42 protein-coding genes and 3 tRNA genes (1 of these 45 running past the window's edge) are annotated in these 57,671 nt (G+C 41.3%); 27 read left to right on the forward strand and 18 right to left on the reverse strand.

Going from position 1 to position 57,671, the window contains the following annotated elements; translation table 11 throughout:
* From dinB to BLR37_RS09955, 5 genes are all read left to right on the forward strand, one after another.
* On the forward strand, positions 1-1,228 hold the 3' portion of the coding sequence (gene dinB / locus BLR37_RS09935; protein WP_090767956.1) for a DNA polymerase IV. 95 nt of this gene lie to the left of the window's left edge; only the last 1,228 of its 1,323 coding nucleotides appear in the window; the start codon falls outside the window, past its left edge; the stop codon is at positions 1,226-1,228.
* Complete coding sequence (gene dnaE / locus BLR37_RS09940; RefSeq protein ID WP_090767959.1) at positions 1,228-4,245, forward strand: DNA polymerase III subunit alpha; 3,018 nt, start codon at positions 1,228-1,230, stop codon at positions 4,243-4,245. The genes dinB and dnaE overlap by 1 nt, the downstream gene beginning before the upstream one ends.
* Positions 4,246-4,255: 10 nt before the next feature.
* Positions 4,256-4,834, forward strand: a complete 579-nt coding sequence (locus BLR37_RS09945; protein ID WP_090767961.1) for a hypothetical protein — start codon at positions 4,256-4,258, stop codon at positions 4,832-4,834.
* A gap of 87 nt (positions 4,835-4,921) precedes the next feature.
* Positions 4,922-6,025 carry a Fic family protein gene (locus BLR37_RS09950; RefSeq protein WP_090767963.1) on the forward strand — a complete coding sequence of 368 codons (1,104 nt, stop codon included), beginning with the start codon at positions 4,922-4,924 and terminating at the stop codon, positions 6,023-6,025.
* Positions 6,026-6,118: 93 nt separating this feature from the next.
* Positions 6,119-6,628 (forward strand): YdeI/OmpD-associated family protein, encoded by a 510-nt coding sequence (locus BLR37_RS09955; protein WP_090767965.1) that lies wholly within the window; start codon positions 6,119-6,121, stop codon positions 6,626-6,628.
* Positions 6,629-6,708: 80 nt separating this feature from the next.
* Here BLR37_RS09955 and BLR37_RS09960 read toward each other — a convergent pair whose 3' ends face one another.
* The 8 genes from BLR37_RS09960 to BLR37_RS09995 form a co-directional block, all read right to left on the reverse strand.
* Positions 6,709-7,458 (reverse strand): polyprenol monophosphomannose synthase, encoded by a 750-nt coding sequence (locus BLR37_RS09960; RefSeq protein WP_090767968.1) that lies wholly within the window; start codon positions 7,456-7,458, stop codon positions 6,709-6,711.
* A gap of 563 nt (positions 7,459-8,021) precedes the next feature.
* A complete protein-coding gene (locus BLR37_RS09965; RefSeq protein WP_090767971.1) occupies positions 8,022-9,503 on the reverse strand; it encodes a peptide MFS transporter in 1,482 nt (493 codons plus the stop codon).
* 66 nt (positions 9,504-9,569) lie between these two features.
* Entirely contained in the window at positions 9,570-11,165 is a 1,596-nt protein-coding gene (locus BLR37_RS09970) for a peptide MFS transporter (protein WP_090767974.1), read from the reverse strand.
* A 137-nt stretch (positions 11,166-11,302) separates the two neighbouring features.
* A complete protein-coding gene (locus BLR37_RS09975) occupies positions 11,303-12,199 on the reverse strand; it encodes a hypothetical protein (RefSeq protein ID WP_090767976.1) in 897 nt (298 codons plus the stop codon).
* A 39-nt stretch (positions 12,200-12,238) separates the two neighbouring features.
* Positions 12,239-13,417 (reverse strand): acetyl-CoA C-acyltransferase, encoded by a 1,179-nt coding sequence (locus tag BLR37_RS09980; RefSeq protein WP_090767979.1) that lies wholly within the window; start codon positions 13,415-13,417, stop codon positions 12,239-12,241.
* A 687-nt stretch (positions 13,418-14,104) separates the two neighbouring features.
* Entirely contained in the window at positions 14,105-14,272 is a 168-nt protein-coding gene (locus BLR37_RS09985) for a type II toxin-antitoxin system antitoxin (protein ID WP_082018483.1), read from the reverse strand.
* A 2-nt stretch (positions 14,273-14,274) separates the two neighbouring features.
* The gene (locus BLR37_RS09990; protein WP_090767982.1) at positions 14,275-14,796 is read right to left on the reverse strand and encodes a hypothetical protein; all 522 of its coding nucleotides are present in this window, start codon (positions 14,794-14,796) and stop codon (positions 14,275-14,277) included.
* Between the two features lie 4 nt (positions 14,797-14,800).
* Positions 14,801-15,658 carry an SPFH domain-containing protein gene (locus BLR37_RS09995; RefSeq protein WP_039471684.1) on the reverse strand — a complete coding sequence of 286 codons (858 nt, stop codon included), beginning with the start codon at positions 15,656-15,658 and terminating at the stop codon, positions 14,801-14,803.
* A 191-nt stretch (positions 15,659-15,849) separates the two neighbouring features.
* On the opposite strand from BLR37_RS09995, the gene BLR37_RS10000 reads away from it, so the two are divergent.
* Together BLR37_RS10000 and BLR37_RS10005 are read left to right on the forward strand one after the other, a co-directional pair.
* Positions 15,850-17,856, forward strand: a complete 2,007-nt coding sequence (locus BLR37_RS10000) for an HD family phosphohydrolase (RefSeq protein ID WP_090767986.1) — start codon at positions 15,850-15,852, stop codon at positions 17,854-17,856.
* Positions 17,857-17,938: 82 nt separating this feature from the next.
* Positions 17,939-18,025 (forward strand) — tRNA-Ser (locus tag BLR37_RS10005).
* A gap of 389 nt (positions 18,026-18,414) precedes the next feature.
* Here the strand turns inward: BLR37_RS10005 and BLR37_RS10010 are convergent.
* On the reverse strand, positions 18,415-19,311 hold the full coding sequence (locus BLR37_RS10010) for a helix-turn-helix domain-containing protein (RefSeq protein WP_090767988.1): 897 nt from the start codon (positions 19,309-19,311) through the stop codon (positions 18,415-18,417).
* Positions 19,312-19,494: 183 nt separating this feature from the next.
* On the opposite strand from BLR37_RS10010, the gene BLR37_RS10015 reads away from it, so the two are divergent.
* From BLR37_RS10015 to BLR37_RS10080, 14 genes are all read left to right on the forward strand, one after another.
* Entirely contained in the window at positions 19,495-20,346 is an 852-nt protein-coding gene (locus BLR37_RS10015; protein ID WP_090767992.1) for an aldo/keto reductase, read from the forward strand.
* 16 nt (positions 20,347-20,362) lie between these two features.
* Positions 20,363-21,346 (forward strand): aldo/keto reductase, encoded by a 984-nt coding sequence (locus BLR37_RS10020; protein ID WP_090767995.1) that lies wholly within the window; start codon positions 20,363-20,365, stop codon positions 21,344-21,346.
* Between the two features lie 46 nt (positions 21,347-21,392).
* A complete protein-coding gene (locus BLR37_RS10025; protein WP_090767998.1) occupies positions 21,393-21,866 on the forward strand; it encodes a nuclear transport factor 2 family protein in 474 nt (157 codons plus the stop codon).
* Between the two features lie 157 nt (positions 21,867-22,023).
* Positions 22,024-23,115, forward strand: coding sequence for an alpha/beta hydrolase (locus BLR37_RS10030; RefSeq protein ID WP_090768001.1), 1,092 nt, complete (start codon positions 22,024-22,026; stop codon positions 23,113-23,115).
* A 79-nt stretch (positions 23,116-23,194) separates the two neighbouring features.
* Entirely contained in the window at positions 23,195-23,821 is a 627-nt protein-coding gene (locus tag BLR37_RS10035; RefSeq protein ID WP_090768003.1) for a flavodoxin, read from the forward strand.
* 18 nt (positions 23,822-23,839) lie between these two features.
* Positions 23,840-24,565, forward strand: coding sequence for a carboxymuconolactone decarboxylase family protein (locus BLR37_RS10040; protein WP_090768006.1), 726 nt, complete (start codon positions 23,840-23,842; stop codon positions 24,563-24,565).
* Between the two features lie 7 nt (positions 24,566-24,572).
* Entirely contained in the window at positions 24,573-25,637 is a 1,065-nt protein-coding gene (locus tag BLR37_RS10045; protein ID WP_090768008.1) for an alpha/beta hydrolase, read from the forward strand.
* 2 nt (positions 25,638-25,639) lie between these two features.
* Positions 25,640-26,131: a cupin domain-containing protein gene (locus BLR37_RS10050; RefSeq protein ID WP_090768011.1), complete on the forward strand. Its 492-nt coding sequence runs from the start codon at positions 25,640-25,642 to the stop codon at positions 26,129-26,131.
* A gap of 600 nt (positions 26,132-26,731) precedes the next feature.
* On the forward strand, positions 26,732-28,582 hold the full coding sequence (locus BLR37_RS10055; RefSeq protein ID WP_090768014.1) for a M60 family metallopeptidase: 1,851 nt from the start codon (positions 26,732-26,734) through the stop codon (positions 28,580-28,582).
* Between the two features lie 532 nt (positions 28,583-29,114).
* Positions 29,115-29,188: transfer RNA gene (locus tag BLR37_RS10060), tRNA-Pro, on the forward strand.
* A 54-nt stretch (positions 29,189-29,242) separates the two neighbouring features.
* A tRNA-Pro gene (locus BLR37_RS10065) sits at positions 29,243-29,316 on the forward strand.
* A gap of 429 nt (positions 29,317-29,745) precedes the next feature.
* A complete protein-coding gene (locus tag BLR37_RS10070) occupies positions 29,746-34,149 on the forward strand; it encodes a polysaccharide lyase family 8 super-sandwich domain-containing protein (RefSeq protein WP_090768017.1) in 4,404 nt (1,467 codons plus the stop codon).
* A gap of 9 nt (positions 34,150-34,158) precedes the next feature.
* Positions 34,159-35,067, forward strand: coding sequence for a PorP/SprF family type IX secretion system membrane protein (locus BLR37_RS10075; protein ID WP_090768020.1), 909 nt, complete (start codon positions 34,159-34,161; stop codon positions 35,065-35,067).
* A gap of 955 nt (positions 35,068-36,022) precedes the next feature.
* Positions 36,023-37,267 carry an exo-beta-N-acetylmuramidase NamZ family protein gene (locus BLR37_RS10080; protein WP_090768023.1) on the forward strand — a complete coding sequence of 415 codons (1,245 nt, stop codon included), beginning with the start codon at positions 36,023-36,025 and terminating at the stop codon, positions 37,265-37,267.
* Positions 37,268-37,353: 86 nt separating this feature from the next.
* Here the strand turns inward: BLR37_RS10080 and BLR37_RS10085 are convergent, their stop codons facing one another.
* Positions 37,354-37,950: a GIN domain-containing protein gene (locus BLR37_RS10085; RefSeq protein ID WP_090768026.1), complete on the reverse strand. Its 597-nt coding sequence runs from the start codon at positions 37,948-37,950 to the stop codon at positions 37,354-37,356.
* Positions 37,951-38,289: 339 nt separating this feature from the next.
* Between BLR37_RS10085 and BLR37_RS10090 the strand changes: the two genes are divergently transcribed.
* From BLR37_RS10090 to BLR37_RS10110, 5 genes are all read left to right on the forward strand, one after another.
* Positions 38,290-38,853 (forward strand): hypothetical protein, encoded by a 564-nt coding sequence (locus tag BLR37_RS10090; protein ID WP_090768029.1) that lies wholly within the window; start codon positions 38,290-38,292, stop codon positions 38,851-38,853.
* Between the two features lie 148 nt (positions 38,854-39,001).
* The gene (locus BLR37_RS10095) at positions 39,002-39,916 is read left to right on the forward strand and encodes a bestrophin family protein (RefSeq protein WP_039471160.1); all 915 of its coding nucleotides are present in this window, start codon (positions 39,002-39,004) and stop codon (positions 39,914-39,916) included.
* Between the two features lie 30 nt (positions 39,917-39,946).
* Complete coding sequence (locus BLR37_RS10100; RefSeq protein ID WP_090768033.1) at positions 39,947-40,702, forward strand: helix-turn-helix domain-containing protein; 756 nt, start codon at positions 39,947-39,949, stop codon at positions 40,700-40,702.
* 24 nt (positions 40,703-40,726) lie between these two features.
* The gene (locus BLR37_RS10105) at positions 40,727-41,896 is read left to right on the forward strand and encodes an FAD-dependent oxidoreductase (RefSeq protein ID WP_090768036.1); all 1,170 of its coding nucleotides are present in this window, start codon (positions 40,727-40,729) and stop codon (positions 41,894-41,896) included.
* A 101-nt stretch (positions 41,897-41,997) separates the two neighbouring features.
* A complete protein-coding gene (locus BLR37_RS10110; protein ID WP_090768039.1) occupies positions 41,998-43,815 on the forward strand; it encodes a glycoside hydrolase family 2 protein in 1,818 nt (605 codons plus the stop codon).
* Positions 43,816-43,892: 77 nt separating this feature from the next.
* Here the strand turns inward: BLR37_RS10110 and BLR37_RS10115 are convergent, their stop codons facing one another.
* Positions 43,893-44,465, reverse strand: coding sequence for a dihydrofolate reductase family protein (locus BLR37_RS10115; protein WP_090768042.1), 573 nt, complete (start codon positions 44,463-44,465; stop codon positions 43,893-43,895).
* Positions 44,466-44,847: 382 nt separating this feature from the next.
* On the opposite strand from BLR37_RS10115, the gene BLR37_RS10120 reads away from it, so the two are divergent.
* Positions 44,848-46,995: an alpha-N-acetylglucosaminidase gene (locus BLR37_RS10120; protein WP_090768045.1), complete on the forward strand. Its 2,148-nt coding sequence runs from the start codon at positions 44,848-44,850 to the stop codon at positions 46,993-46,995.
* Here the strand turns inward: BLR37_RS10120 and BLR37_RS10125 are convergent.
* The 7 genes from BLR37_RS10125 to BLR37_RS10155 form a co-directional block, all read right to left on the reverse strand.
* Positions 46,937-47,479 carry a LacI family DNA-binding transcriptional regulator gene (locus BLR37_RS10125; protein ID WP_052265887.1) on the reverse strand — a complete coding sequence of 181 codons (543 nt, stop codon included), beginning with the start codon at positions 47,477-47,479 and terminating at the stop codon, positions 46,937-46,939. The two genes, BLR37_RS10120 and BLR37_RS10125, sit on opposite strands and share 59 nt — an antisense overlap.
* Positions 47,449-48,894, reverse strand: a complete 1,446-nt coding sequence (locus tag BLR37_RS10130) for a DUF1565 domain-containing protein (RefSeq protein WP_090768048.1) — start codon at positions 48,892-48,894, stop codon at positions 47,449-47,451. The genes BLR37_RS10125 and BLR37_RS10130 overlap by 31 nt, the downstream gene beginning before the upstream one ends.
* Positions 48,895-48,922: 28 nt before the next feature.
* A complete protein-coding gene (locus BLR37_RS10135; RefSeq protein WP_090768051.1) occupies positions 48,923-50,242 on the reverse strand; it encodes an IPT/TIG domain-containing protein in 1,320 nt (439 codons plus the stop codon).
* A gap of 33 nt (positions 50,243-50,275) precedes the next feature.
* A complete protein-coding gene (locus tag BLR37_RS10140; RefSeq protein ID WP_208599628.1) occupies positions 50,276-52,108 on the reverse strand; it encodes a RagB/SusD family nutrient uptake outer membrane protein in 1,833 nt (610 codons plus the stop codon).
* Positions 52,109-52,146: 38 nt separating this feature from the next.
* Positions 52,147-55,581 carry a TonB-dependent receptor gene (locus BLR37_RS10145; RefSeq protein ID WP_090768058.1) on the reverse strand — a complete coding sequence of 1,145 codons (3,435 nt, stop codon included), beginning with the start codon at positions 55,579-55,581 and terminating at the stop codon, positions 52,147-52,149.
* Positions 55,582-55,728: 147 nt separating this feature from the next.
* Positions 55,729-56,856 (reverse strand): FecR family protein, encoded by a 1,128-nt coding sequence (locus BLR37_RS10150; RefSeq protein WP_090768061.1) that lies wholly within the window; start codon positions 56,854-56,856, stop codon positions 55,729-55,731.
* Between the two features lie 80 nt (positions 56,857-56,936).
* Positions 56,937-57,533, reverse strand: coding sequence for an RNA polymerase sigma factor (locus BLR37_RS10155; protein WP_244154634.1), 597 nt, complete (start codon positions 57,531-57,533; stop codon positions 56,937-56,939).
* Positions 57,534-57,671 lie beyond the last annotated feature (138 nt).

The raw sequence follows: 57,671 nt of genomic DNA on the forward strand, positions 1-57,671 counted from the left end.
CATTATTGGCGGTGGCGGCGATAGGGGTGTAGTAGCTTCATGCAGTTATGAAGCCCGGAAATATGGTGTCCACTCCGCAATGCCCGGCCGAACGGCGAAACTCCTTTGTCCGCAGGCCATTTTTTTAAGGGGCGATATGGAAGAGTACTCGCAGGCCTCGCACGAGATTACCGAAATCATTGCCGATAAAGTTCCGCTTTTTGAAAAAGCCAGTATCGATGAGCATTATATCGATATGACAGGGATGGACCGCTTTTTTGGCTGTATGAAATTTGCTTCCGAGCTCAGGCAAACCATTATTAAAGAAATGAGTTTGCCCATTTCCTTTGGTTTATCGATCAATAAAACGGTGGCTAAAATTGCCACTAACGAATCCAAACCGGCTGGCGAGCGACAAGTTACTTTTCCTGAACTAAGGCCTTTTCTCGATCCGCTTGCTATTCATAAAATTCCGGGTATAGGTCATGCCACCTATAAAAAACTGAGCGAAATGGGCGTGCGTCAAATTCTTACCCTTACACAAATTCCGCAACAGCTCATGTTTAAAATACTGGGTCAACACGGACTGAGTTTGTGGCAAAAGGCAAATGGCATCGATCTGGCTCCTGTAGTACCTTACCGCGAAAGAAAATCAATTGGTACACAGGCTACCTTCGAAAGCGATACCATGGATATGGCCAAATTAAAGGCCATTATCACTGGCATGGTAACCGGCTTAACCTTTCAGCTGCGCAACCAGAAAAAACTAACGGCCTGCATTACCGTAACCGTACGTTATACCAATTTCGAAACCGTTACCCAGCAGGAAAGAATCCCTTACACTTCGCTCGATTCTTTCCTGATCAGTAAAGCCCATAGTCTTTTCGAAAAAGTTTATGCCAAAAGAATGTTGCTGCGTTTGGTGGGCGTAAAGCTGTCGCATTTGGTAAGCGGTTACGAACAGATGGGCTTATACAACATTGCCGAAGAAGAATACAGCCTGTATCAGGCTATGGATAAGGTACGCAACAGTTATGGGGCAGAGGCGGTGGTAAAAGCCTGTATTGTTACCCAGCCACCCCGCGATGAAAAAGGGAAGGTGATCAAATATAATCCCCGCAAAAAGAAAGTATTAATCGAAAATACCAGCGATGGTGAAGAAGAAAAAGAGCCGGAAGTAAGAAAACGTTCAAAAATCAGGAGTTTTATGAGCGAAAAAGGAACAATTGGAACTAAATCTTACGACTGATGTTTTTAAATGTCCATTCTTCTTATAGCCTAAAATATGGTACGGAAAGTATCGGGCAACTCATTGCCACTGCGCGGAGTTTGGGTATCCACCAGATGGTGCTTACCGATATCAATAATTCAACCGGAGCTGTAGAGTTTATCCGCGAGTGTTACAAACAGGGCATCGCCAAAACGGCCGATGATATACACAAAGGCAATATTCCCTACCGGATTAAGCCTGTAGCCGGCATTGAGTTCAGAAATGGTAGCAGGTTGCTGTATGTAGGTATTGCCCGCAATAGGGAAGGTATGCGCGAGCTGAATGAGTTTTTAAGCTACCACAACATCAACAATATTGTCCTGCCCGAAAACCCGCCCGAAATGGAAAATGTATACCTCATTTATCCTTTTCATAAGTCTTTTAACCGCGAGCTCAAAGAAAATGAGTTTGTTGGCATTCGGGGTAAACAGCTTAATTTATTGTACAAACATCCGCTTTTAAAGCAAAAAGAAAAACTGCTGGTCTGGCATCCTGTTACGGTAAGCAACAAAGTTACGTACCGCCTGCACGAATATTTCAGGGCCATTGAGCTGAATACATTGCTCAGTAAAGTACCTGGTGAGCAGAAATGCGAACCCGATGAATTCCTGATTCCCGAAGCCGAGCTCACGCAGCAGTTTGAGCAGTATCCTTTCATTGTTCAAAACACACAGCAATTATTGGATAGTTGCGATTTGAGCATATATTTCGAAAATACCCCCGTGCCTTCATCTAAAAATAAGTTTTACTATACTAAAACAGGCTTGGAAGGCGATAAAAAAATGCTGCGAAGGTTGGCGACAGTAGGACTTAAATACCGTTATGGCGAAAAAAATAAGGAAGCCATGGCGCGTTTAGAAAAAGAGTTGCGAATCATTGAACTTAAGAACTTCTGTGCCTATTTTCTAATCACTTTTGATATTGTACGTTATGCCATGAATAGGTGTGGCTTTTACCATGTTGGCCGTGGTTCGGGGGCTAATAGCATTGTGGCTTACTGCCTGCGCATTACCGATGTAGATCCTATTGATCTCGATTTATATTTTGAAAGGTTTTTGCACGAGAAACGAACCAGTCCGCCTGATTTTGATATCGATTTTTCGTGGGACGAACGCGAAACCATCCAGCGCTATATTTTTGAACGTTACCCCGAATGGCATGTCGCTTTCCTGGGCACCATGAGCACTTTTAAAGACCGTGCCATTATCCGCGAAATAGGTAAGGTAATGGGCTTGCCCAAAGAAGAAATCGACAGTTTTACCGACCCAACCAAAGAAAAGGAAAACCAGAAAAACAGCACTTACCAAAAGCTGCTGGCCGTACACCGTTACATGAAAAGTATGCCCAACCAGCGTTCTATCCATGCCGGAGGCATTTTGATTTCAGAAGAACCCATTACTTATTACACTGCACTGGATATGCCACCAAAAGGTTTCCCTACCGTACAGTGGGATATGTACGAAGCCGAAGCAATCGGGTACGAAAAATTCGATATTCTGAGCCAAAGGGGGATTGGCCACATCCGCGAAGCGGTACAACTGATTCAAAAAAACAAAGGGAAGCCAATTGATATACACAATTTTCCGGTTTTTAAGCATGACGCAGAATTGAACAGGATTTTAAAGGAAGGTCAACCCATAGGCTGTTTCTATATCGAATCGCCTGCTATGCGGCAGCTGCTTAAAAAATTAAAATGCGATAATTACCTCACCCTGGTGGCTGCCAGTTCCATTATCCGCCCCGGGGTGGCCAGTTCCGGTATGATGAAATCGTACATCGAGCGTTACCATGCACCTGATAAAGTGGTTTATCTCTGCGAGGTAATGAAGGAGCGCTTGAGCGAAACCTATGGCGTAATGGTGTATCAGGAAGACGTAATTAAAGTTTGCCATTATTTTGCAGGTCTAGATCTGGCCGATGCCGATGTACTCCGTAAGGCCATGAGCGGTAAATATCGGTCTAAATTGGCTTTTGATGAGTTAGTAAATAAATTTTTTGCTTCAGCACGAAAGGAAGGCCATTCAGAAGAACTGATTACCGAAGTCTGGCGGCAGATTTCATCCTTTGCCGGTTACAGCTTTTCAAAAGCCCACTCTGCTTCCTTTGCTGTAGAGAGCTACCAGAGCCTGTACCTTAAAACCTATTACCCTATGGAGTTTATGGTGGCCGTGCTCAACAATTACGGTGGGTTTTACAGTCGCTGGGTATACGTTAACGAATTACAGAAAACCGGTGCCCGGGTGCATTTACCCTGCGTAAACCACAGCGATGAAGTGGTGAATATACAGGGTGAAGATGCCTATCTGGGGTTTATCGGGGTGCAGGGCCTGGAGGAAAAAAATATAAAAATTATCCCCGCCGAACGCAGCGCCAATGGGACTTACCTCGATCTGGAAGATTTTGTAAAGCGGACCAATATTTCATTAGAGCAGGTCATTGTTTTAATTCGCCTGGGCTGCCTGCGCTTTACCGGTAAAGACCGCAAAACCCTGCTTTGGGATGTGCACAATTACCTCGGCTTTAAACAAAAGAAAGTAAATGCTGCCGAACTTTTTAAACTCAGTTATAAAACTTACCAATTGCCTGAGCTGGCAGATTCGGAGCTCGAAAATGCTTATACCGAACTGGAGCTGCTTGGGTATCCGCTTAACTATAAAATGTTCGATTTTCTGAAAACCAGCTACCGTGGCGACGTAATGGCTGCCGATTTACATCAGCATTTGGGTAAAACCATCAGGATGGTAGGGAATTACGTATGCGAAAAAACGGTACACACCATTAAAAATACCAAAATGTGGTTTGGTACATTTTTAGATGCCAATGGCGATTTTTTCGACACGACACATTTTCCCAATACTACGCCCATCTACCCCTTTAAAGGCAAGGGTTGTTATCTGATTTTAGGTAAGGTGGTAGAAGATTTTGGCTTTCAGAGTATTGAAGTATTAAAATTTGCCAAATTGGATATTCAGTTGAATCCTGTAGCGATTAATTAAAACAAGTGATATGAACAGTGCTAAAATTAGGAAAGAGTATTCACTAGTTCTTCATCCTTCCATAGAAATTATTGATAAAGTTGCGGCTTTAAAAGCTAAATTAACAACCAAAATCAGGAAATATGCAAGCAGAGATTCAGTTGCTCATGTTACCATTATTAAATTTTTAGCTAGTCAAAAAGAGTTAATGATTATCGAAAAGAAGATCGAAATGTTTTGCAATTCACAAAAGCAGCAGAAAGTGATTTTTAATAGGTTGATCTCCTCAAAAAAAAGCCGCACCATTTTTGTAATTCCAGATGAATCTTCCAAAACTTATTTAAAGAATCTTTTAGATGATTTCCGAAAAAGGTTGAAAACACGCTATACTAAAAGTGGTGGCGAAGCACATATCTCTATCGGCCGTAAATTAAGCTCAACTCAAATTGACCTGGCCCAAAATTTATTTGGCCCTGTAACTTTAAAGTTTATTTGCGATACCGTTGCCATACGGAAGTTCAGTAAAAATGCTGGGCAGTTTGAAGTAATTAAGACTTTTAAATTTTTAGAAAATCCATTAATTGATGCTCAATATTCGCTATTCGATTAGGGAAATTACAATCATGAGCCGATTAAATTTGCTAATCGGCTCATAAATTGGCTTTTTTTTGAGCCGATTAAATTGTATATTCGGCTCATGCAGTATAATTGGGAGCTAAAAACCTGGCCAAACTTTACTTTTTCTACAAAAGATATCGAGCATGATCTCTATCATTTTGCTCAGCAAACCGGTGAGGTTAATGCTTTGTTAAAATCGTTACCTGATGATCTCAGACAAGAAACATTGCTTGAAATGATTTTGTCTGAAGCCATAAAAACATCAGAAATAGAAGGGGAATTTTTGAGTAGAAAAGATGTGATGTCATCCATTAAAAATAACCTTGGACTTAATAAAACACCTGATGTTGTAAAAGATAAACGTGCTTCCGGAATAGCTGATTTAATGATTGATGTGAGAAATACCTTTTTAGATGAATTAACTAAAGATACCTTATGGCATTGGCATAAGCTTTTATTCACAGGGAATAAATATATAAACATGGGTGCCTGGAGAAAAGGCGATGATCCGATGCAGGTCGTATCTGGAGGAGTAGGTAATGAAGAAATCCATTTTGAAGCACCACCCTCACATCGTGTTATTGGTGAAATGGAAGCTTTTATCACCTGGTTTAATGCAACCAAACCACAGGGTACTAAAGAAATTAAAGATCCCGTAATAAGGGCTGGTATTGCTCATCTGTATTTCGAAACAATCCATCCCTTCGAAGACGGAAATGGTCGTATTGGGAGGGCAATTGCAGAAAAAACTATTTCGCAAACATTAGGCCGCCCGGTAATGCTCAGCTTATCTAAAGCAATCGAAAGCAACAGGTCTGCTTATTATCAGGCTTTAAAAAACGCGCAAAGAAGCAATGAAATTTCTGAGTGGCTCAAATATTTTGTAAATATTGCACTTCAGGCACAATTGGAGGCCAAACAAACGATCGATTTTACACTCCGCAAAATAAAAGTTTTTGACCTATTCAGAGAAAAACTTAATGACAGGCAAAAGAAGGTTTTACAAAAGATGTATAGTTTCGGAATTGATGGTTTTGAAGGAGGGATGACTGCTAAAAAGTATATTTCAATCACTAAGACTTCAAAAGCTACTGCAACAAGAGATTTGAAAGAGCTGGAGAATTTAGGTGTTTTAATGGCTTTTGGCAGCGGTAGGAGTGTGCATTATAAAATCAAAGATTAATAATCCTGCTTGCGCGCGTTTCAAACGCGTGCAAAAATAGCCTAACGATTGCATCGTTTAACACTTCTTCAACATAATTTCTATATTTAAACCATGATCCACTTCAAAGCAGAAATAGAACGTTTCGAAACCATGGGCGAAAAAACCGGCTGGAGCTACGTATTTATTCCCGAAGCTTTAGCTAACGAAATTAAAGCCGGCTGTAAAAAGAGTTTTAGGGTTAAAGGCAAAATAGATGAACTCGAGGTTTCAGGACTGGCCACCATACCCATGGGAGAAGGAGATTTCATTATTGCCTTAAATGGTCCTTTACGTAAAAAACTCAGAAAAGAAGCCGGTGCCGCAATCGAATTGTTTTTAACAGAAGATAAAGACTTTAAAATTGAAATGCCCGAAGATCTCGAAATATGCTTATCAGAAGAAGACCACCTGATGCAGAATTTCTTAAAACAACCTAAATCGCATCAAAACTATTACATCAACTGGATCAATCAGGCCAAAACAGAACCTACCCGAACCAAAAGACTAGTTATGACCGTTAAAGCGATGGATAAAGGGCAGGATTTTGGAACAATGATCCGTGAATCGCAAGGGAAGTCCTGAGTGATTGACGTTAATGGTCAATAGTTGATGGTTCATGGCGGGATACCAGATGACGCCATCCACGAATTATGGGCTATAAACTATTGACTTCCGACTTCGGACTTTCTACTATAATTCCTGAACCAGCTGTTTACCTTCATTTGGATAACCCCTAAAAAAGCCTCCCTGAAAATACGGGTACTCATTTTTGAAGTTCCTTCGGTGCGGTCGGTAAAGATAATGGGTACCTCAACTACTTTAAAGCCGAATTTAATTGCCGTAAATTTCATTTCAATCTGAAACGCATAACCCACAAACTTAATTTTGTTTAGTGGTATGGTTTCCAATACAATTTTGCGGTAGCATTTAAAACCAGCAGTGGCATCCTGAATGTTAATGCGGGTAATAAAGCGAACATACATAGAAGCAAAGTACGACATTAAAACCCTGCCCATTGGCCAGTTTACCACATTTACCCCTTTAACATAGCGCGAGCCAATGGCTACATCAGCGCCGTTTACGCAAGCTTCGCGCAGGCGGGCCAAATCATCCGGATTGTGCGAAAAATCGGCATCCATTTCAAAAATGTAGTCGTAATTTTTTTGCAGTGCCCAGTTAAAGCCATAGATGTATGCAGTACCCAGGCCTTGTTTGCCCGAACGTTCTTCGATAAATAAATGCCCCTGATATTCGTCCTGCAACGATTTTACAATATCAGCCGTTCCGTCGGGAGAGCCGTCATCAATAATTAAAACATGAAAAGGCTGGGTTAAAGAAAATACCTTGCGGATAATCTTTTCGATGTTTTCCTTCTCGTTGTAGGTTGGTATGATGACTAAACTATCTGGCACGTTCGTTATTTTTTTATGAATGGAAGCTTTTGGCCTTTGTATTATGTGTTATAATTGCTTTTAAACTGCGAAAGTAAAGATTTAATATGAATTCACCACGATTTTTGATTGAATTGTGGAAGCTTTAAATCAACAACATTTTACCATTTAAGACATATAAGGGCACTTAAGATTTGGAACTTGTGTGAACTTACGTGCCTTATATGGTTAATAATAAAAAATTATTTTACCACCTCAGGCATATAAGGGCACTTAAGATTTGGAACTTGTGTGAACTTACGTGCCTTATATGGTTAATAATAAAAAATTATTTTACCACCTCAGGCATATAAGGGCACTTAAGATTTGGAACTTGTGTGAACTTACGTGCCTTATATGGTTAATAATAAAAAATTATTTTACCACCTAAGACATATAAGGGCACTTAAGATTTGGAACTTGTATGAACTTACGTGCCTTATATGGTTAATAATAAAAAAATATTTTACCACCAAAGACATATAAGTACATTTCAGGTGAAACTAATACGAACTTAAGTGCCTCATATGGTTTTGAAAATAAGCTTATCTCACTTCCTGCATCAGTCGTTTAACCAATTGAGAAAGGAGGATCAGTACCAGGCCTGAAATCAAAGAATATAGTGCCAGAGCTTTGTAACCTTCGGTATATGCCATTAATTTGGATGTAAGCGAAGCATTTTCGATGCTCGACATTTCTGCACCCAACTTTCCTGCAGCCAGTTGCCCAAAAGCACTCGATAAAAACCAGAGTCCCATCATCATCCCAAACATTCTTTTAGGCGAAAGTTTGGTAATAATCGACATCCCGATAGGACCTAAGCAAAGTTCGCCCAGGGTTAACAGTAAATAAGCAAAGGTAAATACATTTAAAGAGCTAATGCCCTGTGCGTTTGCAAAGAAACGGGTAGCATAAAATGCATAAAAACTTAGCGCAAGTAAAAGAAAACCGATACCGAATTTAACTACTGTGTTAGGCTCAATTTTGCGTTTATATAAACCCAGCCACAAAATACCCACTATCGGACTAAAAACAACCACAAAGAAAGAGTTTGCGCTATTGTTTACCACATTAGGATCGATGTTAAAAAAGAGGATTTTATGGTCGAGGTTATCTTTAGCAAACAACGATAATGAACCACCACTTTGCTCAGAAATGGCCATAAAAATGAAATAACAGAAGATAAATACGAATGCCGCAAGTAGTTTATACTGCGCCTTTTTATCTTTTATTTTAAAGGTTTCGTACAAAAAGTAAATCATGGCAATTACCCCAATGGTGTACATAAAGTAATCGGCAAAAACGGTGTTTTTTACCATGATGTAAATTAAGGGGATGCAGAGAATAGAACCTACGTATACAGAAATTTCTGCTACTCTTTGTTTCGCTTTTTTAAGGTGCAGCAAAGGCGAAATACCAATCGGTCCCAAATGTTTTTTGGTAAAAATAAATGTACCTAAACCAAACGTCATTACAAGCGCCGCTGATAAAAAGCACAGATGCCAGTTGTAATATTTACCCAAATAAATACACATGGCGCCACCCAATAGTCCGCCTATGTTAATACCGGCGTAAAATAAGCCATAGCCGGCATCGCGTCGGTTATCTTGCTCATGGTAAAGTTCGCCTACCATTGATGAGATATTGGGTTTAAAGAAACCTGTACCAATAATTGATAGGGTAATGCCCACATAAAACAGGTCCTGAGGCGAAAAAGCCAGGATCAGGTTCCCGATAATCATTAAAGAACCGCCCCAGAAAAGTGATTTGCGGAAGCCCAAAATACGGTCGGCAAAAATACCGCCGATAAAAGTAAATGCATATACAAAAGCCTGTATTGCACCGTATTGTAAGTTTGATTTCTGGTCGCTAAGGCCCAGCTGGTCGACCATAAAAAAGGCCAGAACGCCCCGCATGCCGTAAAAACAAAAACGTTCCCACATTTCTACCAGCGACAGGTGCCAAAGTTGTTTAGGGTATTTGCCCTCAAAGTTTTGGATATCTTCTATTGAAATTGTTTTTTCCATGAAATTGGTTTAAAAATGAAAAGCCCGATCAGGAACCGGGCTTTAAGTTAAAATTATTTTATGCTGTTAATGAACACCATGCATCCATTTGCGTAATAACGGGCTTAATGCAAACATAATTAAGCCTGCCACAATTGGTATGATGGTGAATATTAAGAAGAATGTTGAGATTGAATAAGCTGTACTGATTTTATCTATCAGTGATCCGGTAGCGCCTGCAAGGTAATTTCCGATGGCAGTACAGGTAAAAAATACACCAAACATTAAACCAACCAAATTAGCTGGTGCCAGTTTACTTACGTAAGATAAACCAACCGGAGAAATACAAAGCTCACCCACGGTGTGGAAGAAATAGGCAAAAACAAGCCAGAATAAGCTTACTTCTGCAGAAGTTGCTCCTTGCGGAATAGCAGAACCTCCGTAAGCCAGACCAGCAAAGCCAATACCTACGAATATAAGGCCAAAGCCGAATTTTACCGGACCGCTAGGGTTAAATTTGGTTTCCCAGATTTTAGACACAATAGGGGCTAAGGATACGATAAAGAATGAGTTAAGTACGCTAAACCATGATGCCGGCACTTCAGTACTTACCGAACCCAGTTCACGGTCTACTTTCCAAATGGCCAATACCCAAATAATGGCAAAGCTTAATAAGGTAAATAAGATCGTTGCCGGATATTTTTTGAAGATTTTTCTGGCTAATGAGAAAAGCACAAAAGTTACAGCTACCAAAGGAAATATAGTAAGGATACTGTCTACCCATTTAAAAGTAGTTGCTGCGCCACCGGTTAAATTTCTTAAGGTGTAATCTTTGGCAAAGATAGTCATCGAACCACCTGCCTGTTCAAATACCATCCAGAAGAAAATGGTGAAAATAGATAAAATGGCAATCACCCATAAACGCTGGCTTCTCACTTTTTTCGGAATTTCTTCCACTGTTGGATCTGCTTTCTCAACTTCTTTAGTTTTATCTACCGACGCACCAATTACGCCAAAAATTTTCTGTCCGAAGTAGAATTGCAACATCCCGAAGAGCATGAAAACGCCTGCAAGCCCGAAACCGTAATGCCAGCCCACTTTTTCGCCAATGTAACCACACATTAACATCCCGATAAATGCCCCAGAGTTAATACCCATATAGAAAATGGCATAAGCACTGTCTTTTTTGTCGCTGATAGGTGGGTAAAGTTTACCCACAATAGAAGAAATGTTTGGTTTAAAAAAACCGTTACCCACAATCAGTAGCAGTAAACCTAAATAGAAAAAGTTATTGCTAAAGCCTTCAAGTGCCATGGCTGCGTGGCCAAGGGTCATAATAAAGGCACCTATAATTACCGCTTTTCTGTAACCTGTAAATCTGTCGGCAATTAAACCACCTAATATTGGTGTAAAATACACCAGGCCTGTGTAAATAGCATAAAGTTGTAAAGCTTCGGGCCGTGGCCAGCCCCAGCCATTTTTACTTAAATCACTAATCAGAAAAAGAACCAATATGGCACGCATTCCGTAATAGCTAAATCTTTCCCACATCTCAGTGAAAAAGAGTACAAAAAGCCCAACCGGGTGACTAAATAATTTTTCTTTGGATACGCCTTGACTTTCTAAATGGAGATCTAGTTCTTTATCATGGTCAATACTAATGGTTTCATTAGATTTTTGCATAAAACATTTGTTGGTTTTAGTTTATGAATTCAGAATTTGTGTGTTGTTTAAGCTAGTTTAGCAGGGCGCAATATAGTCAGCGTAGGCCAAACTCACAAATTTTTAGGTAATGTATCAGGTAAATGATTTGTTAAAAATTAAAACTTCCTGATTGGTTTAATATTTTTCTTTGGATCTGCATAAAGCTCATCGTTCGAATTAGCCTCGTTGTTAAGTGTAAGTTCTTCCTGCAATTTTAATTTGCCGCCAATAATTTTGAAACCATCAAAAGTGCCATCCGAACCATAAAATTCAGGTTTGCCTTTTATTTCGGGATCAAAAGAACCCAGGTGGTCAAACACAATCATGCCCGCTTTTACGTCGGTTTTAAGCATCATGGCATTCGATTTGGCGTATTCAAATATCACCCTGTTTTTTCCTTTCAGTTCTTTTCCATCAAAAACCGGCGCTCCAAAAGTTACATTATCCTTATCAAAGGAAAGGATTTCGATTACTTTTTTTGTAGTGGCCTGCGTGTTTCCTTTCCAACCTAACAATACATAATATGGCAAGCGGTTTCCGCTGGTTACGGGTATAATTTCGTAATAGCGGGCACCAAACCATTTCTGATTGTTCGTTACCACATTAGGGTCGTTCATGTTCTCTGTTTGATCGATTAGCGGATAGAGTTTTAACGGACCGTTTTTGGTATTCATCTGGATGGTACCATAATAACGGTAGCTGCCATTTTCGAGCTGTACATACCAGGTTAAAGTTCTGAAAGCCTGATCGGTAGATTTAATTATCGAGACATTTTTTAACGAATCGAAAGGGTAGGCAAAAGAATTGGGTGTTTTTAAGGCTTCTACCAATAGCTTAACAAACCTGCCATTGCTTTCGAGCTTTTCATTGTCACTTAATGCAGTTACTGTAGCTGTAGAAATTTTGATCAGCGAATCCTGAAAAACGCTCATTTTATTAGGAGCCTGTTGCGCTTGTACATTAAAGCTCAGCAGGCCAATAAATAGCAGGGAAAGCAACTTTAGGTTCTTCATTATCATGCTTAAACGGGTATTTTACAGCTATCAGTATATTTATGCTATTTTTTCTATAACCAGTGCGCTGGCGCCACCACCGCCGTTACAAATACCGGCAACACCAATTTTGCCATCGTTTTGTGCCAGTACCGAAAGGAGGGTAACCACAATGCGGGCGCCTGATGCTCCCAGCGGGTGACCCAACGATACTGCACCACCATTTACATTTACCTGGCTATCGTTTAAAGCGAGCAATTGGTTGTTGGCAATAGAAACTACAGAGAAAGCCTCGTTAATTTCGAAGAAATCGACAGCTTTAATATCAATATTGGCTTTGTGCAAGGCTAGTGGAATGGCTTTAGAAGGAGCGGTAGTAAACCACTCTGGCGCTTGTTGCGCATCGGCATAGCTTAATATTTTGGCCAGGGGTTTTATACCCAGTTCTTTTGCTTTATCGGCACTCATTAAAACCAATGCTGCTGCGCCATCATTCAGGGTAGAGGCATTTGCGGCCGTAACCGTTCCATCTTTTTTAAAAACGGGCTTTAGTGCTGGTATTTTATCAAATTTAACTGCTGTAGGCTCGTCGTCGGTATCAATTAAAGTAACCTCGCCCTTGCGGTCTTTTACTTCTACGGCTACAATTTCGCCGGCAAATTTTCCGGCAGTTTGTGCTGCCTGAGCTCTTTTGTACGAGTTAATGGCAAAATCGTCCTGTGCCTCGCGGCTAATGTTACACTCAGTAGCGCAAAGCTCTGCTGCCGATCCCATGTGGTAATCGTTGTAAACATCCCAAAGACCATCTTTTACCAATCCGTCAGTCACTTGCCCGTGACCTAAGCGGTAGCCATTTCTTGCTTTATCGAGATAGTAGGGTACATTGCTCATGCTTTCCATACCGCCAGCCACAATAATATCGTTATCGCCATTGGCAATGCTTTGTGCTGCCAGCATAATGGCTTTGGTACCCGATGCGCAAACTTTATTTATAGTAGTAGCCGGTAAATCGGGCAAGCCGGCAAACTTGGCAGCCTGCGTGGCCGGAGCCTGACCTAAATTGGCCGATAAAACGTTGCCCATGTACACTTCCTGAATCTGTTCGGGCTTTAAACCTGCTTTTTCTATAGCCGCTTTAATGGCAAAGCCGCCAAGCTGGGTAGCCGAAAACTGGGCTAAAGCACCACCAAAACTGCCAATAGGCGTTCTAACAGCCGATACGATTACAACTTCTTTCATGTAAACTAAATTTTTTATGAATTTTTGGTTAGGCCGCTAAGTTAGTTAAACTGCTTATGTTTCCAAAACCTGCAGCACTTAAATGACGTATGGCAAATGATTTAGTAGGTATGATGTTTGTATTTGTGGTGAAAAGAAGTCGGGTTTAAACCGGCAGGATGCATATAAAATTTGCGGTGAAAAGTAGTCAAGTTTAAACTGGCATGATGCATATAAAATTGCGTTGAAAAGAAGTCAAGTTTAAACCAGCGTGGTGCATATAAAACTTGACTTCTTTGGTAAGTAAATATTTTTTGAAAATCTGTGTTCCAGTGTTCATGGCGGCCTGTAGTCCTGCTATCCCTCCAAGTCCTCACTCATACTTCGCTCCGGGCTTTCCGTTCTATCAGGTTTATTGGGCAAAGCCTGTGGTTCTAGTGCGACAAACCTCGCAGGTTTTTAAAACCTGCGAGGTTTAATTCGGCGTTTATGTTATTTAAAACCTGCGAGGTTTATTTAGAACTAGAACGGTGGGTTTTTGCGTTAGGGATTGTAAGGGTTTAGTGCCGGTTTTTAACCGGTACCGGAGCGCAGCGCAGCCCTGAAAAGCCCGACCCTTTCCCGATTTTTCATCGGGAAGGGAACGCCCAGGTTAGTTAACAGTTAACAGTTTGCAATTAACAGTTGGCAGTTTGCAGTTAACAGTTTCTATTCTTCTTTCGCCTTGCCTTTCTTTCGCGATTTTACAGCCTGCGTAAGTAAAAATTCGATCTGCCCGTTAGTGCTCCTGAATTCATCGGCAGCCCAGGTTTCTACTTCTTTTAATAAAGCAGGACTAATTCTTAATACAAACGCTTTTTTATCTTTCTCCGCCATCTTTATTGTATTGCCTGTATGTTGTACCTGGTTTTTAAATTGATGAGGAACATTTCCATTTCATCGATTTTATTCGAACTGAACAACAATTTTTTACCGTTTTTAAATTCCAGCTGCAAGCCCCTGTTTTTATCATTTAAAATATACGCCTTATCGTTAAATTTAAACCAAAGGCGGGTTTTAACACCATAACCGCCATATTCTGAAAATGCATCGTACTTTCTGATATAAGCCTTTTCAATACTCGTCCATTGGTAAACGCTGGGTTTGAAATGAAAGGGGAAATAGCGGAAAGAAATGCCTTCGATGTTAATTTTTAAGGTTAGCTGGTTTTGCTGGATTAAAAAAATAATTAAAAAAGGGAGTAGAATGGCAAAAGCAGGGGCGTAGTACATTTTTTTAAATTGATGCAGGGCTTCGCCATCTTTTTGAAAGATCAGGATGAGTAAAGTGGGCAGCACGGTTATTGCTGTTACCAGATATAGCCACCAGATCTTTAAGCCTTGTTTCTCCTCAAATTCCATTATCCTAATTGTATAAGGTGCCGGTGTTTACTACGGGTTGCACATGGCGGTCGCCACAAAGTACCACGAGCAGGTTGCTCACCATTGCCGCTTTGCGTTCTTCATCAAGCTCAACAATGCCTTTTTGCGATAATTTTTCTAAAGCCATTTCTACCATGCCTACCGCGCCTTCTACAATAAGTTTACGCGCCGCAATTACTGCTGTAGCCTGCTGGCGTTGTAACATGGCACTGGCAATTTCGGGTGCATAGGCCAGGTGCGAAATGCGGGCTTCCAACACTTCAATACCTGCTCTTGATAAACGCTCGTTCAATTCGTTTTCTAAAAACTCGCTCACTTTTTCGGCGCCATCTTTTAAGGTAATGGTATTTTCTTCGCCCTCAGCATGGTCATAAGGAAAAATGTTGGCCAAATGCCTCACTGCAGCTTCGCTCTGGATATTAACGTATTGCATGTAATTCTCTACTGAGAAAATGGCTTTGGCTGTTTCATTTACTTTCCAAACCACTACAGCAGCAATTTCGATCGGGTTACCCAGCTTATCGTTTACTTTTAGTTGTTGCCCGTTTAGGTTGTTGGCGCGTAAAGAAACTTTTCTTTTGCTGGTTAATGGGTTTACCCAAAAAAAGCCGTCGGTTTTTACCGTACCTACATATTTACCAAAGAGGGTTAATACTTTCGATTCGTTGGGGTTGTTGATAATCAATCCCGGTAAAACCAGAAAGAAATTAAAGGCCAGGATACAGCCTCCCCAAATAAAACTTTCGGTAACGAAACAGAAAATTGCCGCACCCAAAAGCGCTACAAATAAGGCGAATGTTAAATAGCCTGATGGCGGGTTAATGATTTTTTCTTGATACATGATTGATATTAATTTGATATCATAAAGTAAAATATAAAATCCGGTAATTGCAAACAAAATCTGTAAAATGTATATTGAGATAAAAATGTTAATTTTGAACATACTATAATTACACCGTTTTGGCCAAAATCAAGAGAAATTCACACAAAATCCTTTACCGTAAATATTCATCCAACCTTAAATATGTGATGATGATATTTACTGTTTTTATCATTACGCTATTCTTGCCGAAGCAGCCCCGGTTCAGGTATGAGTTTGAAAAAAATGCGGTCTGGAAGAATAAAGACCTGATTTCGCCTTTCAGTTTTGCTATTTTAAAAACTAGCCCACAGGTAAGCGCCGATAAAAAGAATGCTTTAAAGGATATTTTGCCGGTGTATCAGTTTGATAAGGAGATTACGGCAAATGCGCTTGATGAGTTTTCGAACGAGTTTGATATTAAGTGGAAATCGAAACAGCTGGATGAGAAAGGCAGGGAGGTTTATAAAAGTACGGCTTATAAACTGCTGCAATCTATTTATCAGAAAGGTATTATAGGCTTAAATGTAAAACACCAGGCCGGCAAGAAGAATTACGATTTTTCGCTTGTTGAAAATAATGTAGCCCAGGAGCACAATACGCAGGATGTTTTTACTGCAGAAACAGCCCTGAATTTTTTTAAAGCTAATTTTAAGGCACCTAATCCGGTAATGGGCGATTTGGTAGCCAATTTGGCCATCGATCACATTACACCTAATATTGTATTTGATGAACGTTTAACCAAAACGATACAGGACAATACCATCAGCAATATTTCTACCACGAAGGGGATGGTGCAGAAAGGCGAACTGATAGTAGCCAAAAACGACGTAATAGACGAAGAGATTTACCAGAAACTCGAATCGTATAAGGCCACTTACGATGCGCAAACCAAAACGATAGGGAGCAGGGCACTGGTTTATTTAGGCCAGGTGGTACTGGTTGGCTTTATCCTTACCATATTAATGTCGTTCCTGTTCCTGTTCCGTAAAGATATCTTTGCCGATAACCGGCAGCTCTCATTAATCCTGATTGTTACCACAGGCATGCTGCTGGCGCTTACCTGGGCTATCAAAATAGAAATACCGAGTCTTTATTATATACCATTCTGTGTGGTGCCGATTATTATCAGGATTCTGTTCGATACGCGTTTGGCGCTCTACCTGCATATGCTGGTGATTTTAATAGCAGGATTTTTTGTGGCCAATAGCTTCGAATTTGTGTTTTACCAGGTTACAGCCGGGATGGTGGCTATTTTCAGTATTAAAAACTTTGTTAAGCGCGAGCGCTTTTTGGTTTCGGCTTTATTTATTTTGCTGGCCTACTTTGTAGCCTTTGTAGGTATTGCTTTGCTGCGTGAGGGCTCGTTCCGCGAAATTGAATGGCTTAATTTTATTCCTTTCGTATTTAGCGTGTTGTTGTCGCTGCTGGCTTATCCTTTAATTTACCTGTTCGAACGTATTTTTGGTATCACATCTGATGTGGCGCTGATTGAGCTGACCAATACGAATAATAAACTGCTCAGGGAGCTTGCTTTTAAAGCACCAGGTACATTCCAACACTCGTTACAGGTGGCGAACCTGGCCGAGGCTGCCATATTTAAAATAGGAGGTAATTCGGTGCTGGTAAGGGCAGGTGCGCTGTACCATGATATTGGTAAGGTAGACAACCCGCAATATTTTATCGAGAACCAGAATACGGCCGTGAGTCCGCACGATAAACTACCTTATGAGCAGAGTGCACAGATCATTATTCAGCACGTACATAAAGGAATTGAAATTTTAAGAAAGAACCAGATTCCGGAAGCGATTATCGATTTTATCAGAACGCACCACGGAAATACCCGGGTCGATTATTTTTATCAGTCGTTTTTGAAAAATTCGCCCGAAAAATTCGTCGACGAAAACATTTTTCGCTACCCCGGACCGATACCTTTTAGCAAAGAAACTGGTGTGTTAATGTTGGCAGATTCGGTCGAAGCTGCCTCAAGAAGTCTGAAAAATCCGGATGCGCAGAACATAAATGACCTGGTTGAACGGATAATTAACTACAAATTGGAGCAAAATCAGCTTGATGATTGCGATTTAACGTTAAAAGATATTGAAACTATCAAATTGATATTCAAGACGATGCTGATGAGTATCTATCATGTGCGCATAGATTATCAACAATTATCATAATTTTTTTTTGCAGAATAACTTGTTTTACTATATTTGCAGACCTCAAAACAACGCCGGTAGGGCGAAAAAGAGAGGATGAAAAGGTGAGGTGCCTGAGAGGCCGAAAGGAACAGTTTGCTAAACTGTCGTACTGGTAACGGTACCGCGGGTTCGAATCCCGCCCTCACCGCTGAAAAAAAATGAACCCTGCAATGCAGGGTTTTTTTATGCGGTTTTTATTTTGTTAAATAACTGGTAATCAATATTTTACGATTTAAATTCCTTTTTTTAAGCTACTCAAATTAAAAATCACCGTAATTTGTACATTTTTCACTTTCTCTAAAAGGTATTTTAAGCGTGTTTTACAGATTAATCAATACCCACAAAATAATACTGCATTCCCAATATGATAAATAGATTCATGCAAGGGGGGATATTAATCCTGCTTAATATAGTCCTAATCTGTACCCAGTAAGATTTTACAAAGAGTGAGGTTTTGTGACAATAAAGCCGATAAGGGAAGTAATTTTCAACTCACAGTTGGCAACTCAATACATTTAATATTGATTGGACGAAACATTAATTAAGCGTCCTAAATTCGTTTGGAGTTAATCCTACACGCTGTTTGAACAAACGGTTCAGGTGCTGAGGATATTTGAAACCTAGTTCGTATGCGATTTCACTGACGGTTTTCCTGGTACCGTATATTTTGTTCTTCGCAATATCTATGATTTTATTTTGGATGTATTCTTGTGCGGTAGAACCTGTTTCTTTTTTGATCAGGTCGCCAAAATACTTTGCTGAGAAATGGAGTTGATCGGCACAGTAAGCTACAGAAGGAAATCCAAGGGTGTATGGCTTCTCAGATTCAAAATAATTGTTGAGCAAATTTTCAAATTTATCAATCACCCCCTTATTCACCGTTTCGCGGGTGATGAACTGCCTGTCATAGAAACGGTCGCAATGATTGAAAAGCAATTCGATATTGGAAGCAATAACCTTCTTGCTATGTTTATCTATTGACTGGTGCAGCTCTGTATCGATCTTTGAAAAAAGATCCAATACCAGATCCCTTTCTTTTGGCGAAAGGTGAAGTGCCTCATTTGTGTTATAACTGAAAAAGCTATACTCGGCAATGGCCTTGCCTAAAGAAGTCCCCAATAGCATATCCGGATGGAAAACCAGGCCATGGCCTACGGGCTGATAGTAGTCTACTTTATTCTCTACATCAATCATCTGTCCGGGAGAAATGAATACAAGCGTACCTTCCTGATAATCGTAGTACTCGCGGCCATACTTCAGGTCACCACATTTCACGTCTTTTAAAAAGACACAATACAGATCAAAATACATCTTAGACCCGGTCCGTTTGTTTGCTTTCGAGAAATCAAGAACACTAACCAGCGGATGGATGGTTTGATGGTTATTAAATGCATTGTATTCTGCAATTGACTTAAAGTGAAATTCCTTTTCCATAACCTGTTGTTTATGAATCAAAAATAAACATTAATCGTTGGTTTATACAGCATGCATTATCCGATCGGGAATATTGGTAGTAAAAGCAGGAATCTGTCTACACCTGATGGTGCCCATCGGTCGGATATTTGTTGAAGTAAAAAACAATGCTTTGATTGTCAGCTTGTTTTTAAATATCAAAAAATGGAAACAGTAAAATTAAATAATGGAATAGAAATGCCACTGCTGGGATTCGGAGTATTTCAGGTAACAGACCTGGCCGAATGTGAACGGAGTGTGATGGATGCAATTGAAACAGGGTACCGCTTAATTGATACAGCTGCTTCATATAGGAATGAAGAGGCTGTTGGAAAGGCTATCAAACGTAGTGGGGTCAAACGGGAAGAGTTGTTCGTTACCACTAAGTTATGGATTCAGTCAAACGGATACGATGGAACCATAAAAGCATTTAACCAGTCACTGGAAAAGTTACAACTGGATTATCTTGACCTATACCTGATCCATCAACCTTTTGGAGATGTATATGGAGAGTGGCGCGCAATGGAAGAACTTTATAAGCAAGGTAAAGTACGGGCAATAGGTGTAAGCAATTTCCAACCTGATAGGCTAATAGATCTGATTATCCACAACCAGGTTGTTCCGGCAGTTAACCAGATCGAAACTCATCCTTTTCATCAGCAGCTCGAAGCCCAGAAATTTTTGAAGGAGCAGCAAGTGCAAATCGAGTCCTGGGGACCGTTTGCCGAAGGAAAAAATAATATATTTAACGATGAACTGTTGATAGCCATTTCAAAAGAACATGGGAAATCTGTTGCCCAGGTCATACTTCGCTGGCTAGTACAACGAGGTGTGGTTGCCATCCCTAAAACAGTGAACAAAAACCGTATGGCTGAGAACTTCAATATTTTTGATTTCAAGCTAAGTGTCGAAGACATGGCTGCTATCCAGGCATTGGATACCAAAGCAAGCAGCTTTTTTGATCACCGTGATCCGGGGATGGTAAAATGGTTGGGAGAAAGAAAATTAAACGACTAAGGATAAAAATTGAGTTATGGAAAAAAGAATATTGGGAAATGGCGGACTTGAAGTATCAGCATTAGGTTTAGGTTGCATGGGACTGACGTTTGGTTATGGCCCGGCTACAGATGAAAAAGACGCGATTAGCCTCATCAGACGCGCCTATGAACTGGGCGTTACCTTTTTCGATACTGCAGAAGCCTATAGCCAGGGTGGTAACGAAAAGTTGCTTGGTAAAGCTGTTGGTTCGTTCAGGCAGCAGGTTGTCATTGCAACGAAGTTTGGTTTTCTGGACGGCGATGCCTCTAAAGGTGTCGACAGTCGTCCTGAAAGGATCAGGCAGGTTGCTGAAAATGCTTTGAGGTATTTAAATACCGATTATATTGATCTTTTCTATCAGCACCGGGTTGATCCCAATGTGCCGATGGAAGATGTAGCAGGTACCGTACAAGATTTGATTAAGGAAGGAAAGATCAGGCACTGGGGATTGTCAGAAGCAGGTGTGGATAGTATCCGTAAGGCACATGCAGTGCAGCCTGTGGCAGCATTACAGAGTGAATACTCTTTGTTTTTCAGAGAACCTGAAAAGGAGATCATTCCATTACTGAAAGAGTTGGGAATTGGTTTTGTTCCATTTAGCCCGCTGGGAAAAGGATTTCTTACGGGTGCTATTGACGAACATACTAAGTTTGATACTACCGATTTCAGAAATGTTGTGCCCCGATTTTCTCAAGACAACCGCAAAGCCAATCAGGTGCTTGTTGATGCCGTTCGTCAGCTAGCTGAAAAGAACAATGCTACTCCTGCACAGATCTCTTTGGCCTGGCTGCTGGCACAGAAGCCATGGATTGCGCCAATTCCGGGAACTACAAAAATTGCCAGGTTAGAAGAAAATGTCCTTGGAGCCCAGGTTCACCTTTCAGAAACAGAACTCGCGGTGATAGCAGAAGCATTATCCGGTATTGATGTGCAGGGAGAACGTTATCCTGCTGATCTACAGAAACGCGTTGGCAAATAAATGATAATATTTAAATCAATCTATACCCACCTAAATTAAAAACCACATGAGAAAAACTATTACCGGGGCATTATTGCTGGTACTTACCTCTGTACTTTCCTATGCCCAGGCGCCGGGAGGTCGCACATCTACGCCTTCTAAAGCTGAGCAGGAAGTATTAGACCTATCGAAAAAGAAATGGGATTGGATGGCAGATAAAAATGCAGATTCACTGGCCGTCCTGTTTGATGATAAATCTGTATTCGTACACATGGGTGGGAGCTGGGGGAAAGCACAGGAAGTAAACATAATCAAGTCGGGCGGTATTCATTACAAAAAAGCCGATATCCATTCTGCAAGTGTAAACATTATCGATAATACGGCTATCTTATTGAATAATATCACCTTGTTGGCTGTTGTAGGCGGAAACGAGGTGACCAATCTATTTATTGTGACGGAGGTTTACATCAGAGAGAACAAGAGATGGAAACTGGGTTCGCTTTCTTTTACCAAGATCAATACGCCAGGTAGTCCACGTTAAACCTTGTTAGAAAACCTTTTTGCCCGGTAGATGTTTTGGTGTTGGAAAATGGTTTAATGCTGGTTTCGGATGACTTTGCAGGTGTAATCTACCGGATCACTTATAAGAAATAATAAAGCTGGGCTTATCCGATTGGCCCGATAAAAACATAGGTAGTATGATTAAGATTAGACCAGAGATAATACTAACAGCAGTTTTACTTTCGCTTAGTTCACTTCGGGTAAGTGGCCAGCAGCAGAAAACTGGTAAGCCATTAATGATTGCTGAGCAGGGAAGTTTTGCAATTGGTGGCAAAGTGAATTTAACGCAAGGTGTATTCGATATTAAAAATGCACTCAAGCCGGATGGGCAGACTTTTCATGGAGACCATGCCTATGTTTTTTATCAGCTCCCTGTTAAGGCGCACAGGTATTCGCTGGTTTTCCTTCACGGGGCCGGGCAATCCAAAAAGACCTGGGAGACCACGCCAGACGGTCGGGAGGGTTTTCAGAACATATTCTTGAGGCGTGGGTTCGGGGTTTATCTGCTGGATCAGCCCCGCCGTGGTGAAGCCGGAAAAAGTATGGTTGCCGCAACTGTCACGCCAACTGCTGATGAACAGTTCTGGTTTACGCAGTTCCGCATTGGCAATTATCCACAGTATTTCCCTGGCGTTCAGTTTCCTCAAGATGCTGCATCTCTGGAGCAGTTCTACAGGCAAATGACCCCAAATACGGGTACGTTTGATGCTTCTGTAATAAGCGAATCAGTTTCAGCACTTTTGGATAAAATTGATGGCGGTATTCTGGTCACCCATTCGCAGGGAGGCGGTCCCGGCTGGTTAACGGGAATAAAAAACGATAAGGTAAAAGCAATAGTTGCCTATGAACCATACAGCGGATTTGTATTTCCTGAAGGGGAATTGCCTTCACCCATTGCTTCAACGGGGCTTTTTGGTGCGCTGAAAGGAACTGAAATTTCGATGGAAGATTTTAAAAAGCTTACCAGGATGCCGATTGTAATCTACTATGGCGATAACATCGCGGCTTCACCCACCTCAGTGTGGAACCAGGATCACTGGCGTTCGGGGCTTGAAATGGCCAGGCTTTGGGTAAAAACCATCAATAAACACGGCGGCGATGCCCAGGTGGTTCACCTGCCAGAGATTGGGATCAAAGGCAATACCCACTTTCCTTTTGCTGATCTGAATAACCTTGAAGTAGCCGATGTATTGTCGGCCTGGCTAAGGAAAAAAGGTTTGGATAGGTAATACGGGTAGTCTTTTCGGTAATCTGTCTACTTTATAGCCGCTTATCTTGTCGAAATTTGTAATCAGATATCAGACACAGATGAAAAGCAAATTATTATACTTTGTGGCGATGAACATGTTCATTGTCTTGTTTGCCGGTTGTACCAGCGCACAGGACCGGACTATTGATAAACCGATAAATCCAGATCAAAAGGTTCTGATTGTTTACCTCTCGCGTACCGGAAACACCAAAGCGATTGCGCAGATGATCGGGAAGCATACAGGAGGCAAGCTCATTGCACTCGAATTAGAGAAACCTTATCCGGAAAATTACCGGCAAACTGTTGACCAGGTAGCGCGTGAAAATGAATCCGGCTTTTTACCTCCGTTAAAGACAAAAATCGATAGCATAGCAAGCTATGATACAATATTCATCGGTTTCCCCACCTGGGGGATGCAGCTCCCGCCACCCATGAAAAGTTTCTTAAATAGTTACAAGCTAAAAGGAAAGCAGGTTATTCCGTTCAATACCAATGGTGGCTATGGTATAGGCAGTAGTTTTGATCAGGTGAAGGAGCTTTGTCCCGGCAGCAAAGTAATGGAAGGGTTTACCATGAAGGGTGGATCTGAACGTGATGGCAAGTTACTGATGATTGCAGGTAGTAGGGCAGTGGAAGCAGAAAATGAGGTGGTTAAATGGTTAGATCGCATTGGCTTTGCTAAATGAGAAATAAAAGAAATTAGGATGAAAAGATTAATGTATAAAATTCCGTTGCTGGCCATGCTTATCATGAATACAATAGTTTATGCAAAGGATATTGTTAAAAACACCGCGCTTAGTTTAAAGCAGCAGCGTCTGATCAATATCGCAGTTGTAGCTGCAAAGGGTGATCTGGCTAAATTGGAGCGGACCCTGAATACAGGCCTGGATAACGGTTTGACCATCAACCAGGCCAGGGAAACATTGGTTCATTTGTATGCTTATTGTGGTTTCCCTAGAAGTTTAAGAGCGCTTCAGACACTGATGACTGTGGTAGACCAGCGTAAAAGCAAGGGCATTGTAGATCAAACTGGACCAGAGGCATCAAAAACTGAAAGTAAAGAAACTAAATATGAAAGGGGCAAAAAGAACCTGCAACAGCTTACAGGTATTCCTGAAAAAGAACCAAAAACCGGGTACGCGGCATTTGCACCAGAAATAGAAGTGTTTTTGAAAGAGCATCTTTTCGCCGATTTGTTTGAACGCGATGTGCTGACTTTTGCAGAAAGAGAACTGGTGACAATTTCTGTGCTGGCAAGTATTGGTGGGGTTGAACCCATGTTAAAGTCGCACCTGAATATCTGCCTGAATCTTGGTTTTACGGCAGATCAACTGCATGAATTTTTAGGTCTTGTTAAGCAAAATATTGGTCGCAAAGAATCGAATGCGGCAAGAAAAGTTTTGCAGGAAGTGTTGGAAAATAAAAAGTGAAATTGATATGAAAACAAACAAAAGCATAAAAACAATAGCAGCGCTGTTAATCTCATCTGTGGCTGCAACAGATATAAACGGGCAAACGGTAGCAAAGGCACAAAATCCATTTACTTTGGTGTACGAAGGTGCTATTGTTAAAAATGAAAAAGGTAAGGTAAATATACATCCTGTTAAATACAAGCTCAATGGGATAGAAATTGCGGCCAACGTATATACCCCAGCTGGCTATGACTCCTTAAAACACTATCCAGCGGTAGTGGTAGCCCATCCCAATGGCGGGATTAAGGAGCAGACTGCGGGGTTATATGCGCAGCATTTGGCAGAAGCCGGTTATATTACCATTGCAGCAGATGCAGCCTACCAAGGGGCTAGCGGAGGATTTCCCCGCCATACCGATAAACCTGCAAGCCGGGTTGAAGATGTTCATGGTATGGCAGATTACATCACTAGTTATGCTGGTGTTGATGCCAACCGTTTAGGGGGATTGGGTATATGTGGTGGTGGAGGCTACTCGCTAAAAGCAGCACAATCCGACAAGCGCTTCAAAGCTGTAGCCACCTTAAGTATGTTTAATTCAGGTGAGGTGAGGAGAAACGGCTTTCAAAACGCGCAGCTCAACACTATTCAGGATCGCTTAAAACAGGCTTCTGATGCACGTGCCCAGGAAGCAGCTGGTGGCAAAATTGTTTATGCAGGTGTGGCCAGCATCAGTGATGATGAAATAGCCAAAACCAAAACAGATTTGTACAGAGAGGGATATGAGTATTATTATCGCACGCATGCCCATCCTAACTCCACTTTCCTATACACAATGAGCAGTCTGCTTGATCTGATGACCTGGGATGCTGCTACAAATATGGATCTCATCAATCAGCCCCTCCTGATGATAGCAGGGAGTAAGGCAGATACAAAATACATGACCGATGAGGCTTTTGCAAAAGCTACCAATGCCAAAAATAAAGAACTTTTTGTTCTAGATGGTGCTACGCATATCCAAACTTACTGGAAACAGGAGTATGTATCGCAGGCATTGAATAAACTTGTACAATTTTATCAGACCAATTTATGAGCATGAAAAAGATAAAACAGACAGTTTTGGGGCTTATTTGTTCCATATCCCTCTTTTCATGTACTCAGGAAGCTAAAGTATCCCATGATGCGAATACCGATGAGTGCGGTCTTTTTGCGAAAGGCAAAAAGGTAACAAATGACAATTTTACCGGCGCGGTTTACCTCCAACCACTGATAGAAAGCGATAGTTTAAATCAGAACAACGTTGGTAATGTGAGCTTTGAACCCGGTGCACGATCAAAATGGCATTCACATCCTGCAGGGCAGATCTTGCTGGTAACCGGTGGAGTGGGCTATTACCAGGAGAAAGGTAGGTCGAAAGTTATTCTGAGAAAAGGTGATGTAATCAAATGTCCACCTAACGTTCCTCATTGGCATGGCGCAAGCGCCGATACTGCATTTTACCAGGTTGCCATTACCGGACGAGAAAAAGGTCCTACTGTTTGGTTGGAAGCTGTTAGTGATAGTGTTTATCTGGCCGGTGACAGATAATTTTAAGCTTTTAATCATAATGTAAATCATTACGAATGCCAGGTACAAGACTCGTATTGAAAAAAAATGTTCTTCGTAGCTTACACAGCTGTTGAACAGCGTTGCCTATTTTCCTGAATTTTCGCTAGCCCTCTGCTATAATTTTTACCCATTGCTCCGGATTCGAAAACAATCCAGTTTTCATAGCCCAGCTCTTCCAAGCACAGCAGTACAATAACTTTAGCAGGTTGTTTGGTTTGCTATTGAGCATTTCCCTGGTCGGAATGAATCTACACAGATTGGTTTAGAGGATTACAATCCTGGTAAATGTTTCACATATGCTTTGGTTCTGAAGCTAACAGCCCGATTTAACTACTGAGCCCTTATTCTTTGCAAGAAAATTCCGAATGTATTTGTATGATAAAATCTATATGTTGTTGTGTTTAGTATTTAATAATTTGTATTATATATAATTAGATACTATAGTTTAAATAAGTCAAAATATGAGTGCTTTAGGTTAAAATATAGCTATAATGTTTAAAAATAGGCATCTAATTTTAAAGAAACAACATCTATTAGCTGATTTTATTTTTTTAGTATATCTAAACACAAGAACAGTATATGAAAACAAAACAATTATTATGGATGGTACTATTACTATCCTCAAACCTATTCTTCTTTTCCTGTAAGAAACCAATTACGGAGCCCTCATCAGAAACCAGTTTGAAAGTGGCAACAAGAATGACTACAAATTCGCTTACGCCATTAAGCGTTGGAGACTCCATCCAGGAATTCAACGAAGTACTAAATGGTTTTGATGAAAATAAACGTGCCGGTTTGGGGGGAACATGGTCTGATTTTTCGCCAACGGGTTATTATCTATTACCTGGCGATACGGTAAAACTGGTTGTTACACAACTTGCCGGTAGTACCCTGCCGAAATTATTGATCGGTACCTATTCGCGTGATACCACTCGTTTAGATCCGCGGACAGTATCACTCGCTGCCGGACTTAACACCATAACCGATAATGTTGGTGGCATGCTGTGGATACGCTATATTACAGCAGGTACACCAACAGCTAAAGTACGCATCACCATTAAGAGCGGTGCGGTAAGGGTACCGGTCTTCTTCAAAAATCAAACCACCGATTGGGCAGCCCAATTGGCCAGCTATAGTCAGGCACCAGATGCCTTGCTGATTAATGATAATGTGTATTTGGTGTGGACCCGCACCAGGGCTGCAAATATGACTGAAACAGATGTTAATTTTGTTTTGCAAAAAATTGATATTGGCATTAACCAGGGAGAAAACTATATCTCTGGTTTTGACGGCTCAACGCCCGATCATGTGCCGCCTGTGCACAAAATACTTGGTGTAGAAAGCAATAAGCCCGGTATTTGGGGAGTTGCAACCTGGTACAGGGTGTTTTTTGCGCCTGGATTTATAGACGAAGGAATAAGTGCCGCTACGATTGTTAACAGTGGGTGGGGCGCATGGCATGAAATAGGGCATATGCACCAGCAACCTGCATGGACCTGGAGCGGACTGGGTGAGGTTACCGTAAATATTTACACGCTTGCAGCCGAACGGGCCATTGGTGGCAATGGCGTTAACCGGCTTAAAGGGAGCATTACCAACAACGCGCTTAGTTACCTGGCGAGTACCGATCCCAATAAAAATTTTAATGCAACCAGTGGTACGATTAATGATCCATTTGTACGTTTAATGATGTTCCATCAACTCTGGCTGGCCTTTGGCGATTCGTTTTACATTAACCTGCACAAGCAGTCGCGTATAGAAAAACCTGCTTTTGGCAATACCGATGATCCGGCCAATAACGCAGTAAGGATGCGCTATTTTATGCTAAAAGCCTGTAATATTTCTGGTAAAGACCTGAGCTATTTTTTCAGGAAGTGGGCATTGCCGGTAGCTCAAAGTGTTTACGACGAAATTGCTGCGCTTAATTTACCGGCGCCAACTGTCGACCCAACTACTTTAACAGATGAAAATACTGCCGGTATTGAGAATGGTGCCCGTTATAAAATCATATCATTAGTAAATAATAGCAGCCTGCTCGATCTTAATGGTTCAAATACCACAAATGGTGCTATTGTTTCACTTTGGAGCAATAATAACCCTACTACCAATAATCAGGTATGGCGGTTGAAGAGAAGCAGCACACCTGGCAAATATTATATCCAATCGGAGGCAGATACGGCCAAAGTATTAAATGTAAGGGGTGCCGCTACTTCCAATGGTACACAGATAGAAATATGGCAAAACACCGGGGCAAGTGCTCAGGAGTGGAAAATTACGCCTGTTGCCGGTGGTAATTTTACTTTGGAACCAACAAATGCGCCTGGTAAAAATCTGGATATAGCTGGTTCTGGTACTGCTAATGGAACCAAGGTTGAAATATACACTGCTGGTAGTTCCAATAATCAGAAATTTAAACTGGTAAAACAATAAAGGGTATATGTAGCCTGCATAAGAGAAAAATATTTGCAAATGCATTAATTTACGAGAAGGGGATGGGGGGTAAACCTCATCTCCTTTCTTTTTTCGGATAAGGCTCTATACTAAAAGTGTATACCCATTCACAGTGCGCTTATGCCTTTTCAAGCCCAGTAATTTAGTGTTGCATATCCATAATTTCTAATATGAATTGAATATATGCTAATTGTTATCTGTTGTAGATTTTAAATGTAAAATAATCTCGTTGACAATTAGGTGATTATCGTGCTAATTTAAAAAAGTGCTGTGGCGCCCCTTGCAAACTTCAGATTTATATATACCTTTGCCGCTGTTGAAACGGAATAGTTCTTTAAAAAAGATGTACAGCAGTTATACTACTTTGCATTATAGCATTTAAATAACGTTAAGGAGTTTGACTCCCTTAGCCGTTAAAATAAAAAAAAAATGGTAAAAAATGGAAATACCCAATAAATTCCTTATCTTTGCCAACCCTTAGAAATAAGGTCAAAAAGGTGATACCAAAGTTCGGGATGTAGCGTAGCCCGGTATCGCGCCACATTTGGGATGTGGAGGTCGTAGGTTCGAATCCTGCCATCCCGACTAAAAGTTCAATCCACTTTACAACAGGATTAAAAAAAGATCGATACCAAAGTTCGGGATGTAGCGTAGCCCGGTATCGCGCCACATTTGGGATGTGGAGGTCGTAGGTTCGAATCCTGCCATCCCGACGAAACAAGGATTCAAAATCCGCTAAAAACCCTCTAAATCAATTGATTAGAGGGTTTTTTATTTTTATCCCATTGGCGATGGGTAAATTGAAATTTTTAGCCAGAATAAGCCGTTTATCATTCTTTTTCAGGATATCTCACCTCAAACTTAGCCTCGAATAATATTAAGGCCGATCTGGGATATTTTCTAAAGTGTAGAAATTATTCCGCAAAATGTAGAATAATTTCCCCGAATCTAATGCAATGAGAAATCGCCCTGGCATTTGGAAACTAAAACAAAGACTTTATTGCGAATATTTTATAGCTGTATTCATGTTGTTTGGGCATTTTTGATTGATAACTCATGTTTGAACATTTCATTTAAAAAGCTGGCATAGTGTGTGAATTGGTAGGTTATAAACCAATCATACTAGAACTAGTCCTGCAAACATGTTAAAAAAATGTCTCTGTTTCTTTGCATTCATTTTATTGCTCTGCCATGGCTTAAAGGCTCAGCTTAGCGAAATCAATGCCATCAAAATCAAATACTTCAATTTTATTACCGATGGGGCAATAACTTCCTATTCTAATAACCAGGTACGCGACCATTACAATCGTTACCTGTCTGCCGCTACCAATGCCCAAAACAATGTGGGTACTGCCTACGATCTCAATAATCCCGGTCCTAAATGGGATTTGGTAAACGATGCAGATGATATAGCGCTTTACCGGTTGACTAATAATTACCTGTATCCATTGGTAGTTGCCTATCATTTAAAAGGACCAATTGTAAATGGTAATCCTTCAAATCCAAAATACCATAGCCCTGAGCTAAAGGTACTTATTTTAAAAATATTTGGCTACATTAAAGTTAAAGGTGTAAGTAGTACTTCTGATTTTACATTTAAAGCAGATCCGGGAAAACAGGTTCTTAATATTAACAACTCAGACTTTGGGCTACGTAGCATTCCATTTTCACGGTGTATTTTTTTAATGAAAGAAGAGTTGACTGCTGCCGGAGAGTTCGATTATCATATGGCTACGCTAAATGGTTACACCAAGTTTTTAGGTCCGCAAAGCCCGTTTCCTCCTCCATTTGCGCATCCCGGGTATAATGCAGATGTGGTACGCTCGTTAGTTCAAAGCAGGCTTTGTTATATATTGGCACAGAATGATAATGCGACGGATAAAGTGGCTAATATGGATTATTTTAAACAATTTACCAATAATGCCTGCCTGATTGGTACGGGTTGGTCTGATTTTATTAAACCAGATTTTATTACCTATCATCACCAAAGGCCATATCCTTATTCCTATGGCGGCTTTGCTACTTCAAATGCTATACTTATTAATTATATCCTCAAATCAACACCATACGAGTTAGATGCACAGGCGCAACAAAATATCAAAAACTGCCTGATGGTTTATCCTAAAATATGTGCCGATTTTGATATGCCACGTAGCTTAACGGGCAGGTTCCCGGGCTCAACATCAGTTGCTTTAGCTTTTAGATATTTCTTTGCTTTGTTATACGCAACCGATCCCAATAACAACCAGGATGCAGGAAAAGAATTTAAACGAATATATGCCCTCCCTGGTGCAGGTTACGATTATAATGCAAATACAGAACTTATGCTAGGCGAAATAGTCGTAAACCTGGCAAACAACGCAGCTGTTACACAGGCAAGCCCAATAACAGGTCATTTTGGATTCCCTTATGCAGGATTAAATATACACAAATATAATGGTTACCAGGCCAGCGTTAGTGGTCTCAGCCAATATATTCTCAATTATGAAGCTAACGCAACTGAGAATCTATTGGGGCGATACCAATCATCTGGTGCAATGGAATTGCTTACTGTAGGCAATCCAAAAAACAGGGCAGCCAACGGATTGGGAATAAATGGCTGGGATTGGGTACATGTTCCAGGCGTAACAGGAGAAAATGTAACATTTGATGAACTGGCTATAGGAACACCAAAAGAATTTAACGACAGGCGATTTTTAGCTCATGCTACTTTAAATAATTATGGTGTTTTTGCCATGGATTATAAAGATATCAATTCTTCACCTAAAGGTTTAAGTGCATACAAAACCAGTTTTTTTTACAAAGATAAAATTCTCTGTTTAGGTACAGGTATAAAGCATACAGGTGGTACAAAAGCCATTCATACAACGCTGTTTCAAACAGCACTTACGTCAGCTGTTGCGCCAACGCTTATAAATGGAACTCCGCGCGTTGGCTTAAGTGATACATTTAGCCAGACAAATGGCAGTTTGTGGGCAACCGATGCTGTGGGGAACGGCTATGTTATACCTGCAAGCGAATATAATAATAACCAGATTGTTATAGCACGCAGTACGCAAACATCGAGGGATGTCGGAAATACCACTAATACACAGGGAGATTATGCAAAAGCTTACCTTAACCATGGTGTAGCACCTGCCAATGGCAGTTACCGTTATGCCATTGTTATGCAAGGTAATACCGCCGGAACGCAAGATTTAGCAAGCAACTTTGCAAGTTATTTCGATGTTTTGCAACAAGATAACAAAGCCCATGTGGTAAAATTTGTAGAAGACAATACTTATAATTATGCCATATTTGATGCTACAGCTGTTTTTACCCAAAATGCAGTTAAAAAAGTAGATAAACCCTGTGTGGTAATAACACAGGCAATTAACCAGGGGAATAACCTGAAGGTTAGTCTTACCAATCCGGATTTGGGTTTACTTAATAACGGAGAAGTGGTAACGGGTGCTCAGGTAGAGCGTATTGCCGATTTCTTTTACAGAGCACCTAAGGTAATGCCTGTAAAACTTAATTTATCTGGCAAATGGAAGCTGGCAGCAGCAACTGCCGATGTTGCGTTAACTGTTAATGGCGATGAAACTGAGCTTGTTTTTAGTACTATAAACGGAAAAACAATACAAACAGAATTGGTGAAAGCAGAAACACCACCAGTAAATATTCCGGAGGCAACAATAACGGGAACAACGTCTGCTTGTTTAAATAGTGCAACACCGGCAATTACATTTACCGGGGCAAATGGTACTGCCCCTTACACTTTTACTTACACTGTTAATGACGGTAGCAGCCAAACGGTAAGCACAAAAGATACAGAAGTTTCGGTAACAGTGCCTGTTCCTACCAATTTGGCCGGAAAATTTACCTATACCTTAAGTAAAGTAAAAGATTCAAACAGCGAACAAGTACAAAGCGGATCTGCCACAGTTACAGTTAATGCTTTGCCTGCTGCAAGTATTTCAGGTTCGGCAACAGTATCACAAAATAGCGCTGCTCCAACCATTACCTTTACAGGGTCAAGTGGTACAGCACCTTATACCTTTACCTATAATGTTAACGGTGCGGCAAACCAAACCATAACCGCTACCGGAAATACCGCTACAGTTTCTGCACCTACCAATACTACCGGTTCTTTTGTGTACAACCTGGTTAGTGTGGCCGATGCAAACTGTAATCAGCTGCAAAGCGGTTCAGCAACTATTGTTGTTAATGCCTTACCTACAGCGGGTATTTCAGGGAACGCTGCTGTTTGTTTAAATAGCGCAACTCCGGCAATTACATTTACCGGGGCAAATGGTACTGCCCCTTACACCTTTACCTATGCTGTTAATGGTGGTAGCAGCCAAACAGTAAGTACAAAAGATACAGAAGTTTCGGTAACAGTGCCTGTTCTTACCAATTTGGCGGGAAAATTTACCTATACCTTAAGTAAAGTAAAAGATGCAAGCAGCGAACAATTACAAAGCGGATCAGCCACAGTTACGGTTAATGCTTTGCCTGCTGCAAGTATTTCAGGGTCGGCAACAGTATCGCAAAATAGTACTGCTCCAACCATTGTCTTTACGGGGTCAAGTGGTACAGCACCTTATACCTTCACCTATAATGTTAATGGTTCGGCAAATAAAACCATAACCGCTACCGGAAATACCGCTACAGTTTCTGTATCTACCAATACTACCGGTTCTTTTGTTTACAACCTGGTTAGTGTGGCCGATGCAAACTGTAATCAGCTGCAAAGCGGTTCGGCAACTGTTGTTGTTAATGCCTTACCTACAGCGAGTATTTCGGGGAACGCTGCTGTTTGTTTAAACAGTGTCGCCCCAACAATTACATTTACCGGAGCAAATGGTACTGCCCCTTACACTTTTACCTACACTATTAACGATGGTAGCAGCCAAACGATGACTTCGAACGGTATAACAGCTACGATTAAAGTACCAACAGAAACTCCCGGCACTTTTAGCTACCGTTTAATTAATGTTGCCGATGTAAATACTAACCAGAAACAAAGCGAGGCAGTTACCGTAACCGTAAATAGTTTGCCTGTGGTTTCAATTCATAGTAATAAAGGCACTTTTGTGCAAAAGGGTGATATTTTAATACTTACTGCTACCGGAGGAGAGCAATACCGCTGGTCGGGCGCAAATATTATTGGTGGGCAAATAACGCCAGCAATTACCATTAAACCAACGCAGAGTGGCACCTATAAAGTAACGGCGACCAATGCAAGTGGTTGTGTAAGCGATCAGACTATTCTGATTACGGTAATCGAAGATTATAAAATTGAGGCGAATAATGTTTTAACACCTAATAGCGATGGATATAATGATAAATTTATTATTAAGAACATTGATCATTACCCCAATAACAAGCTAAAAATATTTGATAAAGCAGGACGTGTTGTCTACACCAAACAACAATATGCCAATGATTGGGATGGAACAATTAATGGAAATCCGCTTAATGAAGGCACTTATTATTATATTATCGATTTGGGTAGTCAGGCGAGTATAATCAAAGGTTTTATCAGTATCATCAGAAACTAGTCCGCCAGCATGAAAATTTTAAATCACATTAAGAAAATGTATTTCAGGGTGCTTCTGGTAGTGGTAAACCTGGCATTTGCGGGTGTTTTAAATGCGCAAATTCTTCCATTAAATGCACAGTATTTTCAAAACCGTTACCTGGTAAATCCTTCAATGGCTGGAATAAACGAAGGCTTCAACATAAACGCTAGCTTCCGCAAGCAATGGTCAAATATTCCAGGTGCGCCGCTTACGCAGGGTATCACGCTCGATCAGCAACTGGATCATGTGGGGTGGGGGCTAAACATCTGCAATGAAAAATCGGGTGGCATTCAGCGAACAAAAGCTGTTGGTACTTTTGCATATCACCTGCCCTTGAGCAATAACGGGCAGCAATTAAACTTTGGTATCTCTTTCGGCGCCAATCAGGACAGGCTCGATTTAAGCAGTGTAAGCAACAGCGATATAAACGACCCCGCCATTGCCCGCTTTAATGACAGGGGCTATTACCTTGATGGTGATTTTGGTATATCCTACACTTCAAAGAACTTAAGCATCGAAGGTGCGCTGCCCAACATGCGCGCTTTGTTCAGGAAAGACGATTTAAACTTTGCCGATAAACCCACTTTTTACTCGGCGGTGAGTTACAAATTTAACCTGAGTTCAGATATAAATGCCATTAGCCTGGAGCCCAAAGCTGTATTCAGGGGCATCAAAAACTACCAGAATTTGTGGGATGCAGGCTTAAACGCCAGCCTGGCCGATGACAGGCTGTACCTGATGGCCATGTACCACAATACACAGAATGCCACTATAGGTTTAGGTACCAACTATAAATCTACCTTGTATTTCATGGCATATTACAATACGGCCACATCTGCTATCAGCGGCTATACCGGCGGCGATTTTGAAGTGAATATCAGGCTAAACCTTCGATAGATATATTAACTACAACATGCCAGTGTACCCATGCATTGGCATGTTATCATTTTACAGTTCTTTAATTGCCTTATCAGCACATTTAAGGTACTTTCTCAACGCATATTATTTGCAACAAGCAGGTTAATTTAGCCAGCCAGGTTTTGTAGTGCAAATCACATGATTTTACCTGTAATTTTCTCTTGAATATCCTCATTTAATGGTTCGGGGCTTGTTCAGCCTGTTTTGCTGTCTTTTGGTTTTTAACCATAGGCTACGGCCTGACAAGACGAGAATTAAATCGATTTAATTCTTCTGAACCAAGAATTCTTTGATGGAAGAAGGTCCTGAAGGATCAGATCCTTCAGGTGTAATTTTTCAGTTAACGTTTTTTTATGCCCATTCAAGCTCAGCAATTAGGTGTGACCTTGTTTTGAAAATTGTTAACTAAGCAATAAGGTCTTTCTCATTTTTGAAAATGTGAAATGTAGTTAATGAAGGAAAAGGTTGGTGGATGTCAGCCTTTTCCATTTTTCAAAGATGAATGGCTTAGATAAATGAAAAGATGCCTAAGTATCATGTTTTGATCTCACTCTTATTGTTTTTTAACAATAAAGAATTCTTTTCAATTAAACGCCGATAAAGACCATTCTCTATTTTAAGCAGATAGGGGATATTTGGATGACAAGGAACAGACCAGTGGATGCTGGTCTCTTCTGTTTAAAGCCACTTTTAAAATATACCACGCTGAACTAAATCTTTTATTGAAGAAGTGCAGTATCAAGCCGTTCAAACATTAGATAAGCTTTTACCGGCTACTGCAGCTCAGACAGGATTTCTTTTTAAAACCAGAAAGCCTTGTACATCAAGCGTAAAACAGGCTTGCTCTTTTATTAGAATTTCCAAAGTTTCGTATTTTAGGTCATATTTTTGATAATTGGATAACTTTACTACAGGAAATTCTGAAATTCACAAGATGATAAGATTAACATTTACGCTCATTTTTTTATTGCTCGAAGCCGGCCTGATCAAATCAACAGCGCAGCCAATAGCACCAAGGCCCACTAGCGCTAATCAATCTGCTATCATTACCGGCGCCAACCAAACCGAAAAGTACCTGCCTTATCTGAAAGGAAAAAGAATTGGCCTTGTAGCAAACCAGACCTCCATTATAGGAGATAAGAGCAGTGTAGACAGTTTATTAAGCCTTGGTATTAAAATCGTAAAAGTTTTTGGCCCTGAACATGGCTTTAGGGGCAAGGCCAGCAATGGTGCCGTAGTAGCAAACGAAGTGGATGCCAAAACCGGCATTCCCATCATCTCTTTGTACGGGCGGAATGAAAAGCCAACAAAAGCGCAGCTGGAAAATATTGATCTTATGGTGTTTGATATACAGGATGTTGGATGCCGTTACTATACCAATATCAATACTTTACAATATGTGATGGAAGCCTGCGCAGAAAACAATAAAGAGCTACTCATTCTGGACCGACCCAATCCTAATGGGAATATAGTTGACGGGCCGGTGATGACCGAAGATAAATATAAATCGGCCATAGGCATCCACTATATCCCCATGGCACACGGCATGACTATTGGCGAGTTTGCTGCTTACTTGAATGGGGAAGGTTACCTGAAGAAGCCGTGTAAGATTAAGATTATTCCTGTTGCAGGCTATAATCACGGTATGAACTATGAGTTGACTGTTCACCCCTCACCGAATCTGAATACCCAACAGGCCGTTTTGTTATTTCCAAGCCTTTGCATGTTTGAAGGAACAGCTATTAATGAAGGTCGCGGAACGTATATGCCCTTTACTATATTAGGCGCGCCCGCATTAAAAGGTAAATACAGCTTTTCTTATAAACCAGTGAGTATTCCCGGAATGAGCGAGCGGCCAAACCACAGAGATACAACATGCTATGGAATTGATTTACGTAAATACGATATCAGCGAGCTACGCAAAGCAGGTAAAATTAACTTATCCTGGGTCATTGAACTCTATAAGGCCTATCCGGATAAAGCACACTTTTTTGGTGCCGAAAGAGGGAATACAGGCGTATCACCTTTTGATCTCCGGATCGGGACCGATAGCCTGAGAAAGCAGATTATTGCCGGAGTACCGGAATCAGAAATCAGAAAAAGCTGGGAGCCAGGCCTACAGCAATTTAAAAGTATCCGTAAAAAATACCTGCTCTACCCTGAGTCTGGAGGGAAATGATGTATTCTTAAGTTGAGCAACTCCGGATTAAAAACATAAAAAAAAGCGGCACTGGCCGCTTTTTTTATCAGCTGAAATCTGTATGTTTATTTAGCTAAAGCTGCAGTTTTTACAGCAACTTCTGGTGTGTTCATTTCTGTTTTGGCAGCTGCAAAGCGATCTAAGTTTAATTTTTGGGTGTTTCCCATTACCAGACTGTGGTTTTCGGTAGTTCCGCTTAATTTTAAATCTGCACGATCTGAAATTACAGTGTAAAGGCTTTCAGTTTTCGAATCGATTTTGGCTGTTGCATTTCCGCTTAAGAATACCTGAAGGTTGGTTACATTTAATTTACCTGCTGTTTTTACTACTGCATCGTCAGATGCCATTACGCGGTAAATGCTTTTTACATAAACAGTAACTTTGGCTACCTCGTTATCTGCCGAAGTAATTTTTAACGCTGTTCCATCCTGAATCACTTTTACTTTTCCGCTATTGTCGTCAGCATAGCTAATGCCTTCAGTACCGTTCTGGATCAGGGTAACTTCTACATTTCCGCTTACCACTACTTTATCGAAGTTTTTAGGAGCAGAGATTTTAACAGGTTGTTTTTCGGTAGCCATTACTGTTGTACTGAAGATTGAAGCGCTTAAAACAACAGCTGCCATTAATGATTTTGCTAGGGTTGAAATTGAAGTTTTCATAATATCTTGTTTTATAGTTTTAAATAATAATTTGTGAATGTTTTAATAATAAGACGTCGCTTTTGGGCAAACGTTTCACGGGTTTTGGCCGTATTATACCAACGGCTGTAAGTTCTCGACGAACGCCCTTTTAAACCGGGTGAAAAAAGACTTGTCTGATGAATAAAATTTGACGGAGGGTCAAAAGCCTAAGAAATAGTTGAAATAATTAAAATAAAAAACAACGCTTTAGTTTTATAAATGCCATTTGGTTAAGTGTTTACAGACAAAGTTTTTTTAAAACGTGGCATTACACCCGGTTTTTAATTAAAAACGCTACTTTTAGGATAAATCACCTATATGAAAAGCTTAACTTACCTATTGTTCGGGATATTCCCGTTTTTCCTGCAATTCGAACAAAGTAGAATTGGCAGGCAGCCTTCGCACTTCGCTCCAGTTAAAAATTTAGGCACTGTAACTTTAGAAGAGAAAGAAATTAAATCCATCAGGGAAGAATACAACAGGATTAATGCGCTAAGGCTTAACGCAGAGCGATTCAGTTATGCACAAAAAGACTGCATCGAAGATGGTAAAATTACCTATTACAGTTCGGCCGGTAAAATTTTAAAGGTAACCGATAAAGCAGCAATGGATGATGCAGTCTGGATCAGGGAATACTACTACAAAGACGGAGCAGTTTTTTTCTGTTTTGAACACCTGGAGTGGGGGGCTGCCGCCGGGCCTACACATGTGAGCGAATACCGGTTTTATATCAAAGATGGTAAATCCATACGCGAAACAGAAAACAAAAAAATAGTTAATCTTAAAGAAAAAGCAGCTGAAGTGATTGCCCTTGCCCAAAAGGCGCTAACTGTTAAAGCTAAGCGTAATTTTGGGGATCTCTATTGCGATAAAACCGAATAAGCATCAGGTAGTGCTACTATACTCAAGAGAGAACAGAACGTAGTTTGACCACAGAATTCCAGATCTTGCCTTTATTCAGTTTATTAATTCTTTTTGCTAAACAATTATAGTTTTAATTTTGCACAGGTTAGCAAAAGGATGAAATGATATGATTATCAGAAAAAAAGAACATTGGCTCAGGATGCTTTTTGTATGGCATGGCTCTGTGCTTCCGGCATTGTTGCCCCGTCTGGCATTGCTTTTTATACTATCGCTTGGCGTAGTTTACTTCCATGGAACAGTATTAAATTTCAAGATTCCGCTTAATCCGGCTCCGCTAACCTTATTTGGTTTCGTACTGGCCTTGTTTCTTGGTTTTCGTAACAATGTGAGTTATGACCGCTTTTGGGAAGGACGCAAGTTATGGGGTGGCTTACTCAATACTACACGTTCACTTACCCGTCAGGCAATAACCCTTCAGCATGCTGGCCAGGGCAATGAGATAACTGATTTCGTACAGCTTCAAAGCGCATTTGTATTTGCCTTAAAGCATCAGCTCAGGGAGACCGATCCTGAAAAAGACCTGAAAGAACGACTTTCCGAAGATCAGCTCCAGATCGTAAAGCAGGCTAAGTACAAACCGGCAGTCATTATGAACCTGATGGCGTGCTGGATACAGAAAGCCAGGGATAAAGGAAATCTGGATACTATTCTGCAGGCGCGTTTTGATGAAAACCTGGACAAACTTTCCGATATTCTGGGAGGTTGTGAGCGAATCGTTTCCACACCTATACCTTACAGCTACCGGGTATTGTTGCACCGTACGGTCTATATTTACTGCTTTCTTTTACCTTTCGGTCTGGTTGATTCACTTGGGTGGTTCACCCCATTGATTGTGGTATTTGTTGCCTATACCTTTGTTGCTTTTGAAGCCATTGCAGACGAAATAGAAGAACCCTTCGGAACAGATGCAAACGACCTGGCCTTGAACAGCATGTGCATCATGATTGAGGAGACTATAACAGAGATGACAGGTAAAGAAATCAGTAAGCCGGCAAAAATTAGTCAAAACATTATAGATTAATTCCCGAATTACATCAACCATAAATTTTCAATGTCCGCAACCTTTCAATACCACGCCATTAAGCCAGAAACTGAACTTGCTGCATTTGTAGAAAGTATAGGCATGTTTGGTAATTTTTCTTCAACAGAGAAAGAACTGGTGGTTTTACCCGATGGGCGGATTGACCTGTTTTTTATGTTCACTGCTGAGGGTGGATTCCAGGTACTGCTCATGGGGCTTGAAACAAGTTCTGAAATGAGGTTGGTACCAGCAGGAATGTATGCTTATGCCGTGAGCTTTACTCCACTTGGATTGGAATATATCCTGGATATACCTATCGCCGACATCCTGAATTCGGCAAAAGTGCTACCTGCAGGTTTTTGGGATAACAAACCAGAGTGGTTCGAAAATCTCGAAACTTTTAACAGCCATGCTACGCAAAAAATCCGTTCTCTGCTGCGAAGCAAAGTAGATGAACGAAAGCGTAAACTTTTCGAACTCATTTATGCCTCACAAGGAGAGCTAAGCGTTAATGAAATTGCCGATCAGATTGGCTGGAGCAGCAGACAGATTAACCGGTATTTCAACGCGCAATTTGGCTTGCCCCTTAAAGCCTATTGCGATATACTCCGCTTCCGGAAATCATTAGAACACATTGCTGTTGGTAAGCTATTTCCTGAGCTTGATTTTACAGACCAGAGTCATTTTATCCGGGAGATAAAGAAATATGCCGGCGCCCTGCCCAAAGAGCTATCTAAAAATAAAAACGACCGATTTATACTATTATCGGTATTAAAGCAGCGGTAATTTTGGATCATCAAATTACCGAATATGAAATTAGAAAATAAACAGATCGCCATTATAGGCGGAGGCCCGGGGGGCTTAACATTAGCACGCTTACTGCAATTACAAGGCCTTGATGTAAAAGTTTACGAGCGGGATAGCAACCCGAATGCCCGTGTACAGGGATCACCTTTAGACTTACATGAAGAATCAGGATTGGCTGCGCTCAGCAAAGCAGGGCTTTTAGCCGAGTTCAAGGCCAATTTTATGCCCGGAGCAGACAGAAAACAAATTATGGACGAGCAGTGTAAGGTTTTCTTTAGCGATCATGAAGACAAGCTGGAAGAGAATTTTGGGCACGAACACTTTCGTCCGGAAATTGACAGGGGTGTGCTCAGACAAATTCTTTTACAATCACTTAATACCGGCGTTGTGGTTTGGGGCAAGCAGTTTTTGCGCATGGAAGAAACGAACGGCGGTTGGAATATTAGTTTCGCAGATGGATCTGTAGCTTATGCAGATCTGGTAATTGCTGCCGATGGAGCCAATTCTAAAGTACGTCCTTACCTTACTGATATTAAACCTTTTTATTCTGGTATTACCATGCTGGAAGGCAATATAGCCGATGCCCAAAAGCATGCGCCATGGATAAATGATTTGCTAAACGGAGGAAAGATTATGGCCTTTGGCGCAACAGAGAACCTTTTGCTTGGCCAAAAAGCAGGTGCTGAGATCGGTTTCTATGCCAGTTTTAAAGCCGACCTAGATTGGGTATACAGCAAAGAAGTTGATTATAACAACCGGGCTAATCTTTTGGCCTGGTTTGGTCAGAAATACAGCAAATGGTCGGCTGAGTGGAAAGAACTCTTTGAGCAATCGGAGTTGCCAATTGTGCCGCGCCCTATTTATTGCATGCCATTAGATCAGGAATGGCAGGCTAAGTCTAATCTTACCTTGCTTGGCGATGCCGCCCATGTAATGCCACCCTTTGCGGGCGAAGGCGTTAATATGGCTATGCAGGATGCACTCGAACTGAGCGAATGCCTGCAATCGGAAAAGTATGATAGCATATTGCAGGCAATTGAAAATTACGAACAACAGATGCGTAAGCGGGCGAGTGCGGCGGCTAAAGAATCACTTGATAATGGCGAACTCATGCATTCAGCAGGTTCATTGCATGCCATGATTGATTTGTTTAGCGCCCATACCAATAAATAAGTCTGAGCAGGCGGGAATAGCTGATAGATTAATAAAACGATTTAGTTTAGCTTAAAATTTAGTATCTTGTTCACCATACCAAATAGAAACCCATAATTGTTATGAAAAAAACAAGTTTACCCATTTACCTCTGCGCCTTCGTGCTGCTCCAGCTATTGTTTAATGCAAATGTTAAAGCGCAGGTGCCAAAACTGCCAACGAAATGGACAGCAGAAGCCATGCGCAGTTCAAACCCCTTTCCGGAATATCCACGTCCGCAGTTAGTACGTGACCAATGGCAATCGCTTAATGGTAAATGGGACTATATTGGTGGCAAAGAAAAAATGAGTGCCCTCGATCCTAAAACTCCTTTGGATTTTAAAGGGAAAAGTGAGCAAATCCTGGTGCCTTATTGCCCCGAATCTGTTATTTCTGGGATCGAACGTAAGCAGGAAATCAATATGTGGTACCGCAGAAAGTTCGAGATACCGAAAGACTGGAGTGGAAAAAATGTATTGGTTAATTTTGAGGCGGTAGATTACCAGGCCACAGTATTTGTGAATGGTAAAAAAGCAGGTACGCATGCTGGTGGTTATGATGCCTTCTCTTTAGATATTACCACCTTACTAAAAGGAGGGGTTAATGAGCTCATTGTTGCCGCCTATGATCCTAATGATGGACGCACACCTTCTGGAAAGAATGGTCCGCGGGGCGATTATACTTTCAGCTCTGGTATCTGGCAGAGCGTGTGGCTGGAACCGGTTAATAAGGATCACATCAAAAACATACGCTTATTGCCCGATCTGGAAAACAGCAGGCTCCAGATTACGGTTGATGCCTTGTCGGCAGAAGTATCTGCTGTGGCGCTTGATGGAAAAAAAATAGTTGCACAGGCACAGGGTAGCGCAGGCAAAACTTTTTACCTGCCCATTCAAAACCCAAAACTATGGTCTCCGGAAAATCCTTTTTTATATGATTTGAAAATCACTTTGAAAGCGGGCAATGGGAAAATTATCGATGAGGTAAGCAGTTATTTTGGCATGCGTGATGTTAAACTCGGAAAGGTTTCGGGAGTGGTGCGTCCCTTGCTGAACGGCAAGTTTGTGATGCAGGTGGGGTTACTTGATCAGGGCTATTGGCCAGATGGTATTTTAACCGCGCCAACAGATGAAGCACTTAAATCTGATATCGATTTTACGAAGAAAGCAGGCTTTAATCTGATCCGCAAACACATGAAAACCGAACCTAAGCGCTTTTATTACTGGGCCGATAAAATGGGGATTTTGCTTTGGCAGGATATGCCGGCAATCTGGTATCAGCACGAAGATACGGCAATGGTACGTACGGCTTTCCGCAAGGAGCTTAAGGCCATTATGGATGAACATTACAACTCACCATCCATCATTGCCTGGGTACCTTTTAACGAAAACTGGGGCGCTTTCGATGTGCCCGAGATTACAGATTGGGTAAAGAAATACGATCCATCCAGGTTAGTTAACGGAAATTCGGGCTTTAACAATAATCCGGGTTATCAGAAAGCTGCCGGCGATCCGGGTAATGGCGATTTTGTTGATACGCATATTTATGTTGGTCCGTATGGTGCCTCTAAACCCGATAATAAGCGGGCAGCCTCATTGGGCGAATATGGTGGTGTTGGCCTTTTTGTAAGGGGGCACATGTGGCCGGTAGAGAATAATGCCTATGCTTATGAACCCACCAGCACGGCACTAACCGAACGATATGTTTTGATGATGAACCAGGTTGAGCAGCTGATGAAGTATAAAGGATTGAGTGTTTCGGTTTATACCCAAACCACTGATGTTGAGCATGAAGTAAATGGATTGCTAACTTACGATAGGGCAGTTGAAAAGATGGATGTTAAACAGGTAAGCGAAATTAATAAAATCATTCTTGCAGAAGGTAAGAAGTTAAATGAGTAGAAGGAGTAGCCAGCTCTTCATTTTATAAATAATCAGCGTTATTACCCTAATTGATCAGGTAATAACGCTGGTTATGGTTATTTATCTGCGACAGCATAATTTAGCTCAACTACACCATTTGAAAACTGCTGCGTTGCTAAAAGGTTCAGTTTTATCCTGTCTTTTATATCTTTAAATAGCGGAATACCTTGCCCAAGTATAACCGGATTTACAAACAACCAATAGCCATCAATCAGGTTTTGCTGAATGAGCGAATGGGTTGCTGTTGGGCTGCCAAAAAGTAATATCTCTGTGCCTTCCTGTTGTTTAATTTCATTAATACGCGTTGCAAAATTGTTGCTGATGATCGTTGTATCAGTCAAATCAGCCTGTTGCAATGTTTCAGATATCACGAGTTTATGCGCCTTTTTATACCAGGCCGAATGCTCAAGGTCATGTTTACTCGCATCGGGGCTATCTGCTGCAGTAGGCCAGTAGCCTTCCATCATCTGGTAAGTTACCCGTCCGTATAAGGCTGTGTCAGTTCCGCTGATTCGCTTACCTACATGGTCAAAAAGTTCTTCATCCACTGTAATCCAGTTCATTTCGCCATTTGGGCCTGCAACAAAACCATCAAGGGATATATGCATAAAAGAAATTATTTTTCTCATTTTGGTGCTTATTTAAAGTAAATGTATGTTCTGTTTTTTTTAATCAAAAATAATACACTGCCGCGATGCAGATGGGGGTTATTTAAGACAAAATAAAGACTTTAAAGGTAATTGTTAAAAGAAACAATAAGTGCAAGTGAGCAAGCTTACCGTGGCCCAGGCAAGTATATAAGAATCGGAAGACATTTTGCTCAGATTTATAAAAAGAGAACATTTTGCTCAGACCTAACCCAAAAAGTACAATTAAAATAAGTGAAAATTACACAATCGATTGTATTATGCCGAACAATCGATTGCTTGATTTTTGCATGGTTTAAGCCCTTATTCTGTCAGGTTTTTTTTATTTAGTTTCGTTCTTTTGAATAGAAAAGCGAATAATTTTATGCGAAAATTTACCTGGTTAATTTTATTGTTAAGCCCTTTAGGCCTGTTGGCTCAGTCTTTTAAGCCCGTGCAGGAGCTGATAAAACGAAGAACACCCTGGCTAGCTGGTCATGTTGTTTTTAAACCCTTAAAAAGTAGTCAGCTTGACCGTTTCGAGATGAAGAGTGCAGGCGATAAATTGATTATTAGTGCCTCGGGCACCAATGCTGCGGCAGTTGGCTTAAATTGGTATTTAAAATACTACTGCAATCGATCGATGTCGCATATGGGGGATAACCTGGCGGCTGTATATCCAATTCCGAAAGTGAATGAGCTGGTAAGTGTTGAGGCCCCGGCCAGATACCGCTATGCTTTAAATTACTGCACCTATAACTACACTATGAGTTTTTACGATTGGAAAGATTGGGAACATGAGCTGGATTGGATGGCTCTGAACGGAGTTAACCTGATGCTTACTGTGAACGGGATGGAATCGGTATGGCAAAAAACTTTGCAGCAGATTGGCTATTCTGAAAAGGAGATTAACGATTTTCTGGTTGGGCCAGCGTATACCGCCTGGTGGTTAATGGGTAATATACAGGGGTGGGGCGGGCCGATGCCACAAAGCCAGATAAATAGCCGCAAAGCTTTGCAACAAAAAATGATTGCCCGGATGAAAGCACTGGGTATATCGCCTGTGCTGCAAGGGTTTTACGGAATGGTACCTGCTTCATTGAAAGATAAAAGCAAGGCAGAAATTATCGACCAGAAAACATGGGGCGCATTTAAGCGGCCGGATATTCTGGTTCCGGGCCGTGATGATTTTTCAAGAATAGCAGCAATATACTACAGCGAAGTGCGTAAGGCCTACGGAAACGATATTCGCTTTTTTGCAGGAGATCCTTTTCATGAAGGAGGTATTACCGAGGGGATTGATTTAAAAGCTGCCGGAAAATCTATCCAGCAGGAAATGCAAAAGAGTTTCCCCGGATCAACCTGGGTGCTGCAGGGATGGCAGGATAATCCAAAGCAGCAAATGCTCGAAGGACTTGATAAATCTCACATACTGGTGCAGGAACTGTTTGGTGAGTTTACCAATAACTGGGAAAAAAGAAAAGGCTATGATGGTACACCATTTATATGGAGTGTTGTGAATAATTTTGGCGAAAGGCCGGGTTTGTACGGCAAATTGCAACGGTTTGCAGATGAGGTGGATCGGATACGCAAAGGCCCGTATCAGGATGTTTTATCTGGTGTAGGAATTATGCCTGAGGGACTTGATAATAACCCTCCGGTGTACGATCTGATGCTTGAATTGGGCTGGCGTAAAGAACATGTTGAAGTTAAAGATTGGTTAGTTGGCTACGCTAAGTATCGCTATGGAAAATCAGATGCACACATTAACAAAGCCTGGCAGGGTTTTCTGGAAACCATTTATGAAAGTATCCCGGGTTATCAGGAAGGAGCAAGTGAATCGGTTTTCTGCATTCGCCCTGCACTGGATACAAAGCCTGTTTCGCACTGGGGTACCCGGGTTAGGACCTATGATCTGGTCAAATTTAAACAGGCTGTGCTCGAATTTGCTAAAGCAGCACCAGCATTCAAAAATGCTGATACCTATCAGATTGATCTGATTAATATGTTAAGGCAGGTGCTTGCCAATGATGGAGAACAGGTTTTTCAGGAAATGGTTAAGGCTTATAATGAAAAAAATACCCAGGAATTTAACCGATTTTCCACGCAATTTACGGACATGATCCGTTTAACAGACGACCTGCTTAGCGCTCATCCGTATTACCAGCTGAACACCTATAAAGCTCAGGCTCTAAAGCTTGGGAAAACAGCCGCGGAGAAAAAAGAAAACATCCGCAATGCCATGATGTTGATTACCTATTGGGGAGAAAATAATCCGGCAGAAGATAACCTGCATGATTATGCCTATAAGGAGTGGGGTGGCCTGATGAAAGATTATTACCTGGCCAGATGGGAGCTATACATCAATTATTTACAGCATGACCTTAAAGGTGAAAAAATGCAGGCCCCCGACTTTTTTCGGTGGGAGCGTGCATGGGTTGAGCAAAATATGGAGCTAAAAGCTCAAAAACAGATTAAGCCTTTATTTCAGGTCGTTGCTGAAATTCTAAAATTGAAAACAATTGCTCAATAATCCGGTAAGATTTATCCTTAATCATATTCCTGTTGTCTAAAATGGCGACAGGAATATTGTACCTTTTTAGCTGATCAATCTGCTCTGAAGGTAATTTAGGTTTATTAAGGGCAATCAGAATACCATCTACCCGTAAATTCATCATATTTTCGAGTATTTTTCTTTCCTGCTCAGGTTTATTAAAGGATTGGCCAAAAATTACATTGTAATTTTTATTGTTAGAATAACGTTCGATAGTACTCAGTACGGCACAGTGAAGCGGTTCAGCAATATCTGGAAGTACCACACCGATAGTAGAGGTTTTTCCCTGCTTCAGAAATATGGCATTTTGATTGGGATGATAATTCAGTTCGGCTGCAATTTTATTTACCCGCATAGTTGTTACCAAACCTATGCTTGGATGTCCTCTGAGCGCTCTGGATACTGTTGAAGGGTCAATTTTGAGTCGTCTGGCTATATCTTTGATTGTAGGGATTTTTTCCATTGTTTTAGGCTGTTGGTGTTAAAAATTGAGCTCACGATTTTTAAGGTAGAATGGGTATCCTGACCGCTGGTTTGTTTCCAGGTATTAAAATCAGTAATTGGATTATTATTGGTGCTATTCCAGATCCATTGGGGCTTTTCGCTGCTAAAGTATTGGTTATAGTCAATAATATTATGGCTTCCGCTTGAGGTATATTTGTGGATCAGCACATCCTTCGCTGCGGCATAAATGCGGTTATACTTAATTACATTGCTGTCGCAGTGTTCGGTTAGTCTGATTTCTCCTTCAATCTCTCCAAAGGCACCTAAAACACGATTGTTCTCTACCAGGGTATTGTTTATCACCGAACAGTTTTTAGTTCCCGAAATGGTATAATTCAGGTAATCGCCCATATAAATGCCAGTGCGGTAACAGTGGTAAACCAGGTTGTTCCTCACCATTGTAGTTTTGGTCGGATAGATATTGCTTTCGCTTATCAATCCTATTCCACGGTCACTTTCATAAACTATGTTTCTTTCGATGAGCGTATTGGCACCTCCGCAAACATAAATGGAAATGGCGCCATAACGGTCAGGACCCCAGGTTTCAGGTGTTTTGGTCATGGTGTTGTGGTGAAAAATATTATCACTAATCACGCCATTTCGGGCATAATTGGTTGCTATGGCACCGCGCGGATTAAGACCGTCGCCACCAGCTACAATGATCCCAATGTTCTCGGTATCGTAAACTTGATTACGTTTGAAAACGAAGCCATCTACGTTGCCGGCAAGCGTTACATTTTCGCTTGTTCCGGTTTGGGTATCATGAACCGTGCAGTCAGTAATTGATAAGTTAACTATTGGTGTTTTAGCTGTTCCAATAACGAGTATGGCATGTCCGCTTCTGCCCTGGGCGAGTGTAGTGGTGTTTTTGATGTTGTAAATATTACAGTTTTTAATAGCGATATCATGCCCGCTGCCACTAATTGAAATGCCCTGAGGATCAGTGTTAACTTTGTTGCTATGCAGGTTGCAAATATCAAATCCATCGATGGTAATCCAGCTCGTATTAATCAGGGTAATGAGTGCCTGCCAGCCGGTAACATTGATGCTGCTGCCATCAATAATTGCTTTTTCTTTAGGGTAACTTTGAAGGCTGATCGGTTTGCCGGGCTCACCAGACCTTGGGAATTTTATTTTCTGGTAATATCTCCCGCCTCTAACAATTACCTGGTCTCCGGGTTGCGCTTTAATTAAAGCCGCATTAATGGTTTTAAATGGTGTACGAATGCTCCCTGTATTGGTATCAGCGCCATTTGTAGCAACATAATATTGATGGGATGTTGATTTGCTTTGAAAGGGATTGGCTAAAGTATTGGTAGCGCAAACCAAATGCTGCGCTACCAATAAAAGGCCTAAAAAACAGTGGGATTTCATGTAATGTTAAATCTAGGTCCTTAAAAAATTATTCTGAAACGATCTTTCTGATCCTGTTATTGTTTTTGTCCAGTACATACACCGTTCCGTTTTTGTCGACAGCAACTCCGCCAGGTGCACTGAAAGAAGCCTGTGGTCCAAATCCGTCTGTATATCCTGCAGCATTACTTCCTGCAAAGGTGCTCACCTGATAAGTTAAAGCCTGTATGAAGCGGATACTTTGATCGGGGTTACTGGTGCTTCCGCCTCCGGTTCCGTTACCGGCAAGGTAAATATTGTCATTACTGTCAATAGCAATACCCCATGGATAAGCAAATTGTGCTGCACTGGCAGCTCCGTTTACATAACCTACCTTATCCTGCTGACCAGCAACAACGCTTCCCTGCCAGGTACCCGCAGTAAATTTTCTAATCAGCTGATCGCCATGGGCAGATACGAAAAGATTACCGGCATGGTCAAATTTAATCCCCGCGGGATAATTAAGCCCCGAAACGACCGCTTTAGAGCTACCCTGAGCATCGATTTGGTAAATACTGCCCGGACTGGCACAGCTGCCGTAAAATAATTTACCCGTGCTGGTATCAAAAGCAATGCTCCAGGGTTCCTGACTGGCAAAACCTAATGTTTTAGCTTGTCCATCAGGGCTAATCATTCTAATATCCCAGTTACCGGGGTCTGCGGAGTATATGTTTCCGCTGCCGTCAATGGCGAGGTCGTAGGGCAATGAAAAATTTGCTGCAGTGCCCTTACCATCTGAGTAACCCGAAACAGCAGGGTTACCAGCCAGTGTTGTCACGTTTCCTGCCGGATCAATTTTACGGATACAGTGGTTACCGGGATCAGCTACATAAACATTGAGTTGATTATCGACCACGATGCCGCAGCTTCTGTACCAGTTTTGGCCTGAGAAATTAAATGAGGCATCTGTACCTTTTCCGTTGGCAAAAGCGGCATTACCAGAGCCTGCGAGCGTGGTTACCGTTCGCGTATATTCGTAATTGAATATGCTTCCGCTCAAAACTTCCTGGTTTTCAATCTTCACTTTTATAGGGCCTGATTTTGATTTTTTGGGCACCACAACCATAATTTGCGTAGCGCTGGCCCCAATTACTTTAAGCGGAAGGTCATTTAAAACCACTGAGATTTTAGAAAGATCAGTAGTGAAATTAGTTCCGGTAATGAGCACTTCGGTACCTCCACCACCTTTTTTGGGTATAAAATCTGCAATGGTAACTGGCGAGGCAGGGTCGTAGTTGCCGGTTTTATCTTTTTTGCAACCTGCTAAAAGCAGCAGTATGCAGCCCAAAAGGTAAGGGCCTGCAATAATTATATGAATGAATTTTTTCATGGAATCTTTATTTAATATATCATGATACCTGTGTTACCAGCCTGGATTTTGTACCAAAGCCCGGTCACGGTCAAGCTGGTATTGAGAAATTGGAAAGAGGTACATTTTATTTTCCCAGGCTCTTTTTTGAAACAAAGTGCGTTTGTAAAAAGGCGTAAATGCAAATCCTTGTCCGCCATCATCTTCATTCACATTCATGGTATAAATGGTTTGATTTTCCGGTGCACCGAGTAAAAGTCTTCTTATAAGTGTATAATACCGGTCGCCTTCAAAACAAAGCTCTACTTGTCTTTCTCTTAAGATATACTTCCTCATGAGTTCTTTGTTGCCTACAGCAGCAGGATATACCGTTTCAATACCAGGTAAACCTGCTCTGGTTCTAACGAGGTTTAGCGTTTGTATAATCTCAGGATTAGATGGATCATATTCATTAAGTGCTTCAGCGTAATTGAGCAGAATTTCTGCATAACGCAGAATAATAAAGGGCCTATAATTGGTTACATCCTGTCTGATATTATCAGCAGGACTAACATTTTTAAGAAAATTATAGCCGGTAATGTTGTTGGTTATTCCGGTGGCTTTGGCTCCGGCTTTACCCGAATAGTAAAACTCTATGCGGCCGGTGCCATCAATGTTGCCTGCAGATGAATAATAATTTTTATCATCTACTGTTGGGGCTGGCAATACCGGACGGCCATTGTACTGGATATAAGCGTAAAAACGTGGTTCCCTGTTGGCATACATGTTCCATTGCCCTTTTTTATGCCCCCAGCTTTGGTCACCATTATTTTCTGCAAAGCCGGTTTCCTTGTACTGCGATTGCGGATCGTCGATAGTGCGGCCGTTATTCATGCAAAAGGCATCCACAACATTTTGAGTTGCATTGTAAAGATTAATCCCACCCGGGTTAGGCGAAGAGGCTTTGGTGTAACCCCAATAGTTCCATGAATTTCTGGAGAAAAGAATCTCTCTGTTCCAGTTGGCCAGAAACAGGTCGCGAACCGAGTAATAAGGATCAAACTTGCTGCCGCCATTATCCAGATTGGTAAATAATTGAAAGGCGTTCAGGTTCATTACTGCTTTTGCAGCATCTGCAGCAATTTTCCATTTGTTGGCATCATAAGCGCCTGGAGCTAGGGCAGTTCCATCCTGATTCTTTAGTGAAGCAAATGCAGGGTTTCCATTCCAAAGCGGACTTGCAGCCCAAAGCGCAAGTTGTGATTTAACAGCCAGACAAGTTCCTTTTGAAGGGCGGCCATAATCACTTGAAGAAGCCCAGTTTACCGGTAAATTAGCCGCAGCTTCATCCATTAACTGATTTACATAATCTTTACACTGATCAAAAGTATTTCTTGGATACTTATTGAAATCGTCATTTAAAGCAAGAGAACTGGTTAGTTTAACCACCGGACCGTATTGCTTAATCAGTTGCCAGTAAAACCAGCCCCTTAAGAATTTCGATTCTGCTTTGTATTGCGTTTTTAAAGCGGTACTGAGTTGCGATTCAGGTACTTTGTCAACATTGGCCTCGAAAATAAACGACGAGCGGATACCGGTATAATAATTGTCCCAATGGTCATAATAGGCGTTTACAGAGCTCCAGTTTCCGGCAACCATTTGCCTTACGTTGGTGCTGGGGATAGATACAGAGGCCTCATCGCTTATGCCAACATGCGGATAATCGATTTCTAAAACGGCGCCATAAATGTTGTATAAATAAGATTCTGCATTTGCCCGGTTGCTCCAGAGGATTTCTGAAGTGAGCAGGTTATCTGGTTTTTCATCCAGGTGTTTGCATGCGGATAGGGTGCATGTTAAAAACAATGATCCTGCTGCGATAATGAATACATATATACTTTTCATCATAATATTTTTTAATATTAAAAATTGATCGATACTGCTGGTTAAAGCGATACTTTCAGCCCCAATGCGAAGGTTCTCAGCGGTGGGTAGCCAGCCGCGTTGGCTCCAAGCTCCGGATCCCATAATTTAAATTTGGAGAAGGTGAGTAAATTCTGCCCGGAGAGGTAAAAATATACCGACTTAATTGCCGCCTTTTTTAGCAAATTATCAGAAATTCTGTATCCTAAAGTTGCCTGTTTTAAGCGCACAAAACTGCCATCTTTTGACCACCAGGTGCTGGGCTGATAGTTATTGCTGTTTTGATTGGCAATGCCCAGTCTTGGATAATAAGCATCCTGACGGGGATTATCAACAGTCCACCTGTCTTCCAGACTGGCCAGCATACCAGAGGGATATTGCCCCATGCCCGTGAAAGGCACAATCCCGGCACCCTGTGCACCGTCGCCGGTTACAGCCGAACCATTGGCCATAAAAGTTACATTGGCAATGCCCTGGAAGAAAAGTGAAAGGTCTACACCTTTATAACCTACTGTAAAACCTGCACCATATAGAATGGTTGGAACATCTGATTTACCAGTGTATACCTTGTCAAAGCTGTTAATCACCCCATCGCCATTTACGTCTTTGTACTTGATGTCGCCAGGTTTTGGTGTAGCACCGAACTGGCTTGCACTTTTGGCAATTTGTTCTGTTGAGGTAAATAGCCCTTCAGCAATATACATCAGGTTATCGCCTAGTTTTTGTCCGGTGGCCTGTTGATAAGCATATTGCTGTCTGGGTTCGTCTTTTTCTACAATTTTATTGTTGTTATAAGTGAAATTTCCGTATAAACGAAGCGATACGTTACCCATTTTTCCGGTATATTCCATATTGGCATCAACCCCCTGGTTGTTCATTTCGCCCAAATTGGCGAATACCGTTCCGGTAACACCCAGTATACCTGAAAGCGAACTCCGGGCAATGAGAATGTTTTTTCTTCTTTCTTTATACAGATCGACAGTGATATTCAGCTTGTTAAGCAAGCCGATTTCTATACCTAAATTGTCTTTGGTAGCTTTTTCCCAGGTCAGGTTTTCTACACCAAAAACGCTTTCGGTAACACCGTTAAAAATGGTGCCGTTAAAACCTAAACCTATCGATCTGCCTGGTCCGTACTGGCTCAGGTAAGGAAACCTTTTTAAACCATTGTTAATTCCAATCTGATCATTTCCTACAATACCGTGTGAACCTCTGATTTTTAACAGGTTAAACGTAGCAGATAAGTTTTTGAAAAAAGGCTCTTTCGAAATTACCCAGCCTCCGGAAACTGAAGGGAAAAAACCGAACCTTTTGCCGGGTTCAAAGTTTTCCGAACCGGTATAACCTGCATCAAATTCGATCATATAACGATCTGCATAATCATAAGTGGCTCTTACTGCCATGCCCTGGTTTTTGTAGGGGATAGATGAAATTACATCTCCGGCTGAGCTAACTACCCTCGAACGCATATTGTATAAAAATAAGCCTCCAAAATGATGATTGCCGAACCTGCGGTCGTAAGTAACATTGGTTTCCAGGTACATCTTTTTCTCTGCGGCTGAGGATTGTGAGTAACCCAGAAACTGTTCTCCAATCCTCGATTGGTTCAGGATTAGGTTGCCATCAGCGTCTCTTCCGCTGGCTAAGAAAAGGTTGTTTCTGCCTGTTCTTCTGTTATCGTTTTCGCTGTAAGAATCAAAAGAGAACCTGGCCATTGCACTTAGTCCCGGTGTTAGTTTATCTAATTTCTGATTGATAGAGAAAATAGATTGTATGGTTGGTCTGAACTCTGTTGCATAGCCCGAATTTTGGATTTCATTGAGTGGGTTGCTTCCTCCGTTGTTAAACGGGCCAGCCCATGAACCATCCGGATATTGTATTGGAAAGGCAATAGGAGGGGTTAAGTAGGCATTGTACCAGATTTTACTGGCTGATAAACCCGGGTATCTGCTGCTCACCAGCATGGCATCAAGGTTCATTGATAACAGGGTAGTAGCACTCAGGTCGATATCCAGGTTAGTTCGGAAATCGTATCTTTTAAAGTTTAAATTGGGGTTGTAGTCATTTTGTTTAGTCACCTTGTAGCTCCCGTCCTGATTGTAAAAAGAGGCCGAAACGTAATACCTTACGCTTTGAGAGCCGCCGCTAACATTTAAATTGGAGTTGAAACCCGGTGCCCAGTCTTTGTAAGTTGATTTGATCCAGTCTACATTAGGGTAGAGGTAAGGATCCAGTCCGCTGGCAGTTTTTTGAATAATTTCTTCTGAATATACGGTCTGGTTGCCATCATTAATATTGGCTTCATTGTACAACCTCATCCACGACACACCATCGAGCATTTTTGGCGTTTTAGTAAGGCCGGATATAGAGGCTTCCGTTTTGATCGAAATCTGCGGTTTACCTGCAGTTCCCCGTTTGGTTGTGATGATCAAAACGCCGTTGGCTCCCCTGGCACCATATACCGCGGTGGCCGATGCATCTTTAAGCAGGGAAATGCTTTGTATGTCTTCCGGATCAATGTTGTTGTAAGATCCACCGAAAGAACTATTTACATCATCGCGCTGTACACCATCAATAATGATTAAGGGTTCGGTATTACCGGTAAAGGTACCAATACCCCTGATGGTGAAAGAGGCGTTATCGTAGCCCGGTTCGCCGCTTCTTTGCATGGAGATAATACCGGCTACTTTACCTGCTAAAGAATTGGAAAGCGAGCGGTTAGGGGTTTGCATATCGGCCATGTTAATGGTGCTGACTGCTCCGGTGATCGTTACCTTTTTTTGCTTACCATAACCTACTACAACCACATCATCAAGGGTTTTATCTTCTTCTGCCATGCTGATCGTCATCTCGGTCTGATCTCCTAAGAGCACTTCTTTAGTCACAAAGCCCATCAGGCGAACCACGATTACATCGTTTTTATCTGCCTTGATTTTAAAGTTTCCATCCGCATCGGTGGAGGTTGCTTTTTTAGTGCCTTTAATGGTTACCGTTGCTCCCGGAATCGGGCTTCCTTTTGCATCGGTTACTTTACCGCGGATTTCCTGATCGCTGAAAATACTGCTCAGTTTATCCAGGGCTTTATCCAGAATGGAACTTTCTTTTGGTTTAATTAGAATGGTATTGCCATCAATGAGATAGGTTAGGGGGAGGTTGTGCAGGATTTTTTTTACTGCGGTTTCCAGTTGTTCATTTTCAATGGTGACGGAAATGGGATCGATCCCTTTGAGCACATTTCTGTCGAAGAGAAAATTATATCCACTTTGATTGTGGATTTTTTCTAAAGCACGCTTTAATGATACCCGCTGTTCATTAAGCGTTATGCGCTGCCCGAAGGTAGCCGCACTTACCTGCATTAGCGTGAAAAGGAGCACGATGGTGGTTAGGCGCATAATCATCCATATTTTACGGATATAACGGTTCGTTATCCCGGTTTTACTGGCATAAAATCTATACATTTCTTATATTTGGTTTGTGCAGTGGCCCTTCAGGTCTAATTGTTTGGCAGCTGCAGGTTTTGGTTAGTAATTTTTATTAACTGAATGCCAGGTAATTATCGGGGGTGTTTGCAGCACCCCTGGTGATTTGGCATCATGGCGAAGTAATTATTCCATCACAATCACCCTCCTTCCTTCAATTTTAAAATGTACACCGCCGATGGTTTCTATCCATTTCAGTACTTCTGAAAGTTTACTTTTTCTGGATACCAGCCCATCCAGAAGTGGTGTTTTACCTGTTTTTAAGCCAGGTTCATAAACAACCTCCACATTGTACCATCTCGCAACCTTACGCATGGCTGAGCTCAAATCTTCGCCGTCGAAAATGAAGTTGTCGTTTTTCCAGCCCAATACTTCCTCGGTATTCACCTGAAGTAAGTTTACAGTACCTGCTGCATTAATTGAGGCTTGCTGGCTGGGTTTTAACAAAACGAATTTGCTATCCTTCAGATTTTTGGAGCTTCGAACCTGTATGCTCCCTTCTACAAGCGTAGTTTTCGTAGTGGGTTCGTCAGCATAGCTATTGATATTAAATGAGGTTCCGAGGTCTTCAGCCAGCTGTCCGGCTGTAATTACGCGGAAAGGTTGTTTCGCATCATGTCTCACCTGAAAATAAGCTTCTCCGGATAGTTCTACCCGGCGCTCTTTCAGACCGGCGAAATTGGAAAGAAATTTTAAGGAAGAGGCCGCATTTAACCAGACTTTAGTTCCGTCTGAGAGCGTAATCTGGTATTGCCCTCCATTGGGAGTAGATACAACCAGTTGCTGTGCTGTTTCTCCCGAAGGGCTAACGCCACTGATGGCTGTTCCATCATTATATTCAAGACCAGATGCATCAACCACAACACCGCCTTTCAGATTTTTCAAGTCAAACTGTTTACCATTTGCTAAGGTAACCGTTGCTTTATTGCTACCGGGATCAATATCATGCGCAGCTAAATTGCTGGTGGCATGCTGTTTTTGAAAGTAAATAAATAAACCCACACTTAAAATCAGCAGTAACGATGCTGCAATTAACAGGCCCTGATTTAGCGTTCTGGTTCTGGTTTCTGTAGGGAGGGTAGTAGTCATCTGCTTAATAATAAGCAGATCTTCAAGTAATTCCTGTTCGCTTAAACCCAGTGGAAGGTCTTTATTCCATTGAGCATACCAACTTTCTAAGAAGGCAATTTCTTCGGGCGTACAATTGCCAGCCTGTTTCTTTTGTAAAAGCTTTTCTATATCTTCTTTTTGCATTATTCTTTACCAGGGAAGGAGCGTACCTTCCGTATTCAAAGCATAAAGACGAAGTAGAATAGCCTTGGGGGTAAAGAAATTTAAAAAAAAATTGGTGGATGGATTGACATCATGGTACCCAGTTTAACACGCAATACTTTTAATGCATTATTTACGGTACTTTTTACCGTCTGTTCAGAAAGATTAAGCGCTTTGGCAATTTCCTGATGACTGAGGAAATGTTTCCTGCTCATTTCAAATATCTGGCGGGTACGTGGCGGGAGGTTGGCAATCTCCTGATCAATAATAGCCCTTAGCTGGTTTTGCCTGGCCAGGTGATCGGTAGTAACCAATCCATATTCAGCAAAATGCTGGATGGATTGCACGTAAGATTTTTCCAGCTTCTGTTTGGCAAGGAGATCAAAAATTCTGTTTCTTACTGCAGCATAAAGATAGCCCGAAAGGGTAGTTTTAAAAGTAATCTCGCTGCGTTTAATCCATAAGGTGGTGAAAAGTTCATGAATAAGATCCCGGCATTCTTCTCTTAACTGAAGACGTTTAAAAGCATGAATGTATAAACAAGCATGATAACGATGGTAAATTTCAGCGTACGCCCGTTCATCACCCGATTGGAGTAATTCGGCTAATTCCTGATCATGATAGTGTTTATAGGGCATTTTGTTTGAATGTACTAACATACAGAAATAATATGTACCAACAAAAAGATTTAAAGCATGGTCTGCTGTTCAGATTTTTTGCCCGACACAAATAGATAGGGCCAGGATTGCTGTGTATATAATCCGGTTCTTACCAAAATACCTTTGTTTTTCGGGATA

Origin of the sequence: Pedobacter soli (genome assembly GCF_900101435.1) — a bacterium.
GTDB classification, from domain to species: Bacteria; Bacteroidota; Bacteroidia; order Sphingobacteriales; family Sphingobacteriaceae; genus Pedobacter; species Pedobacter soli.

What these genes read in the sequence shown, in the direction of transcription:
- dnaE (WP_090767959.1), top strand. Translation starts at nt 1,228, where the DNA reads ATGTTTTTAAATGTCCATTCTTCTTATAGCCTAAAATATGGTACGGAA.
- BLR37_RS09945 (WP_090767961.1), top strand. Translation starts at nt 4,256, where the DNA reads ATGAACAGTGCTAAAATTAGGAAAGAGTATTCACTAGTTCTTCATCCT.
- BLR37_RS09950 (WP_090767963.1), top strand. Translation starts at nt 4,922, where the DNA reads ATGCAGTATAATTGGGAGCTAAAAACCTGGCCAAACTTTACTTTTTCT.
- BLR37_RS09955 (WP_090767965.1), top strand. Translation starts at nt 6,119, where the DNA reads ATGATCCACTTCAAAGCAGAAATAGAACGTTTCGAAACCATGGGCGAA.
- BLR37_RS09965 (WP_090767971.1), bottom strand. Translation starts at nt 9,503, where the DNA reads ATGGAAAAAACAATTTCAATAGAAGATATCCAAAACTTTGAGGGCAAA.
- BLR37_RS09970 (WP_090767974.1), bottom strand. Translation starts at nt 11,165, where the DNA reads ATGCAAAAATCTAATGAAACCATTAGTATTGACCATGATAAAGAACTA.
- BLR37_RS09975 (WP_090767976.1), bottom strand. Translation starts at nt 12,199, where the DNA reads ATGAAGAACCTAAAGTTGCTTTCCCTGCTATTTATTGGCCTGCTGAGC.
- BLR37_RS09980 (WP_090767979.1), bottom strand. Translation starts at nt 13,417, where the DNA reads ATGAAAGAAGTTGTAATCGTATCGGCTGTTAGAACGCCTATTGGCAGT.
- BLR37_RS09985 (WP_082018483.1), bottom strand. Translation starts at nt 14,272, where the DNA reads ATGGCGGAGAAAGATAAAAAAGCGTTTGTATTAAGAATTAGTCCTGCT.
- BLR37_RS09990 (WP_090767982.1), bottom strand. Translation starts at nt 14,796, where the DNA reads ATGGAATTTGAGGAGAAACAAGGCTTAAAGATCTGGTGGCTATATCTG.
- BLR37_RS09995 (WP_039471684.1), bottom strand. Translation starts at nt 15,658, where the DNA reads ATGTATCAAGAAAAAATCATTAACCCGCCATCAGGCTATTTAACATTC.
- BLR37_RS10000 (WP_090767986.1), top strand. Translation starts at nt 15,850, where the DNA reads ATGATATTTACTGTTTTTATCATTACGCTATTCTTGCCGAAGCAGCCC.
- BLR37_RS10010 (WP_090767988.1), bottom strand. Translation starts at nt 19,311, where the DNA reads ATGGAAAAGGAATTTCACTTTAAGTCAATTGCAGAATACAATGCATTT.
- BLR37_RS10015 (WP_090767992.1), top strand. Translation starts at nt 19,495, where the DNA reads ATGGAAACAGTAAAATTAAATAATGGAATAGAAATGCCACTGCTGGGA.
- BLR37_RS10020 (WP_090767995.1), top strand. Translation starts at nt 20,363, where the DNA reads ATGGAAAAAAGAATATTGGGAAATGGCGGACTTGAAGTATCAGCATTA.
- BLR37_RS10025 (WP_090767998.1), top strand. Translation starts at nt 21,393, where the DNA reads ATGAGAAAAACTATTACCGGGGCATTATTGCTGGTACTTACCTCTGTA.
- BLR37_RS10030 (WP_090768001.1), top strand. Translation starts at nt 22,024, where the DNA reads ATGATTAAGATTAGACCAGAGATAATACTAACAGCAGTTTTACTTTCG.
- BLR37_RS10035 (WP_090768003.1), top strand. Translation starts at nt 23,195, where the DNA reads ATGAAAAGCAAATTATTATACTTTGTGGCGATGAACATGTTCATTGTC.
- BLR37_RS10040 (WP_090768006.1), top strand. Translation starts at nt 23,840, where the DNA reads ATGAAAAGATTAATGTATAAAATTCCGTTGCTGGCCATGCTTATCATG.
- BLR37_RS10045 (WP_090768008.1), top strand. Translation starts at nt 24,573, where the DNA reads ATGAAAACAAACAAAAGCATAAAAACAATAGCAGCGCTGTTAATCTCA.
- BLR37_RS10050 (WP_090768011.1), top strand. Translation starts at nt 25,640, where the DNA reads ATGAAAAAGATAAAACAGACAGTTTTGGGGCTTATTTGTTCCATATCC.
- BLR37_RS10055 (WP_090768014.1), top strand. Translation starts at nt 26,732, where the DNA reads ATGAAAACAAAACAATTATTATGGATGGTACTATTACTATCCTCAAAC.
- BLR37_RS10070 (WP_090768017.1), top strand. Translation starts at nt 29,746, where the DNA reads ATGTTAAAAAAATGTCTCTGTTTCTTTGCATTCATTTTATTGCTCTGC.
- BLR37_RS10075 (WP_090768020.1), top strand. Translation starts at nt 34,159, where the DNA reads ATGAAAATTTTAAATCACATTAAGAAAATGTATTTCAGGGTGCTTCTG.
- BLR37_RS10080 (WP_090768023.1), top strand. Translation starts at nt 36,023, where the DNA reads ATGATAAGATTAACATTTACGCTCATTTTTTTATTGCTCGAAGCCGGC.
- BLR37_RS10085 (WP_090768026.1), bottom strand. Translation starts at nt 37,950, where the DNA reads ATGAAAACTTCAATTTCAACCCTAGCAAAATCATTAATGGCAGCTGTT.
- BLR37_RS10090 (WP_090768029.1), top strand. Translation starts at nt 38,290, where the DNA reads ATGAAAAGCTTAACTTACCTATTGTTCGGGATATTCCCGTTTTTCCTG.
- BLR37_RS10095 (WP_039471160.1), top strand. Translation starts at nt 39,002, where the DNA reads ATGATTATCAGAAAAAAAGAACATTGGCTCAGGATGCTTTTTGTATGG.
- BLR37_RS10100 (WP_090768033.1), top strand. Translation starts at nt 39,947, where the DNA reads ATGTCCGCAACCTTTCAATACCACGCCATTAAGCCAGAAACTGAACTT.
- BLR37_RS10105 (WP_090768036.1), top strand. Translation starts at nt 40,727, where the DNA reads ATGAAATTAGAAAATAAACAGATCGCCATTATAGGCGGAGGCCCGGGG.
- BLR37_RS10110 (WP_090768039.1), top strand. Translation starts at nt 41,998, where the DNA reads ATGAAAAAAACAAGTTTACCCATTTACCTCTGCGCCTTCGTGCTGCTC.
- BLR37_RS10115 (WP_090768042.1), bottom strand. Translation starts at nt 44,465, where the DNA reads ATGAGAAAAATAATTTCTTTTATGCATATATCCCTTGATGGTTTTGTT.
- BLR37_RS10120 (WP_090768045.1), top strand. Translation starts at nt 44,848, where the DNA reads ATGCGAAAATTTACCTGGTTAATTTTATTGTTAAGCCCTTTAGGCCTG.
- BLR37_RS10125 (WP_052265887.1), bottom strand. Translation starts at nt 47,479, where the DNA reads ATGGAAAAAATCCCTACAATCAAAGATATAGCCAGACGACTCAAAATT.
- BLR37_RS10130 (WP_090768048.1), bottom strand. Translation starts at nt 48,894, where the DNA reads ATGAAATCCCACTGTTTTTTAGGCCTTTTATTGGTAGCGCAGCATTTG.
- BLR37_RS10135 (WP_090768051.1), bottom strand. Translation starts at nt 50,242, where the DNA reads ATGAAAAAATTCATTCATATAATTATTGCAGGCCCTTACCTTTTGGGC.
- BLR37_RS10140 (WP_208599628.1), bottom strand. Translation starts at nt 52,108, where the DNA reads ATGATGAAAAGTATATATGTATTCATTATCGCAGCAGGATCATTGTTT.
- BLR37_RS10145 (WP_090768058.1), bottom strand. Translation starts at nt 55,581, where the DNA reads ATGTATAGATTTTATGCCAGTAAAACCGGGATAACGAACCGTTATATC.
- BLR37_RS10150 (WP_090768061.1), bottom strand. Translation starts at nt 56,856, where the DNA reads ATGCAAAAAGAAGATATAGAAAAGCTTTTACAAAAGAAACAGGCTGGC.
- BLR37_RS10155 (WP_244154634.1), bottom strand. Translation starts at nt 57,533, where the DNA reads ATGTTAGTACATTCAAACAAAATGCCCTATAAACACTATCATGATCAG.